The following is a 54,732-nucleotide window of genomic DNA, read 5'->3' as shown; positions in this document are numbered from 1 at the left end:
GATGATCTCGCCGAGATCGACAAGATTACGCACGACTGACACTTGAAGCGCGGCGTGCTACTTCGCGCCGCGTCCGACCGTCTGCATCACCTCAAATCCTTCGAACTGTGGATGGCCGAGATAAAGCGGCTTGTTGTCGCCAGCACGCTGATGCGCGGCACGAAAAGCCTCCGACTTGGTCCAGGCCTCGAACGCGGCGTAATTGGCCCACACCGTGTGCGAAGCGTACAGCGTGTGGTCCTCGAGCTCGGGGCCGCGCAGCAGATGAAATTCGACGAAGCCCGGCACCTTGTCGAGATGGGTATCGCGCGAAAGCCAGACCTGCTCGAAGGCGGATTCAGAGCCTTTGGTGACGCGGAAGCGGTTCATGGCAATGTACATGGGGTGTCTCCTATCAGGCGATCGTAAGGGAGGCACCGCCCTCTCACTCCCTCGCCCCGTTCTTACGGGGAGAGGGTGGGGTGAGGGGCTGCCTCCGCGAGTTCGGTCTGAATTGTAATTGAAGTCCATAATCCGCGCACCGTCATTGTGCGAGTCGGATGGACTGTCGTCTTGGAAAGCGATGTGCCTGGCCCCTCACCCGGATCGCTGCGCGATCCGACCTCTCCCCGCAGAAGGGCGGGGAGAGGTTGAGACCCGCGGCAAGCGCCGGAGCTTCGATCGCCTTTAGAGTCGGGAACGCACCGCCCTCTCACTCCCTCGCCCCGTTCTTACGGGGAGAGGGTGGGGTGAGGGGCTGCCTCCGCGAGTTCGGTCTGAATAATGGACAAAACGCCGTCGATATTTCCGAGTACGTCGTTGTTCCAGAAGCGAAGGATCTTATAGCCTCTTTCGCGCAGGCGTTCATCTCGGATCGCGTCGGCTGTCGACTCGTTGTGCTGGCCACCATCGACTTCAATGATAAACCGCTTCTCACGGCAGACGAAGTCGCAGATATAGCCGATGATCGGCTCCTGCCTGACGAACTTGTTACCGTCGACGCGACGGTTGCGGATTCGATTCCAGAGAACTGTCTTTGCATCTGTTTGATCGACGCGCAGTCGCCGTGCGCGTCGGATGGATTTCTGATCGTGGCCGCGCATTGCTTTGCCCCTCACCCGGATTGCTACGCAATCCGACCTCTCCCCACTCAAGGGCGGGGAGAGGTTAAGCAACCAGCCCCTTCATCGGCCTTGCGCTTGCGCTGTCCGGGAACACCGTCTCCGCCAGCGCGCGATCCGACAGGCCGAACTGTCCCTGCAGCACGCCCTTGATCACGGAGCGCAGATCGGTGGTCGGCTTGAGGTCACGGCCTTCGTAGAGGTTGGCGGGCTTGAGGCCGGGCCAGTCGGAGATGACGCGGCCGCCCTTCACCGCGCCGCCGGCGAGCAGCGCGATCGTTCCCGTGCCGTGGTCGGTGCCGTCGGTGCCGTTGATGCGCGCGGTGCGGCCGAACTCGGTCGCGACCACGACGACGGTGTCGCGCCAGTGATCGCCGAGGCCGCTTTCGAATTCGGCGAGCGCACCGTCCAGACCGCCGAGCAGGAACGCGAGGCGACCGACCGGCCCGCCTTCGTTGGCGTGCGTGTCCCAGCCGTCGAAGGCGAGCGCGGCGATGCGCGGGCCGTCGTCGGCCGCCATCAGTTTTGCGGCGCCGCGCGCGACCTGCCGCATCTGCGCGACCGCGTTGCCCGGCTTCGGCTTCATGTCGTCGCCGCTCGCTGCCTTCTCGAGCTGAAGGGCCTGCGACAAGGCCGACGCCAGCGCGGGATCGCGATGACGGTAGAGATCGACCAGCCGCCTCGCGGTGTCGTCGTCCGCTTGCGCCAGCGCCACCGGCGCCCAGCCGACGGTCGGCGCATTGCCGCGCAGCACCAGCGGCGTGGTGGGCCCGACCGCAAGCCCGCTCGACACGCGCTCGCCGCGCGGCAGCGCTTCCAGCGCACGGTTGAGCCAGCCGGATTGCACGCGCCCCGGGCCGGCGTAGCCGCTTTCGAGCACGTCCTGGCCGTCGAAATGCGAACGGTCGCGATAGGGCGTCGCGACCGCATGGATCACGGCGCCATGCATGTCGCGATACATCCGCGCAAATTCCGGCATCGCCGGATGCAGCGCGAAAAAAGTATCGAGCATGATCGCGGGATGCGCGCCGTCCGCCGCAAGCGCGATCGATCCATGCAGGCCGGCATAATCGGGGTCGCCAACCGGCGCGACGGTCGAGAGCCCATCGAGCGCGCCGCGCAGGATCACGACCATCAGTCGCGGATCGCGGCCATCCGCCGCGCGCGCGAATTTCGGCAAATAGGCCCACGCCGCGAAGGACGCGCCGCCGAGCAGGAGGCCGCGGCGCGAGGTGATGAGGCGGTTCTCGACGCAGTCGATCATCATCATCTCCTTTGCATTTCCGGCGACATCAACAGCAGCGCCAGCGCCTGCTGCCGCGACTCCGCGCGCTCGATGGTCCGCCGCGTTTCGATGGAGGCCGCATCTGCGGCGGCAAATTCCAAGAGGTCGAGCGGGTCGATGTTGTTGCCCAGCCGCGCGCCCATCTGCGCGGCGATGTCAAGCCGAAGCTTGATGCCTTCGGGCGCAGCCCAGGCGGCGCTGGTGTCGGCGAAACCATTAGGGCCGGCCGGCGACCACAGCGGCTGTCCCAGCAGATTGAGATTGTTGAGGTAGCCGCCGGGATCTTCCGGCACGCGCGCCAGCAGCCGGCCACTCGCGACCACGAAATCGTAAGGCGAACGCATCTTGGTCAGCGGCGCCTTCCACGCCTCGTCGGAATCGACCAGTGCCGTTGCAAGCGCCTTGAGATCGCCGTCGGTCTTGATGAAGACATCGCGCAATCGTGCCACCAACGCCGGCGGCGGATCGTCGGCGACGAAATGGCGGACGAATTTGGTGGCGATGAAGTTCGCAGTCGAGGGATGACGGGCAATGTCGGCGAGCGCGGCCTCGCCCTGCGCGAGCCCGGTCGGCTCGTAGGTCTTGCCAAGCAGCATTTGCGGCCCGGGCTGATGCGCATTGGTATTGAACACGAAGGAGCCGGGTGAGCCGAGCTGTCCCTGCCGGCCGGCAAAGGTCCAGCCGGTGATGATGCGCGCGAGCGAGGTGACGTCGTCCTGCGTGTAGCCGCCGCCAACGCCGAGCGTATGCAGCTCCATGATTTCGCGGGCGAGATTTTCGTTCAGCCCGCGCTTGCGGTTCTGGCCCGCGCGCGAGTCCGGCCCGAGCGATTGCTGGTTGTCGAGGAAGAACAGCATCGCCGGGTGCTGCTCGACGGCCCGGAGCATGTCGGCGAAACGCCCGAGCACATGCGGCCTGATCGCCTCGCGCTCGAACGCGCCGGCCCATATCCGCGCCAGCTCGCCTTTGCTGGCGGAGATGCAAAAATGGTTGGACCAGAATACGACCAGACGTTCGGTGAAGCCGCACTCGACCAGCGTCGCGCGCTGCAACCGCGCCAGCGCCTCGGCGCGAAAGGTTTTCTGGATGACGTTGAGCGGCTGCGGCGCGGGTTTTGCGGCGGGGGGCGCAGCGGCGTTGGGCTGCATCGTGTCGGGCTTCGCCATATTGTCGGCCGGCTTGTTGTCAGTCGGCTTGCTGTCAGTCGGCCTGGCCTCGGCCATCCGGCCGGCGATCTCGGTCGCCGCGGTGTTCAGCGAGAGATTGCGGCGCAATCCGGGCTTTTGATCGGACGGCGCCTGCGGCGGCGTCGCCTCAGTCGGCGCGCCGGCTTTGGCGGCGGCCTCGCGCGCCTGCTTGACCTGGTCCTGATAGGCGAACACGGCCTGCCCGAGCTGCGGCGTGGATTGCAGCCCTGGCGCCTCCAGCAGCACGCCGTTGGGGCGGCTCAGCTCCGCCTTGACGAATCCGCGCGGATCCGAGGCCGCGTTGATGAGATCTCCGGACGCCCCGCCGCGGGCACCGAAGCCGAACCGGTTGAGCGCGACGAGGGCGGCTTGCGAATCGCGGGCCATCGATATGTCCTTCGCGCGTTGCCAACCGCTTTCCGAGTCCGTGCGCGAGGCGTAATATACCGCAGCGGGGGATGAACCCGACATGAAAATGACGGCGAAGCTTTTGCGCAAATCATGACAAATCCGCAAGAATTTCCATTGCAGGAACCGCGCCGCCTCGCCTGTTCCCGCTGCGGCGCCGAATTCGGCTGCGATCTCTCAGGCACCTGCTGGTGCGCGGAGGAAACGGCGCGGCTGCCGATGCCGGTCAAGGGCGAGGATTGTTTGTGCCGGGCCTGTTTGCGCGAGGCGGCGGCGAGCGCGGGCAAATAAGTGGCATGACTGCGCATAAGACGCGAGGTCGCGCCACATCGAAGAGAGAGCCTGCCCTATACCGCATGTCCCGGCGATTTTCGCGCCATGCCGTCGAACGCATCGAGCAGCTTTTCCCGCCAGGCATAGACCGGATCATCCGCCTCGAGCAGCTTGAACGGGCTCGTCACGCGCGCCCACTGAAAACCGCCGAACACGATGTAATCGGCATAGTTCGGCGCAGCGCCGCCGATGAAGGGTTGCTTCTTCAGGGTCTGCCGCATCACCTCGAGCGATTTGCGGAACGCGACCACACCGGCATCGCGGCCCGCCATCACCTCTTCCAGACTCTTGCCGCCGAAACGCGCCTCGCGCGACTGGCGGAAATAGGCGGCGTCGACCTCAGCAAGGTTTTTCGGGATGTCGGCGACGATCAGCGGAAAGATGCCGCCGACGATGGCGATGTCGCCCCAGGCATTCAGCATGCGCGCCATGGCGCGGCCGCCCTCGCCGCCGAACAGCGACGGACGGTCCGGAAAATTGTCTTCGAGATAGGTCGCGATCGCCCAGGAATCGACCACCGGCTCGTCGTGATGCAGCAGCACCGGGACCTTCTCCGAGCCGTGCGGCGCAATCGCGCTCTTCTCGGTGAAGCGCCAGGGCAGCGATTGCGCCGCCAGTCCCTTGTGCGCCAGCGCCATCCGAATGCGCCAGCAATACGGGCTGAAGGGGCGTGACGCATCGGTGCCGACGAGTTCGAACAGTTTGAGCGACATGAAAAGGGCCTCCTCATGCTCCGTCATTGCGAGGAGCTCTTGCGACGAAGCAATCCAGACTGCCGCCGCGGAGACATTCTGGATTGCTTCGCTTGCGCTCGCAATGATGTTGTGGAGAGAGGTGTCCGCATCAAACTCCGTTGTCATGCCCCGCGACCCGGCTACGCCAAGGCTTCGCCGGGGTTGAGGTCTAAAGCGTGATGGCATTAGGTTCGATAGCCTGAATTTTTGAGGTAGTTGGCGCATTCCTCGGATGTGAAGGCATCGAGTGCGCGGCCGATTGCGGCGCAGACCGCGTCGACGGTTCGCGCGGCAGCTTTGCGGAGCAGGTGCTTGAGCTTGGCAAAAACCTGTTCGATCGGGTTCAGATCGGGCGAGTATTTTGGCAGGAAGAACAGTTTGGCGCCGACCGAACGGATGAGCTGGCGAACTGCTTTGCTCCTGTGGCTGCCGAGGTTATCCAAGACGACGATATCGCCGGGTCGAAGGACGGGCAGAAGGACCTTCTCGACATAGGTACGGAAGCTCACGCCATCGATCGGTCCCTCGATGAACCATGGCGCATCGATCCGATCATGGCGCAGGGCCGCCAGGAAGGTCATGGTCGTCCAGCGGCCGTGAGGAACCTTGGTGTGAAGCCTGCGCCCGCGCGGCGCCCATCCCCGCAAGGGTGCCATATCGGTCCTGGTCCAGGTCTCGTCGATGAAGACCAGCCGCTCAGCTTCGACGCGACCTTGATACTTTGTCCACTGGGCTCGCCGCCGCGCGACCTCGGGTCGATCGCGTTCGCCAGCCGCCACGCTTTTTTTTGAAGCTGAGCTTCTCGGCATGCACGAAGTCCCACACCGAGTGGTAGTCGACCTTCAGCCCCCGACCGGCAAGCTCGGAAACGAGACCGCGTATGGTGAAATCGCCGTCCTTGATCCGTTGCGACAGCCAGACTGCGTGGTCTCCCGAAACCGCCTTCGGCTTGTGACCACCCATCTGGCCGGGCGCAACGCTGCCGGTCTCATCGACCCGCTTCATCCAGCCGATCGCCGTGCTGATCGCCACCCCAAACTGCTTGGCGGCTCGATTGCGGGACATTCCGCCCTCGATCGCGGCCACAACGCGCTTGCGAAGATCCAGAGAATAAGGCTTGCCCATCCATGCTGGCCTCCGCCCAGCCAGCATGGTGAATCAGAAACAAGCTGATTTGGGAATCCCAAATCGATTCAACCTAACCCCATTCCGCTTTAGCGGGTCGAAGGCAAACCCGCATGCCGTCGCGTTCTTGAGCATGAGTTCCTCTCGATGTTGTCGTCCGAAGTCTGTTTCAAGCTGCCTCGGATACGTCAGGCGGGACGCGGTTCGAGGTTGCACCGGTCTCCTCGCCGTCGCGGGGCAGTCCCCAGCCCTTCACCAGGCCGAAAATCGCCGGGATCACGACGAGCGTCAGCAGCGTGGAGGAGATCATGCCGCCGATCATCGGCACCGCGATACGCTGCATGATCTCGGAGCCGGTCCCGGTGCTCCACATGATCGGCAGCAGCCCCGCCATGATGGCGACTACCGTCATCATCTTGGGCCGGACGCGCTCCACCGCGCCCTCCATGATGGCGTCGTACAGGTCACCGCGGGTCAGCGCCCGCCCCTCGGCGGCACGCCCCGCCGCGATCTCCGACAGCGCCTGGTTGAGATAGATCAGCATGACGACACCCGTCTCGGCCGCCACGCCGGCGAGCGCGATGAAGCCGACGGCGACGGCCACGGACAGGTTGAAGCCCAGCCACCACATCAGCCACAGCCCGCCGACCAGCGCGAACGGCAGCGACAGCATCACGATCATCGTCTCGGTGATGGAGCGGAAGTTCAGATAGAGCAGCAGGAAGATGATCAGCAGCGTCACGGGGACGACGATCTTGAGCCGCGCGGTGGCGCGCTCCAGGTATTCGTACTGGCCGCTCCACATCACGTAGTAGCCGGCCGGAAACTGGATGTTGGCCTGCACGGCGGCTTTCGCGTCGGCGACGTAGCCGCCGAGGTCGCGGTCGCGGATGTCGACGTAGATGTAGGTCGCCAACTGCCCGTTCTCGGTCCGGATCGACGTCGGCCCGCGCGCCAGCGCGACCTTGGCGACCTCGCCGAGCGGCACCGCGCCGCCGGCGGGCATCGGCACCAGCACGTCGTTGGCGATAGCCTGCGGGTTGTCGCGCAAATCGCGCGGGTAGCGCATGTTGACGGTGAAGCGCTGCCTGCCTTCGATCGTCGTGGTGACCGTCTGGCCGCCGAGCGCCGCCGCGATGGTGTCCTGAACGTCCTGGACCATGATCCCGTAGCGCGCCAGCGCGGTCCGGTCGGGCGTGACCTCGAGATAGTACCCGCCGATGCCGCGCTCGGCGTACGCCGAGGAGGTGCCCGGAACGGCTTTGAGGACCTGCTCGACCTGCTTTGCGAGCTTGTCGATCTCGACCAGGTCGGTGCCGATCACCTTGACGCCGATCGGCGTCCGGATCCCCGTGGACAACATGTCGATGCGGGCCTTGATCGGCATGGTCCAGGCGTTCGAGACGCCGGGAAACTGCAGCGCCTTGTCCATTTCGGCGATGAGGCCGTCGATGGTGACGCCGGGGCGCCACTCCTGCTTGGGCTTGAGGTTGACGATCGTCTCGAACATCTCGGAGGGGGCCGGGTCGGTGGCGGTCGCGGCGCGCCCCGCCTTGCCGTAGACCGAGGCGACTTCCGGAAACGAGCGGATGATCCGGTCCTGGGTCTGCATCAGTTCGCCGGCCTTCGTGACCGAGATGCCCGGCAGCGTCGTCGGCATGTAGAGCAGCGTGCCTTCGTTCAGGTTCGGCATGAACTCGGTGCCGAGCTGCCGCGCCGGCCAGATGCTCACCGCCAGCACGGCGACCGCGAGCACGATCACCAGCGTCTTGACACGCATGACACCCTTGATGACCGGTCGGTAGATCCAGATCAGAAAGCGGTTGATCGGATTCCTGTGCTCGGGAACGATCCGCCCGCGCACGAAGATCATCATCAGCGCCGGCACCAATGTCACCGACAGGAGTGCGGCCGCCGCCATTGAGAATGTCTTGGTGAACGCCAGCGGGCTGAACAGGCGCCCCTCCTGCGACTCCAGCGTGAAGATCGGCATAAACGACACGGTGATGATCAGCAGACTGAAGAACAGTGCCGGCCCGACCTCCGCAGCTGCGGCGATCAGGATGTCGATCCGGGATTTTCCGGGCCCGGCTCGTTCGAGGTGCTTATGCGCGTTCTCGATCATGACGATTGCGGCATCCACCATCGCGCCGATCGCGATGGCGATGCCTCCGAGGCTCATGATGTTGGAGCCGAGGCCCAGCAGCTTCATGGCCCCGAACGCCATCAAGACGCCGACGGGCAACATCAGGATGGCGACCAAGGCGCTGCGGACGTGGAGCAGGAAGACGATGCAGACCAGCGCGACGACGACGCTTTCCTCGAACAAAGTATGCTTGAGGGTATCGATGGCCGCGTAGATCAGGTTGGAGCGATCGTAGACCGGGACGATCTCGACCGATTTCGGCAGGCTCGAGGCGATCTCCTGGAAGCGCTTCTTGACGTTCTGGATGACCTCCAGCGCGTTGAGACCGAAGCGCTGCAGCACGATGCCGCTGGCGACCTCGCCTTCGCCGTTCAATTCCGCGATGCCGCGCCGCTCGTCGGGACCGAGTTCGACCCGCGCGACGTCGCGCAGCAGCACGGGCGTGCCGCCAGAGGTCTTCAGGACGACGTTGCCGAGATCGTTGATCGATTTGATGTAGCCTTTGCCGCGGATGACGTACTCGAACTCGGAGAGTTCGACCGTCCGCCCGCCGACGTCGGCGTTGCTGGCGCGGATCGCCTCGCGCATCTTCTGCATGCTGATGCCGAGATCGCGCATCCGCTGCGGATCGAGGATGACGTTGTACTGCTTGACGAAGCCGCCGACGCTGGCCACTTCCGCGACGCCCTCGGCCTTGGCGAGCGCGAACTTCAGATTCCAGTCCTGGATGGTGCGGGTGTCGGCGAGGTTCAGTTCCTTCGACATCACGGCGTACTGGTAGACCCAGCCGACGCCGGTCGCGTCGGGACCGATCGTGGGACTCACGCCGGCCGGCAGGCGCGCGCTGGCACCGTTGAGGAATTCCAGCACGCGCGAGCGCGCCCAGTAGATGTCGGTGCCGTCCTCGAAGATGACGTAGACGAAGGAGACGCCGAAGAACGAGAAGCCGCGGACGACCTTCGACTTCGGCACGGTCAGCATCGCTGTCGTCAGCGGATAGGTGACCTGGTCCTCGATCACCTGCGGGGCCTGGCCGGAATACTCCGTGTAGACGATGACCTGCGTGTCCGAGAGATCGGGGATGGCATCGAGCGGCAAATGCAAAAGCGCGTAAAGCCCTGCCGCGGCCGCGAAGCCGGTCCCGAACAGGACCAGCAGCAGGTTGCGCGCGGACCAGGCGATGAGGCGGGCGATCATTGCTGCGCCCCCTGCGCGAAGCCCTTCAGCGCGGCCTTCAGGTTGCTTTCGGCATCGATCAGGAAATTCGCCGAGACCACCACGGCGTCGCCCTCCGCGAGACCCTGCCGGACCTCCACGAAGCCGCCGCCCCGGTGGCCGAGCTTGACCTCGCGTGGCTCCAGCCGGCCCTCTCCCTTGTCGACGAAAACAGCTTGCCGGCTGCCGGTGTCCATCACGGCGCTCTCGGGCACCGCGAGGACTGCCTCGCCGCTGCCGGTGTCGATGTCGGCGTCGACGTACATGTCATGCAGCAGGATCAGCTCCGGATTTTGCAATTCGATGCGCACGCGCGCGGTCCGGGTCTCCTTGTTGATCTCGGGATAGATCACCTCGACCTTCCCGGTGAACTCCCGTCCGGGGAAGCTCCGCGCCTTTACCGCGACCGGTTGGCCCCTCGCGATCACGCCGAGATCGCGTTCGGCGACATCGATCAGCGCCCACATCACGGAATGATCAGCGATCCGGAACAGGACCCCGCCGGGCTGCACCCGCATGCCGTCGATGGCGTTGCGCTCCAGCACGATCCCATCGCGGGGGGAGGTCCACTCGATCGAGGTCGGGACGGTGCGGCTCTTCTCGATGGCGGCAATGACGCTCTCCGGCACGTCCAGGTTCATCAGGCGCTGCCGGGAGCCGCGCCCGAACTGAACGTCTCCCCCAATGGTCTTCGATGTGATCGTGGCAAGGTACTCGGCCGCGGCCGAGGCAACGGATGGGCTGTAGACCTCCATCAGAGGCTGGCCCTTGACCACATGTGAACCCGTGGTGACGTCGGCGACCTTCAGTATGAAGCTCTCCGACCGCATGGCGATCACGGAAATCCGCCGCTCGTCGAGGGCGATGGTGCCGGGTGCCCTGACGGTGGTCCGGATCACCCGCCTCACGGCGGGCTCCGACTTGACGCCGGTGCGCTGGATCTTGCCGGGCGAAAGCTTCACCGTCCCGTCGTCGGTGTCGTCGCCTTCGTAGACGGGAACATAGTCCATCCCCATCGCGTCCTTCTTCGGCACGGGCGAGGTGTCCGGCAGCCCCATGGGATTGCGGTAGTAGAGAATCTTTCGCGAGGAAGCCGCCTGCATCTTCGGCGTCGCCGGCCCGGCGGCCGCACCATCGTCCTCGAAGACCGGCACATAGTCCCGCCCCCGCTCGTCCTTCTTCGGAGCCGCGGACCAAAGCGGCGCGCCGCCCCGATCGCGATAGTAGAGCGGAGTTCGTTCCGCGGCTGCGGCAGCCGGGGCGAACCCGGCCAGCGCGGACCGGCGCATGCCGTTCGAATACGAGTAGGCGCCCAGGACCAGGCCGCCCCCCAGCGCAAGAGCCGTCAGAAGACGCAGCGTTTTCATGGCGTGTATCCGCGCGCCCGAAGAGCGCGTCCGTATGTATGGAAAAGGAAAATATCGGGCGCCGCCGGGCGGCGCCCGAACGCTCACTGGGTCGCCGTGACGATCACCTTGCCGGTGACCGTCTCCGGTTCGCCCTGTACCTTCGCGGACAGCGTCATCTGGTAGCGGCCGGCCATCGGCAGGTCCGTCTTGAAAGCGTACACGCCCGGCTCCTTCGAAGGCAGCGGGGCAACCGCCGATTCCATCTCGGCCATCCCGTCCGGCGCCATGTCGACGCGGGTCTTGAAGATGACCGCGTCCGACACCGGCCTGCCGGTTTGCTTGTTCGTCAAGCGAACGGCGAGCATGACGTCGCCGCCCTTCTTCATCTGCGGATTGACGGGCTCGAAGGTGTAGTCGCCGGCGCCCGCGATGGCGGCCGACGCGGCAAGCGAAAGGGTCGCGGCAAGAGCCACGGTGCTGACTTTGGAAAGCATTGTCGTGTCCTCATGGATTGATCTCAGCCGTGGCGCCGCGGGCGCGCACGTCAGTCGTCGTCGCGAGCAGGCATGCCGCTCGCGTCTCGGGCTTTGCGAGATCAGGTTCGAGGAGGTCGGAAGGGAGGACTGCCGCCGCGGAAGGAGACGACCTGATCGGCGGGAATGGCCAGCTTGCTCGCCGCTACGGCAAAATACCCGAAAGCGACAGGCCGCACGTCACCGAGCGCGATGATCCCGCCGACGCAACAGAAACCCATCCCGCACTTGTAGGTGCCAGTGTGGGAGCTCGTTCCCTTCAGGTCCGGGCAGCAATCGTCCATCGACATATTGGCGTCGCCACCCATTTGCATGGCCGTTTGCATGTCATCCGGCGACATGGCGAGGTCGGCAGCCGACGCGGCAACCGGCAGCATCGCCAGGGATATGGCGATGGCGAATGCCAGGATGGTACGGACGAACTGCATCGATATTAATCTAGCTCTCGGGCCGGAACACGCCCTCAGTACCATATTCGGGCGCCAAAAACAGTCATTGATCGTGGTCAAGCGTTCGTGACCGAGGCTGCCCGCTAGCTATCCTCTTACCATTCCGCGGGACCCAGACCCGCGTGCCCAGAGCAAGCGGCCTCATAGGTCTCGGTGGCGCCGAATTTCGTCTGCGGTCGTGAAGCTGTGGTCCTCAACAAGGCGACGAGCCTGATCGTGGTGGCGAGCGCACTGCCATTTCGTGCCCGCGCCGTTCCCTTCGTCGAAATATATGTGCATTGGCCGGTCATCCTGAACCTGCTGGCCGGCAGCCTTGTCGGCGCCTACGCAGGGGCATCCTGGGCAACGCGCCTCAAGTCCGAAACGCTGTACAAGGTCATCGCCGCCTTGTTGCTCGTGATCGCTGGCGTACTCCTGTTCGCACACAATACCGCTGGAGCGACCACACCGCCGCTAACGGGCGCGAGCCTGATTGTCGCAGGCATCGCGGCAGGCTTTGCTATCGGCATCGTGGCGTCGCTGCTCGGCGTTGCCGGGGGAGAATTCCTGATTCCTACCCTGATCTTGATGTTCGGCGCGGACGTAAAGCTGGCAGGCAGTCTCTCGCTCGCGGTGAGCCTTCCGACGATGCTCGTGGGATTCGCGCGCTATAGTCGGGATCAGAGTTTTTCAGTACTCCGCGCCAACTGGAAATTCTTGCTGGCAATGGCAATCGGATCCATACTCGGCACATTCATCGGCGGCCTGTTTCTCGGCATCGTCCCGAGTTCGATTCTCCTGCCAGGATTGGCTGCGATCTTGATCATTTCGGCAGTGAAGGTTTGGCAGCACGAGTAGAGCTGCCTCAAGTGTAAAGCTTTCCGGGAAGGAAGCTCTTCGCGCTCACGACAGTTGTTTGTCCGAATGGCCCATCTGCGCCCACAGCAACGCGAGCGGCCCCACCGCGATTCCCGCAGCCAGGACGATGAACGCCAGCAGCCAGCCACTTGCGCTCTGCGGCCCTCCGGCCGCGTCGAGCGCGGCGCCGGTCCCCCAGGCACCCACGGCTGAGAGGCCGAAGCCGACGGTGGAGTGCAAGGCCAGAGTTGCACCACGATGTTCGGACACAGCCGCGGCCGACATGCCGGCGGTCAACGCGCCGGAATCGGCCGGCACGGTCAGGCCGTAGATCATCAGCAACAGCGCGAGCACCCATGCCGGGGCGGTCGCGTTGAGTCCGATGATCAGCGCAACGCAGGCCGATGCGATCATCACGATCGTGATTGCCCGATGGCGCCCGAACTTCAGCGCGGCCTCGTTGCCGAGGATGCTCGCGGGCATCGAGATCACCGCAAAGCAGAAGCTCAACACGATGGGGCTCAACCAGGAGGGCGCGCCCTGATGAGCGACGACGAAGGTCCAGAACCCCACCAGCCAAGTGCGGATGCCGTAGAGCTCGAAGCAATGGGCGCCGTAGCCGAAGATGTATCCGAGCACCTCGCGGTTGGCGAAGACGGGCGTGAAGTTCAAAAGACGTCCCGCCTTCGGCGCTGGCCGCTGCACCTGCACCAGAAGGCACGCGACGACCATTGCGACGGGACCGAAGCCGGTGACAAGGAAGGCGGTCCGCCATCCCCAACGGTCGGCGATCAATTGCGCGACCAGGAACGAGAGGCCGACGCCGAGCGAGAAGCTCGACGTGTACAGCGTGACGGCGCGCGAGGTGTCGCCGGCGGGAAGCCGGTCCGTCAGCGCCTTCAATCCCGGCATGTATGCGCCGGCAAATCCAAGCCCTGCAAGGGACCAGATCGCGGTCGCGGACCAAAACCCTTGCGCGAAGATTCCGAATGCCGCGGTTGCCAGCCCGCTGACGATCGAGCCCCAGAGCAGGACCAGCCGCGCATCGATCCGGTCGGTCAACGCCGTCAGTACGGGCACTGCGAGCATGTAGCCGAAGGCGTAACCGCTCGCCATCAAGCCGCCTTCGGCCGCCGACAGTCCCCACGCCGGCATCAGGTGCTGCGCCAGATTCGCGGACAACGTCACATGCGGCAGCAGGTTGCCGATCTGGCCGATGCACATGACCGCAATCAGAGACCGACCGCTCAAGTTACGAATGCTGTCCTCCCGCCTGAATCGGCTTTGATGTTGCCTGCTCTGTACGAAGCAGCAGGAGCGCGAAGAACGCGGAGATCGAGGCCAGTGCGCTGATCCATAGCGCGCTGCTGCCGATATGTTCCACCATCAATCCGAGTGCGAGCGGCGCGAGAGCGCCTGTCGCCCGGGACGGAAGCGAGATCATCCCGACACGCCTGCCGAATCCCACCGGCCCAAACAGCGCCAGTGGGAGCGTCCCTCGGGCGATGGTGATGATGCCGTTGCCGGCTCCATACAGCACCGCGAACACCGGCGCGAGGAAGGGACCTCCTGCGACCAACGCGACGATGCCGAGCGGATTCATGAGGATGGCCAGCCTGGTCGAAAGCAGCGGATGAAACCGGCCGAGCCATCCAGCCTCCAGGAGGCGGGCGCCAACTTGCGCAGGCCCGATCAGCGCTCCTGCGACCAAGGCTTCGGCCGGCGTCGCCCCGAATGCGACCAGCATCGTCGGCAGGATGGCCGACACGCCGGAACTGACAAAACTTGTCGCAGCCAACATGTAGGCAAGCACCACCATTGCGAAGGTCTCGCTCTGGCGGCCTGATTGTCGGCTCGCGCCCGTCCTCGGACGAGACTCCTGGTCCAATGGAGCGGCGCGCGGCAGCGAGAGATTGAGCGGCAAGGCAAGGCCGATATGGATCGCCGCCCACATTTGGCAGGCGACGCGCCAGCCGTACTCCGAAGCGAGCCACGTCGTGAGCGGCCAGCCGAGCGTGCTGGCGAATCCGGCGATCAGGGTGATGCCGGTAATGGTTCGTCGTGCATTGGCGCCATAGATGCGAGCCAACGTCGCGAAGGCCGCCTCGTAGAGGCCCATGCCCATGCCGATCCCGAGCAGTATCCAGGCTGCGATCAGCACCGCCACGCCATGGGCCACGGACAGCAGGAGCAAACCCGCGACAAAGACGAGGTTCGAGATGGCCAGCAGGCTGCGCCCTCCGAACGTGTCGATGGCGTGCCCCACGCGTGGGCCAAGCAGACCGGAGATGACGAGCGCGCCCGACAGCGCGCCGAACACGTAAGTCGGCGCAAGACCGAGATCGCGCGCGATCGGCGCAGCCAGGATGGCCGGAAGATAGTAGCTCGACGCCCACGCAACGGTCTGCGCGGTCCCGAGCGCGAGGACAACAGGAAGGGGACTCGCAGCCTGGTCCGCAGCGGCCTGCTTCATGAACAACCGCACCCCGCAGCACCTGCCCTCCTGGCCGATTCATCGGCGGCACAGCAGGCTGACGGTTCGTTCTTCGCCGGACCGCCGCAGCATCCCGCTGCAACGGCGGACTCGACGCCACCGCGCGTGCAGACGCCGGTTTCCGGCAGCACGAGCTCGACCCTTGCCGCGGCTTCCTTGTCGCCGGCGAGATCGGCCGCAATCGAGCGGACCTGCTCATACCCTGTCATCATGAGAAAGGTCGGCGCGCGGCCATACGACTTCATGCCCGCCATGTAGAAGCCCGGCTCATCGTGCGAAAGCTCGCGCGCGCCGTGGGGGCGGACCGTGCCGCAGCTGTGCTCGTTGGGATCGATGAGCGGCGCCAGCGCGACGGGCGCCTCGATGGCGGGATCGAGCCGCAGGCGCAGCTCGGACAGGAACGAAAACTCGGGACGAAAGCCGGTCGAGACGATCAGCTCGTCCACGATCACGCTCCGCCCACCGCAACCAGAGCCGGCCGCGATCTTGAGGCGGCCTTCGGATTCCGAGAGGTGCGTGACGCCGAACTCGGTTACGACCTTGATCTTCCCGGAGGCGACAAGCGCAGCGAAGGCGCTGCCGAGTTCTCCGCGTGCAGCAAGCTTGTCATTCCGGCCGCCGCCAAAAGCCTTCGCGGGATCGGCGCCGCGCAACAGCCAGACGGGCTGTGTGCCCGGCACTTCGCCCGCGAGATGCACGAGATCGATGAGCGTACCCACCGCGGAGTGACCCGCACCCAGGACAGCAACGGTCTTGCCTGCATATCTGGAACGGACGGCCCCCCGGACATCCGGCATGCCGTAGGCGACACGCTCGACACAATCAGGCTCGCCGATCGCCGGCAAGCCGTTGCGGCCGGCCGGGTTAGGCGAGAACCATGTGCCGGACGTATCAATGATGGCGTCCGCACGCAGAATTTCAGGGCCTTTACCGTTCTGATAGCGGATTTCGAAAGGCGCCTGCTCTCTTCCCTTGGTCTTCGCCTTGTCGAAACCGACGCGGCTGATGGCCGAGACGCGACTGGATGTCCGGATCACCTCGCGCAGCGGCGTTCGCGTCGCGAGCGGCGTCAAGTAACGATCGAGCAGCTCGCCACCGGTCGGATAGGATTGAGGGTCCGGGGAATTCCATCCCGTCGGCGCAAGCAGGCGCGCGGCAGCCTTGTCGAGGTTATATTCCCACGGCGAGAAGAGCTGAACCTGCTGCCACTGGCGGACAGCGTGCCCAGCCTCTGGCCCAGCCTCGAGCACGACGGGCGACATGCCGCGTTCGAGCATGTGCGCGGCCGCGGCGAGGCCGACCGGCCCTGCCCCGATGATGGCTACCGTCTTTCCGTCGCTCATCCGTTCCTCCTATGATTCTAGAATCATCGAATAATTCGGCCAAAAAAAATCAGGCCGCTGTTTTGGCATCCTTGCATTCGGCTTCATCCGCACAGCACTCCGACACCAGGAAATCCACCAAGCCGCGCATCGAATCGTAGTTCGCATGGCAGACGAGCGTCGTGGATTCGCGGACCTGACTGATGAGCCCGACCGCGACCAGAGACTTGATATGATGGGATAGCGTCGATGCAGGGATTTTCAGCTTGTCCTGCAAGCGGCCGACGGACATGCCCGGCTGCCCAGCCCGGACCAAGGCCCGATAAATCTGAAGCCTCGTGCGGTTACCCAAGGCCTCCAGGCGTCCTGCTGCGTCGTCTATCTTCATAACCCGCACGATGCCCTGATTGGATATCCCCGTCAACTGTATTTCTAGAATGTTCGAAATAACGTCCTTCGGGCCGCAACGACACTGGCGGATTCCATATTGACGTCTTCTCGACAATTCCATAAGTCTGGATATATGGAAACCGAAGAAGCCGTTCTGGCGCTGGCCGCCCTGTCCCAATCAACCCGCCTGGAGGCCTTCCGGGCGCTCGTCAGGCACGAGCCTGATGGCCTGGCGGCCGGCGATCTCGCCCGCCTGCTGGAAGTGCCCCAGAACACGCTCTCTGCGCATCTGTCGATCCTGACGCGCGCGCGGCTCGTGACCTCCGAGCGGCGCAGCCGTTCGATCATCTATCGCGCCAACCTCGGCGAATTTCGCGACGTCGCCGTTTTCCTGCTGCGCGATTGCTGCGGCGGTCGGCCGGAAGTTTGCGAGCCTGTCGTCGAAAGCCTGCAAGCCTGCTGCAAGCCAAGACGAAAGGAGCGAAGCTGTGCCTGATCAGTTCGACCTTCCGCGCCGCCTCGCGGCCGAAGCGCTTGGCACAGGCATTCTCGTCGCCACCGTGGTCGGCTCCGGCATCATGGCGGAAACGCTGACCAAGGATGTCGCCCTTGCGCTTCTCTGCAACACGTTGCCGACCGGCGCGATCCTGGTTGTCCTGATCACGGTGCTCGGTCCGATCTCCGGCGCACACTTCAATCCGGCTGTCACCCTCGTCTTCACCGGCAAGCGCGAGCTGCCGGTGAACGAAGCCGCCCTCTATGTGATTGCGCAGGTCGCCGGCGGCATCGCGGGAACGATGGCGGCGCATCTGATGTTCGGACTGCCCCTGCTCGATTTCTCGACGAAGGTGCGAACCGGAGGACCGCAATGGTTCGCCGAAGCCGTCGCCGCTTTCGGTCTCGTCGCGACGATCCTGGCCGGCATCCGGTTTCAGCGGACGTCGGTCCCCTGGCTGGTGGGCCTTTACATCACGGCGGCCTATTGGTTCACGGCCTCGACCTCGTTCGCCAATCCGGCAGTGGCCATTGCGAGGTCGCTGACCAACACGTTCGCGGGCATTCGTCCCATTGACCTGCCCGGGTTCATCCTTGCTGAGCTCTGCGGAGCGTTCGTCGGCATGCTGCTGATGAATTGGCTGCTCGGACACTCCCGCGCGGCCGGCCCTGTTCCAATCGCGGAGACCACCCGATGAGCGTCACGATCTATCACAACCCCGCCTGCGGCACCTCGCGCAACACGCTGGCGATGATCCGGCAGAGCGGCGTCGAGCCCGTCGTGATCGAATATCTGAAGACGCCGCCATCCCGCGAAAAGCTCGTCGAACTGGTCAAGGCCATGGGCATCTCCGCCCGCGCGCTGCTGCGGGAGAAAGGCACGCCCTATCGCGATCTCGGCCTCGACGACCCGAAATGGTCCGATGACGAGCTGATCGACCAGATGCTCGCGCACCCCATCCTGATCAACCGTCCGATCGTGGTGACGCCCAAGGGCACACGCTTGTGCCGGCCCTCGGAAGCCGTCATCGATCTCCTGGACCATCCCGTCGGCCGGTTCGTAAAAGAGGATGGCGAGGTGGTCGAAGCGCGATAGGCTGACATGACCTGTCTCACCTGCGATCAGATCTTCGGGATCTTCGCCCGTTCCACCACGCTGGTCCATTTGCTGATCTCGGTCTCGATCAGCTTCTTCATCTCCTCCGGCGAGCTGCCGCGGACCTCGCCGCCGACGGCGGTCTCCAGACGCTGCTTGAGGTCGGGGTCCCCCAGTGCGTCGAGCGTCGCCGCATTGAGTGCGGCCGTGATGGCGGGTGGCGTTCCCTTCGGGGCCAAGAGGCCGGCCCAGGTACGCACGCCATATCCCTTGATACCGGCTTCCTGAACCGTCGGCACGTCGGGCAACAATGCGGTGCGCGTCGGCGAGGTCACTGCCAGGCCGCGGATCGCACCGCCCTGGATCTGCGGGGCGAGCAGGACGGGCGTGCCGACGATCACCGGAACCTCTCCGCCGAGCAGCGCGGTGACGGATTGAGAATCGCCGCGATAAGGCACGTGCACGATCTCGACGCCGGCGGCTGCGTTCAGCAGCTCTCCTGCAAGATGATGCGTGCTGCCGAAACCGACCGATCCGAAGCTGAGCGAACCGGGCTTCTGCTTTGCCATGGCAATAAGCTCCCCCAGCGATTTTGCCGGATAATCGCTGCGCACGGCGATGACGAGCGCGTAATAGACCAGCGTCGAGATCATCTCGAAACTCTCGGCCGGCTGATAGGCGAGGCTCTTGTAGGTCGCCGCGGAAATCGCGTGAGCGCCGGTGACGAGCCCGATCGTGTAGCCGTCGGGCGCCGCTTTCGCGACGGCATCCGCGGCGATGTTACCGCCGGCGCCAGGCTTGGCCTCGACGATGATCGGCTGCCCGAGCTTTTTCGAGAGCCCGTCGGCGATGATGCGCGACAGCGTGTCGGCCGCGCCGCCGGCGGCAAATCCATGCAGCAGCCGGATCGGGCGCGACGGATAATTGTCCGCCGACGCCGGGGTCGTTGCGAGACAACCGCCAAGAAAAACGCCAAGAAAACTGCCAAGCAGAAAAATCGCCGCAGCAAGCCGCTTCATCCGTCGCATGGATGCGTCCTCCCTTTTGATTGTTATGTCGTTGGCCGCAGCGAGGCGGCGTTCTTCAAGTCGAGTTTGAATCCGCTAGCGGGCGAACTCCGTGCATTCAGGCGATGGCGGCATGCCCCAGACGTCGCGCGGCAGGCCGACCCAGACTTTTGGTCGCTGCGGTCGATCGCGATGCCAGGGACGCGGCTCGAAATAGCCGAGCTCTTCGTCGGTCATGCGGTCGAGGTCGTGGAACAGCTCGACCAGATGCCCGTCGGGATTGCGATGATAGATCGCTGTGTTGTGGCCGGGGCCGTGGCGTACCGGTCCCCAGAGAACGGGGAGCTTGTGCCGGGCGAGATGGTCGCAAGCCTGCTGCATGTGGGTCGGCCCCCGCAGCTCGAACGCGACATGATGCAGGCCATGGCCGGGCGCGCGGGCAAAATTCAGCGTGTGATGTTCATGGCCGCTGCGCATGAAGACGAAGCGGTCCTCGATCCAGTCGGAGACCCGCAGGCCCATGACGTTGGCGTAGAACTCCGAGGCCGCGCGCGGATCGGGCGTGCGAAGGGCGACATGGCCGAGCTTGGTGACGGCAAGTGCACCGATCCGCTCCTGCGCGGGCGTCGGCGTCCAGCCCTGGATCAGCTCGAAGCGCGTGCCTTCGGGATCGCTGAACGACAGCAATTTGGAAACGCCAGGGAGGGGATCGCTTCGCAGCTCGGGCCGCAGGTCGGCCTGCTTCAGCGCGGCGCCCAGCGCCTCGATCTCGACCTCAGGAGATATCTCGAAGCCGATGCTCGTCAGCGCCGCGTCGCCGGGCCCGATCACCAGCGAAAGCTGCTCGGAATCGTTGGCGAGGAAGATGCGGTTTTCGTCGCGGCCGACAAGGCCGAGACCGATCACGGCGCGGTAATAGTCGAGCAAGCGCTCTGAATCGGGCGAGGCAAAGCTCGCGTGCCGGAGCCGGGTGAAGCGTGCGATGGGTGCTTGTATCGTCATCGTGCGATCCATCCCGTCATGGCGTCATGATGATCTTGCCGAGCGCGGAGCCCTGCTCGAGCAGCGTGTGGCCCTGCCTGACCTCGTCGAGCTTCAGAACCGCCGAGATCGCCGGCTTGATCGCATTGCGGCTCAGCGCGTCGATCACGTTGCGCATGAGCGCGCGACGCCCGTCGCGATCGTGGTCGTAGATGTGGAAGGAGAAGCAGCGTATCGCCGGGCAGATGTCGAGATGGTCGCGCATCGCCGCCATCAGGTTTTCTTCCGGCAATCCGGCGAAGGCGTTGTACGACAGCAGCGTCCCCCATTTGCCGAGCGCGCCGAGATAGCCCGTGAACTCCGGCCCGCAGACGTGATCGAGCACGAGGCCGACGCCCTCGCCGTTGGTCAGCTCGCGGGTCCGCGCCACCACATCCTCGCGGCGGTAGTAGATGACATGATCGGCGCCGTTGCCCCGTGCGAACGCGGCCTTCTCTTCGGTGGAGACCGTGCCGATGACATTGATCTGCGCGAGCTTGGCGAGTTGCACCAGCGCGGTGCCGACGCCGCCCGCCGCGCCGATCACCAGCACGCTCGCCGGTGCGCGCGGATGGCGGCACTCGTGCAGCAGCGCGTAGGCCACCTGGTAGTTCGACAGGCACACGGCCGCTTGCAGATCGACATTGTCGGGCAGCGCATGAATGGCGTCCACGGGCGCGACCACATAGTCGGCGTAGCAGCCGCCGCGCTGCGACAGATCGCGCGCGCTCAGCAGCACCTTCTGGCCGATCGCAAAATCCTCGACGCCTGCCCCGAGCGCGGCAATGCGGCCCGCGACATCATTGCCGGGATTGGCCGGCAGCGGCGGCATCCATTTGTAGACGCCGCGCCGGATCAGCACATCGGGCTGCCCCACGCCGAATGCCTCGGCCCGGATTTGCACTTGGCCAGGCCCGGGCACAGGCACCGGAAGCTCGACCAATTCGAGTGCGTCCGGCCCACCCGGTTGACGCACCAGCACCGCTCTCATGATGTCACACGCCTCCCGAACCATATTTTCGAAAATAATATCCTTTACGAAAATTATTGCAAGATGCTCGTTGGCGCGGCATCTTGAGCCATCGATTCAACGGCAGAAACCATGCCCGACAGCGCCACTCGCCCTCGCAAGGAATTCGGCAAGACCATCGCCGCCGACATCACCCATCGGCTGCGCGAGGAGATCATTGCCTGCGGCCTGGCACCAGGCGAGCCGCTGCGGTTCGACGTGCTGCGCGAACGATTCGGCGTCAGCTTCACGACGCTGCGCGAGGCGCTGACGGCGCTCGCCGCCGAAGGCCTGGTCGACGCGCAGGAGCAGCGTGGATTTCGCGTGGCGCCGGTCAGCCGCCAGGATCTGGTGGAGGTCACCGATGCGCGGGTGCTGATCGAGGTGGAATTGATCCGCCGCGCGATCGAGCGGGGCGACGACGATTGGGAAATCGCCGTTATCTCGACGCTGCACAGATTGAAGCGAATCGAGCAGCGCGATCCCGAACATCCGCTGCGCGATCCCGAATGGAAGATCGCCCACCGCCAATTCCACCAGGCGCTGGTGTCCGCCTGCGGCTCCGCGACCCTTCTCGCCATTCGCGCCGAGCTGTTCGATCGCGCCGAGCGCTATCGGCATCTGTCGGCCAATTTCCGGCCGCGCCCGCGCGACAAGGCCGGCGAGCACCAGGCGATCATGCAGGCCGCCATCTCGCGCAATCCGGATCTCGCGGTGCAACTGATCGAGACGCATATCCGCTCGACCGCCCACAACGTCGCGACCTACGCCGGGCACCTGCTCGATCCCGAATAGGCGGCACCGGCTTTTTCGCGCCGTGGGCTTGCGCCCCGCCGTATTTTCGAAAATAATAGATAAGATCGAAAATACCAACCTTTGGGGCGAAACCATGAAGCTGCTGTCGTTCTTGGACGGAAATCGGGAAAGCTGGGGCGCCGTTGTCGAAAATGGTGTCGTGGATCTCGGCCGCGCCCTGCCCCAGTACCCGACCCTCGCGGACTTCCTCGGCAGCGATGACTATTCGCGGCGCGAGGCCGTTGTCGCCGGGCACAAGCCCACGATGGCGCTCAGCGACGTCAAATATCTTCCGGTGATCCCGCGCCCCGAGAAGATCGTCTGCGCCGTGCGCAATTATCTCGACCACCACAATGAAGCCGTGGCGTTCGGCATGAAGCGCGAGATCACGGAATTTCCGCCGATCTTCCTCCGGGTCTGGCGCTCCCAGGTCGCGCACAACGCGCCGGTGATCCGGCCGAAGGTCTCGGACAATTTCGACTGGGAGGGCGAGCTTGCCGTCGTCATCGGCAAGGGCGGCCGTCACATCAGCCAGGCCGACGCCTGGGATCACGTAGCGGGCTACTCGATCTACAACGACGTCAGCGTGCGCGACTGGCAGCGTCACGCCCAGCAGATCGCCTCCGGCAAGAACTTCGTCGGCACCGGTCCGTTCGGACCGTGGCTGGTCACGCCGGACGAGATCGGCGATCCCACCAAATTGAAGCTCGAGACGCGCGTCAACGGCGCGGTGGTGCAGTCCTCCGACACCTCGATGCTGATCTTCTCGATCCCGCGGCTGATCGAGTACAGCTCGACCATTTTCGACCTCGTTCCCGGCGACGTCATCGCCACTGGCACGCCAGCGGGCGTCGGCTTCACTCGCAAGCCGCCGGTCTTCCTCAAGCCCGGCGACGTGGTCGAGGTCGAGATCGAGAAGATCGGCGTGCTGCGCAATCCCGTCGTCGACGAAGCCTAGAGCCACGCATGTCGTCCGAAGACATCTCCTATGACATCCGCAAGACCGCGCTCAGCGTCGAGACGGTCTGGCACGAGCGCGGTCCCCGGCTGGAAAAGCCGCTGCTGGTCGGGACGGCCGTTGCGGTGATCCGCAATCCCTTCGCGGGCCGCTTCGAACCTGATCTGATGCCGTTTCAGGCATCCTTGCGCGAGCTCGGGCGCGAGCTCGCAACGCGGCTGATCGCGCAGCTCGGCGGCGCCTCGCACGTCGAAGCCTATGGCAAGGGCATCATCGTCGGCGAGGACGGCGAGCTCGAGCACGGCGCGGTCTGGCACGAGGCCGGCGGCCACGGCATGCGCGAGGTGCTGGGGCAGCCCAAAGCGATCGTCCCGGCGGCAAAGACCATCGGAGGCCCGGGCACGCGCCTGATGGTCCCGCTCGGCCATATCCACGCCGCCTATGTCCGCAGCCATTTCGGCACGGCGGAGATGACGCTGTGGGACGCGCCACGGCGTGACGAGATCGCCTTCGGGCTTGCGATGGCGACCGGCGGCCGCCCTCACGCGCGCATCGGGGGCCTCGCGGCGTCCGCGATCTCCGTGCACGATGGGCAGCGCTGACGGGCGCACGATCAATGCGCGCCGCACCGGCAACGCTCGTAATCGACGGGATCGTGGCTGTTGACGATCGTGACGCGGTCGCCGTTGTTCAGCTTCAGCGCGCGCAGTCGCGCCTGGTTGGCGATCCGCAGGCTGCGGTCGATGTCGGCGCGACGCTGGAAATAGCCCAGCATCAGCGGCATGCGCGGCGATGCATCGAGCTGGCCGTGATGGAAATAGCTGTCGCCGGCGTGCAGCAGCCATGTGTCACCTGACCGCACCGCGACACCGCAATGGCCGAGGGTATGGCCGGCGAGCGGGATCATCAGGATGTCGCCTTCCGTGTCGCCGAGGGCGCGCACGCCCTTGAAGCCGAACCAGTCTTCGCCAGGCTCCTCGTAGAATGTCCAGCGCGGTCCGTGGCTCCACTGTCCGGTGACATAGCGCCCCTCGGGCGGCGCCGGCTTGCGCAGCACCGCCATGTCGTATTCGGCGCGATGGACGTGAATCGCGGCATGCGGGAAATCGGGCACACCGCCGATCTCGCTGACGCTGCGCTGATCGACCGCTGCCATTGCGAGCAAAGCGAATTCTTCGGCCGCACCGCGCAGCGGCGCCAGACCGCGGCGATTGCGCAATCGGAAGACTGGGCCATGGCGCTGGTCGCCGCCGGCGTCGGCATCGCCATCGTCCCCGAGGGCGTGGCGCGCGGCCATCCCGACGTCGCCGTGCGCGAGATCGAGGTCAAGGTCAAGCGCGAGGTCGGGCTCGCCTACCGTGCCTCGGTGCCGCTGACGGACGCGCTGAAGGATTTTGTCGGGAAGCTTCAGAAGCAGCGCGCCAAGCCCGATGGAATCAAGCGCCGGCGCGCAGCGGTAAAATGATCAGCCCTTGGAGACGACCGCGCGGCCGTAGGGCGGCTGTGCCGCAACCGGCGGGTTGGCGGTCTGGGCGGCGAGTTCGCCGATCAGGCGATCGGCATCGGCGGCCATGCCGTCGGGCGCCTGGATCACCAGCCGCTCCAGACCCCACCGATAGGACGAGACGCGCTGCTCGAGGCACTGCTGCACCCACTGGATGATCAGCGAATTCTCCTGCATGCGCTCGATCGCGTCCTCCTTCTCCTTCGGCGAGAGGGCGGAGACGCGCGTCATGCTGGCGTTGCGCTTCTTGTCGAGGTCGATGACGCGGATCGCGGAGCCGAAGAACGGCTCGAAGCGGGTGATGTCGTTGCGCACGTCCTCGATCAGCTGCGCATAGCGCGAGGAATGCGAACGGTGCGGCTCGTCGATCAGCGTGCGTCCGTACATGGTACGGTCGAACACGATCTTTTGCCGCCAGGGCGAGGGCAGCGCCTTGTAGTCGCCGAACACGCTCTTCCAGGCGGGCCGCGACAGCGGCGGCTCGATCAGGGGATAGGCGAGGTCGCGAAGCTGGCGCTCTTCGTCGGTGAGCTGGAATTGCGACGGCTTCAGGCCGACGCTGGAGGTGACTTCGGCGCCAAGCCAGCGATGCATGTCGTCGCTGCGCATGTCGGCGCGGGTCCGGCCGAAATCGCCGCCGCTACAGCCGGCGAGCGTCGCGCCCAGCAGCGCGAGCACGATCGCCGATACGACGGTGCGGATCTGGCGGAGATTTTCCGGCATTGCAAAGGCCGAAAGTCAGCGGCGACGACGACGGCGCCCCGGCGCTGTGCCCTGCTCCGGCCCGTGATCGCCGCTGGTTTCGTCGCTCTCGCGCTCGATGCGGATCACGGGGAGGATCAGAATCGTTCCCATGCCCGCGCGCGGAGCCACGTCTCCCGACGCGCCCACCCGGCGACCGGCCGGAAATTCGATGATGGTCCCCATATCAGCTCTCTTCAATTGCCGCGCGACCCGGCGCGCCTCTGCAACATGGGATCATTAAGATCAGTTCATGGTTAACGGGGTGTAAACGTCCCGGCCGGACCGTAACCGCACGGGCCGGACCCGCCGTCCCGTTGCGGCACGAGAATGCTTCAAAACCCACGTTCGGCTTCACGCCTCGTTTTCCTTAACGAGCCTTTAAAGGAGCCCGCGATAGGCTGACGGCGAGTATCTTTTCCAGGTCGCGTATCTCTCCATGACCAAGTCGCTGTTTCCAGGATTCGACGGGCTGATGACCCTCTCCCGTCGCGAAGGCGTCGATGTTCGTCCGACGCTGCTGCGCGTGCTGACCGATCTCTATGTTCAGTCGAGCACCCACAGCGACGACGAGCAGCGCCAGTTCATCGAGCTCGCCACACGGCTGATCGACCAGGTCGACGACGCGACGCGCGCGGCCGTCAAGGCGCGGCTGGCGATCTATCCGTCGACGCCCACCCCGATCATGCAGAAGCTCGGACTGTCGGCCGCGCAGGAGGGCCGCAGGGTTCCGCTCGCGCGTGAAATCCCGGCATCCCCGCCTGCCCCCTCGCCGGTTCGTACGCCAACCGACGCCGAGCAGCGCATGGCCTCGAACATGGCGATGCAGCCAAAGGACGCGGCCGATATCCACGACATGTTCTTCCGCGCCGGCGCCTCGGAGCGCGCGCTGATCCTGCACAATCTGGCACAGACCCCCATGAAGGCCGCGCCGCGGATTCCGACCGTGCGCGCCAAGCGCGCGATCCAGATCCTGGAGATGGCGGCGATCGCGGGCGATGTCGAGAATTTCACCTTCGAGCTCGGCGACAGCCTGATCCTGCCCTCGCGCGTTGCGGCCCAGATCGTCGACGATGCAAGCGGCGAAGCGCTTGCGGTCGCTGCGCGCGCGCTCGACATGCCGAGCCCGGTGTTCCAGCGCATCTTGCTGTTCTTCAAGCCGGAGATCGGCAACTCCGTGACCGACGTGTACCGGCTGTCGCGGCTCTACGATCGCCTCGGCGATCGCTCGGCGCTGGTGATGCTGGCCGCCTGGCGCGGCTCGACGCTCGCCGTCACCCGCGCAAAGTACCAGCCGTCGCTGCACGACAGCGAGCGTCAGCGCGCGCGTGCCGGCGCAAGCCAGACGCGGCCGGGCGTGCAGCCCGGCTCCGCGCCTGCGGTGCGGACGGGTAGCGGCGGATCATCGGATCGCTAGAAGACGATAGGACTCGGTTCATGGCCAAGGAGGCGGTGCTGCCTCTCCCGCCTGCGGGAGAGGTTGAGGGAGCCCGCGGCCACATCGAAGCAAGCAACAATTATCGCGCCCGCATCAGGTCTTCGCCAGCTCGAGAAAGTGTCGCCCGGCGCGGTCTTCGGTCTCGACGATCCAGACGTCCGAGTCGAAGCGGATTTCCTTGGTCAGCCGTTCCTCGACGGTGTGCTCCGGCAAGGGCTGCGGAGCAAGCGGCACGAAGAAGCGATCGACGGGTCGGCCGTCGTCATAGACGGTCTGCGGCGCGGGCACGTAGAGCATCGCATTGCCATCGAGCAGCGATACCTTCACGAACACCGCGCCCGCCTCCTCCGCGCCGCGGCGGCGCACCGCGCCGAACACGCCCTCGGTCTGGCACCGGCGCAGATAAGCTGAGACCCAGATGTTTGATTTCAAACGCATGGAGCGCACGATAGGCCAGCGCTGCAATCAGCACCAGCCTTCAGGCTTCGGTCTCGGCGAAGCGTAACGACTATTCGACGGGATGGCCGATCGCGGCGCCGAGCTCGCGGAGCAGGCGGTCGGAGACCTGACCGGTGACCTGCATCTTGTGCTCGCGCTCGAATTTCTGGATCGCGGACTGGGTCTCGCCGCCCATGGCGCCCGTGATCTTCAAATTGCCGTAGCCGTATTCGGACAGCGCGCGCTGCACGCCGGCGATACGCCGCGCGGCCGGGCTCTGCTGCACGGGAATCGGCGCCGGCGGACGCGCGATGGCGGCGGACGGCGGCGCCGAAATCGTTTGCTTGACCAGATTGGTCATGGGATCGCCCGAGCGCGGAGTCGATGCGGTCGCTTCGACGGGCTTCTCCGGCGCCTTCTCGGCGACGCGCTCCGCAGGTTTGGGCTCGGCACGAAACTCCGTCGCTCTCGGCTCGAGCGGCGAGGTATCGGCGCCGACGGGACGCGGACGGGGCAAGGGGTTCGACAGCGGCAGCGACGACGGCGCGGGAAGATTGATCACGGTGCCGAACATCGGCGCCGGATGCCGGCCGGTCTGGAGGAACAGCGCATTGGCAACGATCGCGCCGACGGCAGCAACGGCGACGAGACCGGCCAGCGTATCCTTGGGGCTATGCAGCAGCACGCGCAGCACGAGGTTGCGCTCGGTCTCGACGTCGATGACCGCGGCCTTGGCGCCACGGCGGCGCGGAGCGGCTTCGTCCTTGGCAGACTTCTTAGGCACTTTTCTTCACCAGAGCGGGTTGGTCCTGAACTTGGTCGTGAGGATGTTCCTGAAGTTCCTGGCGCAGCACCGGCGTCAAGGTCGCGATGTTGCTCTCGCTCGCCTTGCTATCGGACATCTTGCCATCAGACATCTTGCCATCAGTAGTCTTGCCATCAGTAGTCTTGGCTTGCGGCGGCATGTAGACGAGCGGCAGCTTGACGGTGACGGCGGTGCCCTCGCCGAGCCTGCTTTGTACCGTCAATTCGCCGAGATGCAACGCCACGAGGCTCTTCACGATCGAAAGTCCGAGGCCGGTGCCTTCGTGACGGCGCTGATAGGTCTTGCCGGCCTGGAAGAACGGCGCACCGATGCGCTTGAGATCGTGGGGCGCAATGCCGATTCCGGTGTCGCTGATGCGCAGCGCAAGCTGCGAGCCCGACACCGTGGCTGTTACGGTGACCTGACCGCCGCGCTCGGTGAACTTGACGGCGTTGGCGACGAGGTTGAGCACGATCTGCTTGAAGGCGCGCGGATCGCCGGTCATCACGGGCAGGTCCTGCGGCGCATCGGTGACGAGGTCGACGCCGTTTTCCCGCGCCTTCAGCGCCAGCAGATTGCAGCAATGCATCAGTGATGCACGCGGCGCGAACGGTTCGGACGCAATCTCGAAATTGCCCGCTTCCATCTTGGACATGTCCAGGATGCCGTTGACGACCGAGAGCAGATGCTGGCCGGAATCGTTGATGAGCTGGGCGTATTCCCTCCGCTGGGCCGCGCTCAGCATCAAGGTCTGCTCCTGCGCGATCATCTCGGAAAAGCCGATGATGGCGTTGAGTGGCGTGCGCAGCTCATGGCTCATGGTGGCGAGGAAGCGCGTCTTGGCGGCATCGGCCGCCTCTGTAGCGCTGCGCGCCTGATCGAGCGCCTGTTCCCCGATCTTGCGGTCGGTGACGTCGCGCATCACGGCGACGACATCGGCCTCACGCGTGGCATCACGTCCCATATCCTGATCCAGCGGGCGGCAGCGCATCTCGACCCAGATGAAATCAACCTGGCCACGCTCCGAGCCGACAGGCTCCCTGCGCAACCGGAACTCGACGCTGCGCACGTCGCCGCGCGCGGCATCGGACAGCGCCGTCAGATACGCCGGGCGATCGGCGACATGGACGCGATCGAACAGGCCGTGGCCGAGCAGTTGCGCGACGGGCATGCCGAGCATGGTTTCCGCCGCCGGTGAGATGAACTGCACCGCGCCGTTGCGCTGATGCCGCGAGATGACGTCGCTCATGTTGCGCGCCAGGAGGCGGTAACGCTCTTCTTCACGCGACAGCAGCGCAACGCTGGTGCGCGCGAGCGATTCCGCGCCGAAGGCGAGGCCTGCGGCATAGAGCGTCGCCGATGCGACGCCGAACGCCATCAGCACGCCGCGTTCCGCGGCGCTGGTGTCGCCAATTGGCAGCCAGCCGAGCTGGCTCGCGAGGATCAGGATGCCGGCGCAGGACAGCGCGAGCAGCGAGGCAAAGGCCGCGACGCGGCGCGAGGCCGACAGCGCGGCTTCGAGGGGAACCACGACCAGCCAGATCGCGGCGAATGATTCGATGCCGCCGGTCGTAACCGCAACCGCCATGATCAGGCCCGCGAGCGCCAGCGACGACAGCACATGCGCACCTTCGTAACGGCCGGTGCGCGACAGGAACCAGGACAACAGGATCGGCGCAATCAGCCAGGCGAAGGCGGCAACCTCGATCGCGCTCGGCGCGCCGCGCATGGCGAGATAGACCGGGAATGCGGCAAAGGTGGCCAGGCTGCCGAGCAGCCGCGGGGCCATGAAGGCACGATGGCGCGCTCGCGTCAGCGCGTCGTAACGCGCGGAAGGATGCAGCAGCGCATCGAGACAATCGCGGATGATACTCAAAACTGTCACGGGTCTCGCGCTTCGGCTCACTCGTCGAGAAGACGCGCCGGAACGCCTCCTTATCGTTGAGCCACCGTGTCAGAGCGACCTTAAACGAGTGCTAAGGCGATGCAGCCCGCCGCCGGACACCGTGTCATCGCGGAGACTTTTAAGCGATTTGACGACGTCATCGGCGAGGATGGTGAACACAGGGTTTCACCGTAATCCGCATGGTTTCGAAATGGTGGACGCGCGTGCCGGCAGAATCACGGGCACGGGCGTCAATCGAAAATTTACGAGACCGTCGTTTCGCGCAGATTTTTGCGTAAATTTTCCGCGAATTAAGCTCAAGGCAATCACTTGCGATTTATCGAGAGTTGCTAGGTCCGACATCCGCGGAGATCGCCGCGGCGGGATCTAACATACAGGTCGCAAGATGCGCTTTCTGCTTCGCATCATATTCTGGCTCGGGCTGGTGCTGGTGCTCCTGCCGCGGGACAAGACGCCCGAATCGGACAAGCTGCCGCAGATCGGCGCCGCCGACGCGGTGCAGGCTGCGACCGCGGCCGTCTCCGACGTGACCCAGTTCTGCAAGCGCCAGCCCGCGGCCTGCGAGGTCGGCGGACAGGCCGCGACCATCATCGGCCAGCGCGCGCAAGACGGCGCGCGCAAGATCTACCAGATCATCAACGACAAGAAAGAGCAGCTCGAGAAGACCGACAAGAAGGCGCCCGACCACACCGGCTCGATCGCGCTGGCCGGCGAAGGCGATACCGCTTCGAGCGAGGCACCGCGCGACACCCTGTCCCAGGGCGACCTCGCACTGGAATGGCGCGGCCCGGCGCCTGCGCCAGCGAATTAGCCCCCAAACCCTATCGATTTCACGCGCTTGCGTACCTATATTGGCCTGAACGGGAACACGGGCCAGCATGACGACGATCGACGAAATCAGGGACAATTTCGAGATTCTGGACGAGTGGGACGACCGCTACCGGTACGTCATCGAACTCGGCCGCACCCTGGAACCGATGTCCGAGGCCGAGCACTCCGTCGCCAACAAGGTGAATGGCTGCGTCAGCCAGGTCTGGCTCGCCAAGCATGTCGACCGCGATAACGGCGTACCGATCCTGAAATATCTCGGCGACAGCGACGCGCATATCGTGCGCGGCCTGGTCGCGATCGTGCTGTCGCTTTACTCGGGCCGCACGCCGCAGGAGATTCTTGCGACCGACGCCATTGCCGTATTCGACGAGTTCGGCTTTCGCGATCATCTGACGCCGCAGCGTTCCAACGGCCTGCGCTCGATGGTCGAGCGTATCAAGACCGACGCGAAAGAGGCGCTCGCGGAAGCGTCCTGAGGACCCTCATGGTGAGGAGCGCGGAACGCGCGTCTCGAACCATGAAAGCCCCGCTCTCGCCCGCGACCATCCTTCGAGACGCCCGCTTTGCGGGCTCCTCAGGATGAGGGCCGAGTGCACTGATGTAGCAGCGGCTCTACTTCCGCTTCCGCTGCTGCTGCCCCAGTCCCATCTGCTTCGCCAGCTGCGAGCGCGCCACCGCATAGTTCGGCGCGACCATGGGATAGTCGGCCGGCAGGCCCCATTTCTCGCGATATTGCTCCGGCGTCATGTTGTACTGGGTGCGCAGATGGCGCTTCAGCGACTTGAAGCGCTTGCCGTCTTCCAGACAGACCAGATAATCCGGCGCGATCGACTTCTTCAGCGAGACCGCCGGCTTCGCCGGCTCGAGCGGCGCCGTCTCGGTGCGACCTGACGAAACGCGCACCAGGGCGCCATGCACCTGGCTGATCAGGTTCGGAATCTCAGCCGCGGGCGTCGGATTGTTGCTGAGATAGGCCGACACGATGCTCGCCGTCAGCTCAATGAAATTCTTAGCCCCGGCATCCGACATCGGCCCGACCTTTCTCTATCTTGCGTCTCACGGGATTGACGACGACGAAGTATTCCGTGTCAACAATACGTTCGACTGAAATGGGACGACTGACGAGTTTGGGTTGATTTACTGACCAAGCGACAAGAACGGCTGCGCTATACTTGCCTGCGCCGGGACTTGAACGCGGCGGTCTCAGGACCGCTGGTCGAGATGGGCGCGGAGCTCGTCGATCGAGGCAAAGCGCATCATGCCCTCCGGCATCTGCGCTTCGATCGAGCCGTCGGAATAGAGCGAATAGGCCATGCCGTCGACGATGCCGGATTTGAGCACGGTCACGGGCGCCTGCTCGGCCGCTGGCGCCGGCTCGGGTGCAGGCGGCGGAGCAGCCTCCGAGAAGGTCGACGGCGAGCGCGGCGGCGGGCGCCGCGAGGCGGCCGGCGGCTCCGGAGGCCTCATACGGTCCGGCTTCGGCCAGGCGTCATCAAAGCTCGCAGGCGGAATGTCCGGTACGTCAGGCGCCGCCGACGGCTCCGCATGCGGCGGCGGCAAGCCCTCCCCGGTCTTCGCCTCCGCGCGCTCGCGCTCCTTGCGGGAGGTCGAGGCGAACATCAGGTTGCGCCGGCGCGGCGGTTCCGCAGCCTCAGGCGGGGTCGGAACTTCCGGCTCCGGCTCGAGGCGCGGACGCTCGCGCGCGGCCGCTTCGTTCTGCCACGGCGGCGGGCCCGCGGCCGGCGGTGGCGACGTCGGCTCGATCCTCGCTGCGCCCGCCGGCTCGGGCGTTCCCGGCATCCCGAGGCCCGGCAGCACGGGCCTGACCCGAACCTCGGACGGCGCGGCCGAACCAGCCAGCCGGCGCGCGATGCCCTTGAGTTCCCCGACCACGACGTAGAGGCCGGCCAGTAACATTCCGGAGCAGACGCCGATCGTGCCGGAGATTATGAGGGTGCTGCCGAGACTGAACTCCCTGACGGTGAAGCCAAACAGGATCGCAAGGAGGCCCGCCAGAACGGCGAAAATCCCAGCGATCAACAATGCCAACGTCATCGAACTCACCCCCGGCCGCGCAGCCATACGCGACACCCGTCACGCCACGATACCGTCATACCGTGTTACACGCCAACGTCGAATTGCAGCCTGCGTTCCTAAAGGGAAGGAAATCAGGGACTTATTCACATTCCCTTCAGCTACGGCTCGTTACTTCTAGGCTACTCCCAAGCTGGCAGGATTTGCTGCGTCGCATCAGGAATTTAGCCATAATGCCCAATTACTTGGTAATGGAACTGCGCTATAGGGATTCCGGGGAACAGGCCCGCGCGCGCCGGCAGGGCCAAGAGGGGATTCCGGGTCACCAATAGCCATGACATCCATCACGACTTCGGCGATCGACACGCCTCTGCGGCGCTCGGTTGAACGGACTTGCGACGATCTCGCCATGCTGGTGCTGGCTGCGGTCGCGGTCATTGCAGGCTTGACCTTCCGCGACTACGGGCTCGGCTGGGACGACTACACCCACGCTGAATATGCCGACCTGTTGCTGCGCATGTTCGATTCCGGTTTCAAGGACACCGCGGCACTCTCCTTCGCCAACCTCTATATGTATGGCGGCGGCTTCGACATGGTCGCGGCCCTCCTGCACAAGGTGATTCCGCTCGAGCTGTTCGAGACGCGCCGTCTGGTCGGCGCCGTCGTCGGCGTGATCGGACTTGCGGTGACGTGGCGGCTCGGTCGCCGTATCGGTGGACCCCTTGCGGGACTTGCCTCGCTGCTGCTGCTCGCGCTCTGCCCGATCTTCTACGGCCACATGTTCATGAACCCGAAGGATGCGCCCTTCGCGGTGGCCATGATCATCCTGATGCTGGGCCTCGTCCGCCTCGCCGAGGAATATCCGCAGCCTTCGCCGCGCACGATCCTCATCGTCGGCCTTGGCGCCGGCTTCTCGCTCGGCACCCGCATCCTCGGCGGCCTTGCGCTGGTCTACGCCGTGATCGGCTTCATGCCGCTGTTCCTGGAGGAGCTGCGCAGCGAGGGCCTGCGCGAATCGATCCGCCGCTTCGCTCATGTCGTCTATCTGCTGCTGCCCGGTCTCGTGCTCGGCTACCTCGTGATGGGGCTGATCTGGCCGTGGTCGATCATGGAACCCGGCAATCCCTTCGAGGCGCTGACCTACTTCTCGCACTTCTTCGAGAAGCCCTGGAAGGAGATGTTCGACGGCGCGATCGTGTCCGTGCCCGACATGCCCTGGTCCTATCTGCCGACGCTGTTCGCGCTTCAATTGTCCGAGGTGATGCTGGTGCTGACGTTCGGCGCCGTGATTGGCACCTTCGCCATGCTGCCGCGCCGCGAGGTTCCGGCCCGGCGCAAGACCATCTTGCTGATGCTCACGCTCGCCGCGACGCTGCCGCTCGCGATCGCGATGGTGAAGCGGCCGGCACTCTACAACGGCATCCGCCACTTCGTCTTCGTGATCCCGCCGATGGCGGTGCTCGGCGGCGTTGCCTTTGCCCGGGCGATGGAGCGCCTGCGCGCCAATCACCGCACCTGGCAGCCGGTCGTGCTCGCCACCTTCTGTTTTGGCCTGGCGCTCTCGCTCGCCGAGATGATCCGGCTGCATCCCTATCAATACACCCACTTCAACCACATCGCCGGCACCGTGCGCGGCGCCGACGACCGCTTCATGCTGGATTATTGGGGCCTGGCGCTGAAGCAGGCCTCGGACGAATTGCGCGAGCAGCTCGTCGAACGCCAGGAAGTGCCGCCGCGCAACCGCAAATGGAAGGTCGCCGTGTGCGGTCCGCAGCGCCCCGCCCAGGTCGCGCTCGGTCCCGACTTCACCATCGGCTGGGATTCCAATGCCGCCGATTTCGCCATGACGCTCGGTGAATTCTACTGCAAGGGCCTCACCGCGCCCGTGCTGGTCGAGATCAAGCGCGACGACGTGGTGTTCGCCCGCGTCTACGACATCCGCGGCAGCAGCATTTCCAGCCTGCTCTCGATCCCGGCGCCGTAATAATTTTCTCCATGCGGACAACGCTTGACTGCCGCGCTTTCAGCGCCTTGCCGCCGGCCATCACCGAGACTACGCTCCCTCCCCGCAACAACGATGTTCGGAGAGATCAACCATGTCGCCAGCGGAAGCGCGCCTGAAGGAAGTGCCGTCGAACATGACGGAGGCTGAGTGGCAGCAGCGGGTCAATCTCGCCGCCTGCTATCGGCTCGTCTCGCTCTACGGCTGGGACGACCTGGTCGACACCCACATCTCCGCGCGCGTGCCCGGCCCCGACCATCATTTCCTCATCAACCCCTACGGGCTGATGTTCGACGAGATTACGGCGTCGAGCCTCGTCAAGGTCGATCTGCACGGCAACCAGCTCTCCGAGAGCGAGTACAGCATCAACCCGGCCGGCTTCACCATCCATTCGGCGATCCACGAGGTGCGCGAGGACGCGATCTGCGTGCTGCACCTCCACACCCTCGACGGCACCGCGGTGTCGAGCAGCGCCGAAGGCCTGCTGCCGCTGAACCAGACCGCGCAACTCGTCACCCACGACCTCGCCTATCACGACTATGAAGGCATCGCGCTCGACCACGACGAGCGGCCGCGCCTTCAGAAGGACCTCGGCGACCATAACCACATGTTGCTGCGCAACCACGGCACGATGACGGTCGGCCGCTCGGTCGCCTCGGCCTTCGAGCGCATGTATCACCTCGAGCGGGCCTGCTCGATGCAGGTGCGCACGCGCGCGCTGGGCACGCCGGTCTATCCGGTCGACGACGTCGCGATCGACAAGAACACCGAGCTGCTCGCCAACCGCGACCGTGCCGAGCTGCGCGCCACCAACCTGGTGTGGCCGCCGCTGCTGCGCAAGCTCGACCGCGAGCTGCCGGGCTACCGGTCTTGAGATTTTCCGGATTTGGTGTAGGGTAGCGGTCAACTAACCTCTACGCCTTTTGGAATGAAACGCCGCCCAATTCCGGGCGGCGTTTTTATTTGGGGCGCTTCGTGGGGTGGGTTAGGGCGTGGACTCGTTAGCACGCAACCAAATTCGGATTGATGCGAGTTTGATAAACGCCAGATAGTTGGCCGCGAGTTTGTCGTACCGGGTTGCGACACGACGACATTGCTTGATCTTGTTGAAGAACCGTTCGATCAGGTTGCGCGCGCGATACAGATAGGGACTAAAGCAGATTGGGTCTTTCCGATTTCGTTTCGGCGGAATGTTAGCCCAAGCTCCTTGCTGTCGGGCAAGCTCCCTGATCCAGTTTGCGTCGTATCCACGATCCGCGAGCAACATTGTTTGTGGGAGCAACGCGCTAAGCAGAACCGAACACAGCCGATTGTCATGCGCTTCACCGGGCGTGAGCGCGAGATGGACCGGCAGGCCGTTGGTGTCCACTACCGCGTGAATCTTGCTGGTCAGGCCACCACGCGAGCGACCCATATCTTGCTGATTGTTGTCCGCGATGCAGGCTCCGTGCTGGTGCACGCGCACGACGGAGGTATCGATCATCTGCACGGCCGCGTCGTGACCGGTGGCCATTGCATCCATGATCCGGGTCCCAGACGCCAGCTCGCCGCCAACGAACGAAGCAATTATAGCAAGTGGTACGAGGACCGTAGGTTTCCGGCAGATCGCGCCACGGAGCGCCTGAGCGTAAGACCCAAAAGATACCGTTGAGCACGCGCCGGTCGTTTACGCGCGGAACGCCGCGAGATTTGTTCGGCAGCATCGGTTTGATGGCGGTCCATTCATAGTCACTGAGTTCGTAGCGCATGATTCGAGGCTCCGGTTTCGGAGCTTGAATCACGTCCTGACCGACGCTTTCAACCGGCAATGGCCCGCCGCTATTTCGCTAACGCACTGAACTTACTTCCGCTTTCGGCGCAACAACACATAGTCGGACTTACTGCCAGGCTCGAACCTGTCGCGAATGACCCTAAGCAGGCTTCGGCGGGCTTAATTAGTCTTCATCAGCCGAAAGGCCAGCCGATGCGGACGAGCATTCCGTCAGGCCCTAATATGCCAACCTCATAGAGGCCCCACTCTCGATGATGCAGCACTCCACCGGGACGAATAATCAAGTCGTCCACCCTTGCCGCAATGACTTCAACGTTGGGCGTACGAATGAAAACGCCAAACGGATTGTTGGCTTCCGGCACCCGCCATGGGCCATCTCCCGCTTGCGTTAGATGCACCTCGTAATCCCAACCAGTCATAATGCGGTAGTTGGCATCGCCGCCCGTGTATCTTGACAAGCGACGTTGGCCATCAACCATTCTTGGAACGCAAGCATTGCCGACGTTGGACGTCTCGACTTCAACCTCGTGAGCCAATAGCTGCCCAGCACGATTTCGTATTCGAAAGGTCGAACGAGGGTACCCTTGTCGAGTTCGCGCGTGAACATCGGAAGCGGCAGCAGCGCGACTCCAGCGCCGTACGCGGCCGCTTCAGCAATGCTGACGGAGGAATCGAAGACGATGCCTCGCGCTCGCGGACAGTCCCTTCCGATGGCCGCGAACCAGCGTTCCCATTCGTCGATTCGATACGATCGCAGGAGCACCTCCCGGTAAAGATCTTCGGGCTGCAGCAACCGCGTTGCAATCTCGGGCGCGCAGAGCGGAGATTGAGGCGCGGACATCAGTTCGATCGCGAAGGTAGCCTGCCATGTGCCGTCGCCAAAGCGAACGGCGAAATCGAGGCCTTCTCCCGCTATGTCGACGCGGTTGTTGTTCGTAAGGACGCGCAAGTCGACCTTCGGATGCGCGTTGTAGAACGAGGGCAGTCTTGGCAGCAGCCACCTGGTGGCGAACGTCCCTACGACCCCCACGGTCACGACTTCGCGGAACTGGCCATTCGCGAATTGGTCGAGCGTGGCGCGAATTCGGCCGAAGGTTTCGGTCAGAACTGGTACCAATGCGAGGCCTTCGTCGGTGAGCGCCAGTCCGCGCGGCAAACGCCGAAATAATTTAACCCCCAGGATTTCTTCCAGGGATTTCACCTGATGGCTGACGGCCGCCTGCGTGACGCGAAGCTCCAGGCCGGCGCGCGTAAAGCTCAGATGGCGCGCAGAAGCTTCAAAAGCGTGCAAGGCGCCAAACGGGAGATGTGAACCGAACATATCGTCAAGACCCAAATATAACTAATGGCTCACCTGACTTTTGATCGCTTGTCAATACTGAGGGTTATGGACAGAGAAAGTCTCCCAAATTGAAGGAGAATAAGATGCTCAACCGCCGGCTATTTACCAATGCTGCCTTGGCGACTGCTGGCGGATGGCTCTTGGACGGGACAAAGGTCTTCGCGCAACGAAGTGGGGCATGGTCGGACGAACTGGCTGGCAATCTGGAGAAGCTCGAGAAGGAGCGCGGTGGCAGGCTTGGCGTCGCCATCGTTGACACACAGAACACCAGGCAGGGGGGATACCGCTCTGAAGAGCGGTTCCCGATGTGCAGTACGTTCAAGCTTTTGGCAGTCGCTGCGGTCTTGACCCGCGTTGACAAGGGCAATGATCAACTGGACCGCCGCATAAAGTTCGAATCGACCGAGGTCGTGGTGGACTCTCCCGTGACCAAGAACCGCGCCGGCGGAGATGGCATGACCCTCGCGGAGATATGCCAGGCGGCCATGACCTTCAGCGACGATACCGCCGGAAATTTGTTGCTGTCGACCCTTGATGGACCGGATGGCTTGACGGCTTATGCCCGGTCTCTGGGCGACACCGTTACCCGCTTGGATCGCATTGAGCCCGATCTGAACGAATCCATACCGGGAGATCTGCGCGATACGACCTCGCCTGCCGCTATGTTGTCCAATATTCGTACGCTCGTTGCGGGGAGTGCATTGACCCCGGTTTCGAAGGACCGCCTGACTGGGTGGCTCGTCGGCAATAAAACGGGCGATAAGAGGCTTCGAGCCGGGTTGCCGCGAAATTGGCGGATCGGCGATAAGACTGGCGCCGGAGAAAGGGGCACAACAAATGATGTCGCTGTCCTGTGGCCTTCTCCCGACCAGCCGCCGGTGTTTGTCTCGGTCTATCTGACCGGCAGTTCAGTCGATGGCGAACACCGCAATGCGACTCTGGCCATGGTAGGGGCGGCCATCATGCGATCTCTTGCGTGATTTTGCGTGGGATAGCTTGGGGTCGGTCGATAGATGAGCCTATAGAAGAGCTACAGATCCCGCACAGCGCGGCTGTGCCGCTAATGTTGTGAGGACTGGGCAACATACCGCGAATGGACAAGGCTTGCCATCCTCGCGCCGCCTTGCGTCCTCTACCTACCCCTCGGCGCTACTGAGACAAAGGGCAGCTTTCATGGAAGGGTTTGTCGAAACGGGAGCACGCTTGAAATTGCGTTGTGCCGGAGAGAGAGCAGTCGCCGCTACGCGCGCGATTTGGATAGTGGGCCAATTGTCCTTCCTTGTTCTGGCGAGCACAGCGAACGCGGCTTGCGTGAAGGGACGCTTCAAAGTTGAAAGCGCCTATGCGGTGGACCGGCAGACTGGATTGACTTGGCAGCGCTGCACCGTCGGTGCTCAGTGGAGCCATGGAGGTTGTCAGGGGCAACCGCAAGCGATGAGTATATCCGAAGCAAAGGTCAGCGCGGCAGCGCTCGGCGACGGCTGGCGGCTCCCGAACGCTCGAGAACTTGCCACTCTTATCGACACCAGTTGCGGAAATCCCGCTATCGATCGTCGCGTGTTCCCCGACTTAACTGACGATGGAGAAGGAGCAATTCCCTATTGGAGCGCCAGTCCAGTCGGAGTCGCGAGGTTGATAGCGTTTGTCGATTTCGCAAATGCCCGGATTGATGGGCACAGTTCAGGGTTCGCGCTCTTTGTCCGCTTTGTGAAAGACAGCAGGAAATGATCGTGAATGCGACCAAAGCCTACCTCTAGCGGCGAGCCTGGATGTCGCTATTGAACAGCCGGGCAAGCAGCATTAGCGATTCTTTCCGTCTGGGTGGTGTCTATACGGGTCGGATTCTCAAGGGCGATCAGCCGGCTGACCTGCCGGTGCAGCAAACCACGAAAAATCGAGCTATTCATCAAGACGGCCAAGGCGCTCGGCGTCGACATGCCACCGACGCAGCTCGCCCGCGCCGACGAGGTGATCATCGAATAGGCTTCCCTTTGCTACGGTGCATGAGTCCGGTTGGCCCATCGCGTCGTTTCGCTGCTATGCAACAATACGTCGGCTATCGGGGCACAGCGGACTCTGGCATGCCGTCCGCCTGGCGAGTTTATAGGTTCACGGCCTAGCGAAGCGTAACCCACCATGCGTGCTCGATCGCAGGGCGAAGTTGGTGGGTTACGCCCAGCGACTGCGCTTCGCACAGCCGCAGGGCTAACCCACCCTACTCAATCACTTCACCTCCGCCAGCGCGGCGAGGATGCGGGCCCAGGAGCGGATGCCTTTCTGGAAGCTGCGGAGATCGTACTTCTCGTTCGGCGAGTGGATGTTGTCGTCGTCGAGGCCGAAGCCGACGAGCAGCGAGTCGAGCCCGAGCGCGCGCTTGAAGTCGGCGACGATCGGGATTGACGCACCCGAGCCCATCAGCACGGTCTCCTTGCCCCATTCCTCCGTCAGCGCAGTCTTGGCGGCGGCGAGCGGCTTCATGTTCCAGTCGAGCGCGATGGCGGGCCCGGCGGAATGATCGCCGAATTCGACTTTGCAGTCTCCCGGAATCCGCGCCGACACATACTCGCGGAAAGCCTTGCGTATCTTTTGGGGGTCCTGCCCTTCGACCAAGCGGAAGGAGACCTTTGCCGAGGCGTGCGACGGGATCACCGTCTTGGAGCCCTCGCCGATATAGCCGCCCCAGATGCCGTTGACGTCGCAGGTCGGACGCGTGGAAGCCTGCTCGACCAGGAGCCGGCCCTTCTCGCCGGCCGGGAGTGAGAGCCCGATGGGCTTGAGGAACGTGTCCGGCGTGAAGTCGAGCTTCTTCCACTGCGCGAGAATGTCCGGCGGCGTATCCTTCACGCCGTCATAGAAGCCGGGAATGGTGATGCGGTTGTCATCGTCGAACAGCCCGCCCAGAATCTTCGTCAGCACCCGGATCGGGTTCATCGCGCTGCCGCCGAACACGCCGGAATGCAGGTCGCGATTAGCGGCGGTGATCTTCAGTTCTTCGTAGAGCAGGCCCCGCAGCGAGGTCGTGATGGCCGGCGTGTCGCGGTCCCACATGCCGGTGTCGCAGACCAGCACGTAGTCCGCTTTGAACTCCTGCTTGTTGGCCTCGATGAACGGCACGAAGTTCTTCGAGCCGACCTCCTCCTCGCCTTCGATCAGGAAAGTGACGTCGACCGGCAGCGAGCCCGTCACCTTCTTCCAGGCGCGGCAGGCCTCGACGAAGGTCATGACCTGGCCCTTATCGTCTTCGGCGCCGCGCGCGACGATGATCTTGCGGCCGTCGGCATGGTCGGTGACAACAGGCTCGAACGGCGGACGGTGCCAGAGATCGAGCGGATCGACCGGCTGCACGTCGTAGTGACCGTAGAACAGCACATGCGGCCGTCCGCCCGCGACACTCTTGCCGACGACGGCGGGATGGCCGGCGGTCGGCCTCACTTCCGTCGCAACGCCGAGGCTCGCGATGTCCTTGGCAAGATGCTCGGCCGCCGCCTTGCAATCGGCCGCGAAGGCCGGATCGGCGGAGATCGACTTGATCCGCAACAGCGAGAACAGACGCTCCAGGCTGTTGTCAAAATCCTTGTCGATGTGGTCGAGCACGGATTGAAGCTGCGCATTGGCCATGGTCGTATTTCCTGCGTTCGAGTCCCAAGACGTCGGGGCTCAAGATGTCTTTTCAAGAAGTCTTCTCAAGAGGTTTTGGCTTTTAGCGCTGCCGCGGCCTTGGGACCAGCCGCTACCGGCGGATGCCGGATGTGCCATGCGAGACTAGCTGCGAGGATCGCCGTGGCGACGAGGTTATTGCCCCAGGCCTGGAAGATATTGGGAAACCACGGCAGCGCCAGCAGCATGAGGACGCCGGCGGCGCCAAGGGCGAGCCAGGTTCCCAGTCGTACGTTCGCTCGCTCGTCGAAGGCGGCGCGATGCATCAGCACCGTCATCGGGAAAAACAGCCACATGAAATAGTATTGCCGCGCCAGGGGCGATGCCACCGTCATCAGGCAAAACAGGATGCCGAGCTCCTCCGCATCCGAGCGCGCCGTTCGCCGCGCTTGCCGTGGCATGACCGCGACGAAGCCGAGTCCCAGCAACGCCGACAGCGCCAGCACGATCCAGTTCGCCGTCCTGTAGTCGACGTCGATGACATTCATCCTGCGCGGCGGCTTGTTGGGATCCTCCTGATTGTAGTTGATCGGGCGGACGAGCCGATGGGTGACGGCGATGAGGGACTGGTTGACCCACGACCAGTTCTGCTCGTCGCGCTGGCCAAAGCCCTTTTCCGAGCTCGACCCGACCATGCCCTGATACCAGGTCTTCAGCTCGGCGGCGTTGCGCTCGAAGCCGCGGATCGGCGCCGGCACGACATAGAGAAGCATGCCGGTGAAAACGACCGTAGCGACGACGGCCCCCCATTTCCGCCGCCAGACCAGATAGGGCAGCACCGCGATCGGAAACACCTTGATGGCAGTCGCGAGTCCGAACATGAAGCCCGCGAGCCAGGAGCGTTGATGCTGCAAGCTCCAGAAGCCGTAGAGCATCATCGCCAGCAGGACGAGGTTCGGCTGACCGAGGTCGAACATGTCGAACACGAAGGTCACGGTGACGAGAGCGGGCAGTGCCTCCAGCCAGGGGCCGGGCCAGCGGCCCGAACCGGTCATGGCATTGGACAACATCCCCGTGTACCACCACGCCAAAACATTCAGGATCGACAGCACGGTGTAGAGCGCGATCTTGCCGAACCAGCTCGGAATCGCCAGCAGGATCGCCGGCAGCGGTGGGTAGATGAACTCGAAGTACTCACGGATGTCGCCGGGATACAGCGGCCCACCCTGCAAGACCTGCTGCCCGGCCCAGTACCACAGCCCGTAATCCTTGGTCTTGCCGTGCCCGAAGATCTCGGGACCGATGACGTCGGCGGTTAGAATGAAGCAGCAGAGCAGGAAGAGCAGGTCGAGCGGCGCACGCAGCGACAGGGTTCGGAATGCGCTGGATTTGGCGATAGATTCAGATGAGGTCACGGTTTGGTCCAGTCAGGGGCCATAGCACCTAGCAGACCGACGGGCGCTTGGAGAGTCCTGTTCACCCGAATTTGTACCCGTCGCGCACAAGCGGCGGGTTTGCGGACCAATTGCCTCAAACAGGGCTTTCTGCCTACCGCCGCAGCAAGCCGCCGAGCGCGCCGCGGACCAACGTGCGGCCGATCGAGCCACCGAGCTGGCCGGCGACCGACTTGCCGATATTGGCCGCCATCCCCCCGATCACCTGGTTGGTCATCGATCGGGTCACGTCGCGCGCGATGACCTGGCCCGTCGACAGGCGGCCGCGCTTGACATTGGTGCCGAAGATGGTGCCGACGATCGAGCCGATCTGGCCGAGGATTCCACCGCCTCCAATTCCGCCAGCCGCGCCGGGATCGACAGTCGCAGCCGTGCCGGCAATGCGCTTCTGGATCATCTCGTAGGCGGACTCTGCATCAACGGCGGTGTCATATTTGCCCTTCACCGGGCTTGCATCCATGATCGCCTTGCGTTCTTCCGGCGTGATCGGTCCGATCCGGGCCGATGGCGGCCGGATCATCACCCGCTCGACCATTGCCGGCGTGCCGTTGCCTTCGAGAAAGGACACCAGCGCCTCGCCCTTGCCGAGCTCCATGATCACCTTGGCGGTGTCGAGCTTCGGGTTGGGCCTGAAGGTCTGGGCTGCGGCGGCGACCGCCTTCTGGTCACGCGGAGTGAAGGCGCGCAGCGCGTGCTGCACCCGGTTGCCCAATTGCCCGAGCACGCGGTCGGGCACGTCGACGGGGTTTTGCGTCACGAAATAGACTCCGACGCCCTTCGAGCGGATCAGGCGCACCACCTGCTCGATCTTGTCCATCAGTGCCTTGGGCGCGTCGTTGAACAGCAGATGCGCCTCGTCGAAGAAGAACACCAGCTTCGGCTTGGGCAGGTCGCCGGCCTCGGGCAGCTCCTCGAACAGTTCTGACAGCATCCACAGCAGGAATGTCGCGTAAAGCCGTGGGCTCTGAAGCAGCTTGTCGGCGACGAGGATGTTGACCATGCCGCGGCCGTCGCGGTCGGTCTTCATGAAGTCCTTCAGCGTCAGCGCCGGCTCGCCGAAGAATTTGGTGCCGCCCTGGTTCTCCAGCACCAGGAGCTGGCGCTGGATGGTGCCGACGGTCGCCTTGGTGACATTGCCGAAGCCTTGCGCCTCCTTCTTGATGTCGGCAAGCGGGCTTTCCTCGGCATCCGCCCCCTTCTTGCCGGCATCCGGCACGATGGCATCGAGCAGCGCGCGCAGATCCTTCATGTCGATCAGCGTCAGCCCGTTGTCGTCGGCGACGCGGAAGGCGACGTTGAGCACGCCTTCCTGCACGTCGTTCAGGTCGAGCATGCGTGCGAGCAGCAGCGGCCCCATTTCCGTGACGGTCGCCCGTACCGGGTGGCCCTGCTCGCCGAACACGTCCCAGAACACCGTCGAGAACTGGTCGGGCTGGAACGTCAGGCCCATCTCGGTGGCGCGCTTGACGATGAAGTCCTTGGCCTCGCCAACCTCGGAGATGCCGGAGAGGTCGCCCTTGATATCGGCCGCGAAGACCGGAACACCGGCGCGCGCAAATCCTTCCGCCATGACTTGCAGCGACACCGTCTTACCGGTTCCGGTTGCACCCGTGACGAGGCCGTGGCGATTGGCGAGCGCCAGCGTCAGCCATGCCTGCTCGTCTCCCTTGCCGACGAAGATCTTATCGTCGGTGTCGCCGAGCTTGCTGTCCTGTGCGGTCATTATTCTCTCTGATCTCTCTGCCGTGTTTCGCGTATCGAAACTCAAATGCGCCAGTTCCTTAGTTTAACGCATGTCGCGCGCCGATTAAAACCATTCAACGCGCTCCAAGCATGCGACATTGTCGGAAACATGCGGGCGGCATCCGCCGAAAGTAGGAAATACGCATTCGCACCGCGGCATTTTTTCGCCGATTCCATCTCCGCTCTTGCATCGCTGCAACACTTGTCGCGCGTTCGAGAGTGAATCGGAACTTGGTCGCGTTCATCGCTTGTATTTCACATCACACCGGCTCAAGATCATTTTCGAAAGCAATACTCCGGCATGTGAACCGGCTGAGGGGCAGGCCATATGGACGAGCTGATCGGACGGCTGGCGACAAACGCCAGCATAGATAGTGCTGTCGCTGAAAAGACCGTCGGCATTATCCTGGGCTTCCTCCGTAACGAGGGTCCTTCCGACAGTGTCCAAACCCTGATCGATCATATCCCCGGTGCGGAGGCCGCTATCGAGGCGTCCAGCAGCGGCGGCGGACTGTCGCGGCTGATGGGCGGCGGCCTGATGGCGCTCGGCACGCGCCTGATGGGCCTGGGACTTGGCATGTCCGAGATTCAGAACGTCGCCCGTGAACTTTTTCGCTTCGGCCGAGACAAAATCGGAGCGGATCAGATGGGCAAGATCATCGCGGGGACCCCGGGCCTCAGCCAGTTCGCCTGAAGCCTGCGCATTTCATATCGAGCATCATGACATATCCGATCTCCGAGATTGAGGGCCTGTCGACCTTTGCCGCCAACAAGTTGAAGGCGCAAGGTATCCGCACCACCGATGCGCTGCTCGAGGCGGCCTCGACCGTGAAGGGCCGCAAGGCGCTCTCCGCCAAGACCGGCATCAGCGAGCAGTCGCTGCTGGAATGGGCAAACGTCTCCGACTACATGCGCATCCCCGGCATGGGCCGGGCCAAGGTCGGCCTGGTCCGCGCCGCCGGCGTCACCACCGTGCGCGAGCTCTCCTATCGGAATCCGGCAAGGCTCGCCCAGAGCATGCGGGATGCCAACGAGAAGAAAAAGCTCCTCCGCATCCTGCCCTCGGAGAAGTCGGTCGGCGACATCATCGCCAAGGCGAAGAAGCTGCCGCCGAAGATTTCGTATTAGGTCGTCCTCTCTCGGCATACGACCCGCGGCGTTAGCTCTCGGTGTCATACCCCGCGAAGGCGGGGTATCCAGTACGCCGCGGCTCCTCCGTATCATCGCAATGCCTCGGAATACTGGATTGCCCGCCTTCGCGGGCAATGACAGCGAGGGTGTTGGTCTTGACTCCCCCTCCCTGACCGCGCAAAGCCACGCGCATGAATGCCTCGCCCTCCCCATCCGTCCCGGCGGCCGGTTCAGTCGGGCCTGACGTGCTGCGGACGCTGCTGCAGCGGCCGATCCCGGCGGTGATGGGCGTGCTCAACGTAACCCCGGATTCCTTCTCCGACGGCGGCGAATTCATCGCGCCCGAGCAGGCAATCGCGCGGGCGCGGGCGATGATCGAGGCCGGGGTCGACATCATCGATATCGGTGCCGAGTCCACCCGGCCTTACAAGGGCGCCCGGCCGGTCACGGCGGAAGACGAGCTGGTACGGCTCGAGCCGGTGCTATCAGGCGTCGTGTCGCTCGGCGTGCCCGTCTCGATCGACAGCATGAAAGCGGAAGTGGTGGCCTTCGCGCTCGCCCAGGGCGCGGCGATCGCCAACGACGTCTGGGGCCTGCAACGCGACGCCGGCATGGCGTCGCTGGTGGCCGCTAAGGGCGTCCCCGTCATCGTCATGCACAACCGCGACAGCGTCGATCCCGCCATCGACATCATCGCGGACATGAAGGCGTTCTTTCAGCGCTCGCTGGAGATCGCGGCACAAGCCGGCATCGCCCGCGACAAGATCGTGCTCGATCCCGGCATCGGCTTCGGCAAGACCGCCGAGCAGAGCATGATTGCGCTGGCGCGGCTGCGTGAATTCGACATGTTCGGCCTGCCGGTCCTGGTCGGCGCCTCGCGCAAGCGCTTCATCGCTTCGGTGTCGCCGTCGGAGCCGAAAGAGCGGCTCGCCGGCTCGATCGCCGCGCATCTGATCGCCGCACAGCGCGGCGCGAAAATCATCCGGACCCATGACGTCGCCGAGACCTTGCAGGCCCTGCGAGTGGCGCACGCAATCGAGAGCAAGCAATGACCGATACGATCTTCGTGACCGGCCTGTCGATCCATGCCCGCCACGGCGTGATGGATCACGAAACAGAAGTCGGCCAGCGCTTCGTCATCGACCTCGAGCTCTACACCGACCTGTCGGAGCCTTCGCGCAGCGATCGGCTCGCCGACACCGTGTCCTACGCCGAGGTCGTGGCGACCACGACCGCGGCGTTCAAGAACACCAATTACAAGCTGCTGGAGCGAGCGGCCGGCGCGGTGGCCGACGCCATCCTGTCGCACTTTCCGCGCATCCGCGCCGTCAAGATCACCGTGCACAAGCCGCATGCGCCGATTGCCGCGATCTTCGACGACGTCGGCATCATGCTGACGCGCGCGCGGCACCCCTGACATGGCGAGCGTCCTCATTGCATTCGGCGGCAATGTCGGCGATGTCCGCGCGACGTTCCAAAAGGCGATCGCCCATATCTGCGGCATGGCGCAGGCCGCGTTGATCGCGCGCTCCGCCGACTATACGACGCCGCCCTGGGGCGACGAGGACCAGGCGCCCTTCATCAACGCCTGCATCGAGATCGAGACCAGCCTCGATCCGCATGCGCTGCTGTTCGTGATGCAGAAGATCGAGCAGAAATTCGGCCGCACGCGCGACAAGGAGCGGCGCTGGGGGCCACGCACGCTCGATCTCGACATGATCGCCTATGACGATGTGTCGATGCACAAGCCCGACCTGACCCTGCCGCATCCGCGCCTGTTCGAGCGTGCCTTCGTGCTGGTGCCGCTGGCCGAGATCGCGCCTGACCGCGTGATCGCAGGCATTCGTGTCCGTGACGGGCTGGCCAGCGTCTCGACGCAAGGCATTGAGCGGCTTCCGGATACCGGTTAACCAAAAACAACCGTTTGCAGGGACGGCCCGCCGTGGCAATTTCGCCTGCGAACAACAAGATTTCGGGAGCCCCTCGCCGCATGACCTCCGCGACTGACGACCTGCCGCTGGCGGCGGATTTTCCCAAGGCGACCGTCGAAGACTGGCGCAAGCTGGTCGATGGCGTGCTGAAGGGCGCGCCGTTCGAGAAGCTGGTCGGCAAAACCTATGACGGAATCAAGATCGATCCGCTCTATCCGCGCGCTAAGGGCATTGCGCCCGTGGTGGGGCGGCCGGCGGCGGCGCCCTGGCAGATCATGCAGCGGATCGACCACCCCGATGCGGCGGCCGCGAACGCGCAGGCGCTGACCGATCTCGAAAATGGCGCGACGGGGCTTGCGCTGGTGTTCGCCGGCGGCAATGGCAGCCACGGTTTTGGTCTGGAACCAACGGCCGATGCGGTCGCACGAGTCTTGAAGGACATCCACCTCGACGCCGGCATCGGCCTCGAGCTTCAGATCGGTCCGCAATCACGGATGGCGGCGATCCATGTCGCGGAATATGTGAAGAGCGGGGGTCTCGATCCCGCCGCCTGCGACATCCGCTTCGGGCTCGATCCGCTCGCGGCCGGCGCGGTGTGGGGCCACAGCCCCTATACCTGGGACGAGATCGTTCCGGCCGTCACCGGCGGCATCAAGGGCCTCGCCGCGCTCGGCTTCAAGGGGCCGTTTACGTCCGCCGACGGGCGCGTGATCCACGATGCCGGTGGCTCCGAGGTGCAGGAGCTCGCCTTCGTGCTCGCCTGCGGCGTCGCCTATTTGCGCGCGATCGAAAGCGCCGGCGTTCCGCTGGAGCAGGCGCAGGGCATGGTCTATGCACGGCTTGCCGCAGATGCAGACCAGTTTTTGACCATGGCAAAATTCCGCGCGCTCCGGCTGCTGTGGGCACGGATCGAGACGGCATGCGGGCTCACGCCAAAACCGCTGTTCATCGCCGCCGATACCGCCTGGCGCATGCTGACGCAGCGCGATCCCTATGTGAACATGCTGCGCGCGACCATGGCGACGTTTGCGGCCGGACTTGCCGGCGCCAACGCGATCACCGTGCTCCCGCACACTCTGGCGCTGGGTCTGCCCGATCCGTTCGCGCGGCGCGTTGCGCGCAACACGCAAGCCGTGCTGCTGGAAGAAAGCAACCTCGCCAAGGTCAGCGATCCCGCGGCCGGCGCAGGCGGCATCGAGACGCTGACGGCGCAGCTCTGCGACGCCGCCTGGGCGCTGTTCCAGGAGAGCGAGAAAGCCGGTGGCGCCTTCGCCGCGCTTCAGCAGGGCCTGTTCCAGAGCAAGGTCGCGGCCGCGCGAAAGGCGCGCGACGCCAATATCGCAAAGCGCCGCGACGTGCTGACGGGCGCCAGCGAATTTCCGAACCTGCACGAGAGCGACGTGGCCGTGCTGCCGGCGACGCCGGTCGCACTGGCGCCTTACGGCGAACAAAAATACGAATTCGACGCGCTGCCGCCGATCCGGTTGGCGCAGCCATTCGAGATGCTGCGCGACAAATCCGATGCGGCGCTGAAGGCGCGCGGCGCACGGCCCAAAGTGTTTCTGGCCAATCTCGGCACGCCCGCCGATTTCACCGCGCGCGCGACCTTTGCCAAGGGCTTCTTCGAGGCCGGCGGCATCGAGGCCATCGACAGCGAGGGCTTTGCCGATCCAGCCAAGCTGGCCGCCGCGTTCAAGGCTTCCGGCGCAGAGCTTGCCTGCCTTTGTTCCGGCGACAAGGTCTATGCGGAACACGGCGAAGCCGCGGCGAAGGCCCTGCAAACCGCAGGCAGCAGACATATCTATCTGGCAGGCCGCCCCGCTGAAGCCGAGGCGGCATTGCGGGCTGCCGGCGTCACGGGCTTCGTCTTCGCCGGCGGCGATGCGCTTGCCACGCTGCAAGACGCCTATCGACGGATGGAGCAGGCATGACGGAAACAGTCAAACCAGTGCTCACCGGCGGGTGCCAATGCGGCGCCGTGCGATTTGCGGTCTCGGCGGCACCCGCCAAGATCAGCATTTGTCATTGCCGGATGTGCCAGAAGGCGACGGGCGCGCCGTTCGCCTCCTATGCCGACATCGAGAAAACCGACTTTGCCTGGACCAAGGGCACGCCGTCGGCGTTCCAGTCCTCGTCGATCGCAATGCGCGATTTCTGCGCTGCCTGCGGCACGCCGCTCAGCTTCCACCGCATCGACGGCCCGCGCATCGAGATCATGACCGGCACCTTCGACCGCCCGGATCACGTGGTACCGACACGGCAATATGGAACCGAATCCCGGCTCGGCTGGGTCGTCGGTATCGCCAATCTGCCGAGCCAGACCACGCAACAGAATTATGGGCCGGAGAAGATGGCGACCATCGTCAGCCATCAGCATCCGGACCATGATTGAGCGCCCATGATATGGTTGAAGCCATGAGCCGCATTCCCAATTTTGCAGACATCGCCTTCGAGCGCATCGCCACCGCCGCACCCGCCGGCAGCGCCGAGCCGTGGCTGACGCCCGAGGGCATCCTGGTGAAGCCCACCTATGGCGAGGCGGATCTGGCCGGCCTCGATTTCCTCCAGACCTATCCGGGCATCGCCCCGTACCTGCGCGGCCCCTACCCGACCATGTATGTCAACCAGCCCTGGACCGTCAGGCAATATGCTGGCTTCTCCACGGCGGAGGATTCCAACGCGTTCTACCGCCGCAACCTCGCGGCGGGCCAGAAGGGTCTTTCGGTCGCCTTCGATCTCGCCACCCATCGCGGCTATGACAGCGATCATCCGCGCGTCGGCGGCGACGTCGGCATGGCCGGCGTTGCCATCGATTCCATCTACGACATGCGCACGCTGTTTGCGGGGATTCCGCTCGACCAGATGAGCGTGTCCATGACCATGAACGGCGCGGTGCTGCCGATCCTCGCGCTCTACGTTGCCGCCGCGGGCGAACAGGGCGTAGCGCCGGAAAAGCTCTCAGGGACTATTCAGAACGACATTCTGAAAGAGTTCATGGTGCGCAACACCTATATCTATCCGCCTGCACCCTCGATGCGGATCATCTCGGACATTTTTGCGTACACCTCGCAAAAAATGCCGAAATACAATTCGATCTCGATCTCCGGCTATCACATGCAGGAGGCCGGCGCGACGCAGGACCTCGAGCTCGCCTATACGCTGGCCGACGGCGTCGAATATCTTCGCGCCGGCCTTGCCGCAGGTCTCGACGTCGACCGCTTCGCGCCGCGCCTGTCGTTCTTCTGGGCGACCGGAATGAACTTCTTCATGGAAGTGGCCAAGATGCGCGCCGCGCGGCTGCTCTGGGCGAAGCTGCTGAAGCCGTTCAATCCCAGGGATCCGCGCTCGCTGTCGCTTCGCACGCATTGCCAGACATCCGGCTGGTCGCTGACCGCGCAGGACGTCTTCAACAACGTGATGCGCACCACCGTGGAGGCGATGGCGGCGACGCAGGGCCACACCCAATCTCTGCACACCAACGCGCTCGACGAGGCGCTCGCACTTCCGACCGATTTCTCGGCCCGCATCGCCCGCAACACCCAGCTCTTCCTGCAACAGGAGAGCGGCACCACCCGCATCATCGACCCCTGGGGCGGCTCGTATTATGTCGAGCGTCTCACGCGCGACCTCGCTGCGAAGGCCTGGGGCCACATCCAGGAGGTCGAGGAGCTCGGCGGCATGGCGAAAGCGATCGAGGCCGGCGTGCCGAAACTGCGCATCGAGGAAGCTTCGGCCAAGACCCAGGCCCGGATCGATGCCGGCAAGCAGGCGGTGATCGGCGTCAACAAGTACAAGCCGACGGATGAGGCACCGATCGACATCCTCAAGGTCGACAACACCAATGTCCGCCGGCTCCAGATCGACAAGCTGACGCGGCTGAAATCCGAGCGCAACCAGACCGATGTCGACGCCGCGCTCGCCGCGCTGACGCGCTCGGCCGGCGAAGGCAACGGCAATCTCTTGGCGCTCGCCATCGACGCTGCGCGGGCGAAGGCGACTGTCGGCGAAATCTCGGACGCAATGGAAAAGGTGTTCGGCCGGCACCGTGCCGAGATCAAGTCCATCACCGGCGTCTACAAGCGGGAGGCGTCCAGCATGGGTAACCGGGTCGAGAAGGTTCAGGCGCTGATCGACGCCTTCGAGGAGGCGGAAGGCCGCCGCCCGCGCATCCTGGTCGCAAAAATCGGCCAGGACGGTCACGACCGCGGCCAGAAGGTGATTGCGTCCGCTTTCGCCGATATCGGCTTCGACGTTGACATCGGACCGCTGTTTGCGACCGCCGACGAAGCCGCGCGACAGGCGGTCGAGAACGACGTCCACATCCTCGGCGTCTCCTCGCTCGCTGCCGCCCACCTCACCGCCGTGCCGGAACTGAAGGCCGCGCTGAAGAAGCAGGGCCGCGACGACATCATGATCATCATCGGCGGCGTGGTGCCGCCGCAGGACTACGACGCGCTCTATGCGGCCGGCGCCGAAGCGATCTTCCCGCCGGGCACGGTGATCGCGGATGCGGCGGAAGAGCTGATCCGCAAGCTGAATGCGCGGCTCGGACATAGCGAGGCGGCGGAGTAGTTCGGCCGCCGCTCGGCGCTTTTATGGATACTCAAGTGACATATCGAGCAAATGCGTACGCAGGCTTGCTCTTGCGCACCATCGCCACGCTATCGGCCGTTGCAGCGATCGCCCTGGTCTCGCCGTCTCTCGCCGCCGACCCCAAACCCGACACGGTCGTGAAGAACAAGAGCATCGAGGCCCGCGTATTCCTCGACGACAAGATCAAGGTCGACACGGCGCTGGCGGCCGACTGCCTGGCTGAAGGCAAGAAATGGCTCGACAAGAACGCGTCCGAGGCCGCCGCCTCGCGCAAAGAGGACCCGCAATTCTTCAAGGATGGCGGCTGGGACTTTGTGCGCAAATACGACATCCGCTCCGTCGTCGCCGAGCGCTATGTCAGCATTCTCCGCAACGACTACATGGACACCCATGGTGCCCATCCCAACTCGGACGTGAACACGATCCTGTGGGACAAGGCCGAGAACAAGCGCATCTCGATCCGCCCGTTCTTCGCTGAGACCGCCGACAACGGGGCGACCATGAAGGCGATGGTGAAGGCGGTGATCGCATCGCTCAAGGTCGAGAAGAAGAAGCGCGACGCCAGCGCGACCGCGACCGACGAATGGTTCAAGAGCGTGGAGCCGAGCCTGCTCAAGATCGGCGCGGTGACGCTCGCGCCTTCAACCGACGCGGGCAAGAGTTCCGGCCTCACTTTCCACTACCCGCCCTATGCAGTCGGGCCCTACGCCGAGGGCGAATATGTCGCATTCGTGCCGTGGGAAACGCTGAAGCCTTATCTCACCGCGGAAGGCACCCGCATCTTCGGCGGCGCGCGGCCGAAGGGCGACGCGGAGGAGCCGCAGTGATCATGGTTTGAGTGGCGCCGCGTTGCTCACAGCGCGCTGGTAGCGCTACCTTGCAGCGGCGCTGCAAAGCCGACTAGAATGTCGCCATTGACAAGAGCGCCCGGTGTCACGGGCGCCGCTGGGAGGCATTGATGTCCAAGATTTCGCGCCGCACTTTTGCGGTTTCTTCTGCTGCGGTTGCGGCATCCGCCGCATTCGGTCTCACACCCGCACTTGCGCAAGCCTATCCGGCGCGGCCGGTCACCGTGATCGTGCCGTGGGGCGCGGGCGGCGGCACCGACGCGACTGCGCGCATTGTCGCAGCGCTCCTGGAGAAGGATCTCGGCCAGCCCTTCAACGTGGTCAATCGCACCGGCGGCTCCGGCGTCGTCGGCCATACCGCGATCGCGACCGCGCAACCCGACGGCTACACCATCGGCATGCTCACCGTCGAAATCTCGATGATGCACTGGCAGGGCCTGACCGAGCTGGCGCCGAAGAGCTACACCCCGCTCGCGCTGATGAACGAGGACCCGCCGGGCATCCAGGTTTCCTCTTCCTCGCCTTACAAGACGGTGAAGGACCTCGCCGACGCCATCAAGGCCGCGCCTCCGGGCAAGTTCAAGGCCTCCGGCACCGGCCAAGGCGGCATCTGGCATCTCGCGCTGGTCGGCTGGATGCAGGCGATGGGCCTGCCCGCCAACCAGGTCGCCTGGGTGCCGTCGAACGGCGCCGCGCCCGCGATGCAGGACCTCGCCGCCGGCGGCCTCGACCTCACCACCTGCTCGGTACCGGAAGCCCGCGCCATCATCGAGGCCGGCAAGGCCAGGAGCCTTGCCATCATGGCGCCGGCGCGCAATCCGATCTTCAAGGACGTGCCGACGCTGAAGGAGGCGATGGGCATCGCCTACGCGACCGGCGCCTGGCGCGGCATCGGCGCGCCGAAGAACCTGCCGCCGGAGCTCGCAACGAAGCTCACCGCGGCGCTGAAGAAGGTCTATGACTCCGCCGAGTTCAAGGACTTCATGAGCAACCGCGGCTTCGGCACCGTGTGGGGCGATGCCGGCCAGTTCGGCAGCTTCATGGACAAGGGCGACGCCCAGATGGGCGAAGCGATGAAGGCGGCGGGTTTGAGCAAGGCGTGATTCTTCACCTCTTCCCCGCGCGCGGGGAGAGGTCGAATTCGAGCTCTGCTCGAATTCGGGTGAGGGAGCTTCCACGAGTCCAACTCTCACCGTCCTTGCGGAGACTCCCCTCACCCCAACCCTCATCTGCGCTAGGTTAGTCGTGCGCGGAGATTGTCGTGTTGTTTTTGGCGCCGTCGCGGTGGTTCGCAGAGGTGGCGGCGGGTTCGGCTGAAGAGATTACGGACAGCCTG

The 54,732-nt window shown here is 64.4% G+C and carries 57 protein-coding genes and 1 pseudogene (1 of these 58 only partly in view); 27 read left to right on the top strand and 31 right to left on the bottom strand.

The window, feature by feature from the left end; all coding sequences use genetic code 11:
* Positions 1-39, top strand: partial view of an aldo/keto reductase gene (locus tag QCM77_RS30345; RefSeq protein WP_279686053.1) — the 3' end only. 903 nt of this gene lie to the left of the window's left edge; 39 of the gene's 942 nt are visible here — the last part of the coding sequence; its start codon lies off the left edge, out of view; it ends in the stop codon at positions 37-39.
* 18 nt (positions 40-57) lie between these two features.
* Here QCM77_RS30345 and hmuQ read toward each other — a convergent pair whose 3' ends face one another.
* The 4 genes from hmuQ to QCM77_RS30325 form a co-directional block, all read right to left on the bottom strand.
* Entirely contained in the window at positions 58-381 is a 324-nt protein-coding gene (hmuQ, locus tag QCM77_RS30340) for a heme-degrading protein HmuQ (RefSeq protein ID WP_279661412.1), read from the bottom strand.
* A gap of 329 nt (positions 382-710) precedes the next feature.
* On the bottom strand, positions 711-1,082 hold the full coding sequence (locus QCM77_RS30335) for an endonuclease domain-containing protein (RefSeq protein ID WP_279686052.1): 372 nt from the start codon (positions 1,080-1,082) through the stop codon (positions 711-713).
* 64 nt (positions 1,083-1,146) lie between these two features.
* Entirely contained in the window at positions 1,147-2,364 is a 1,218-nt protein-coding gene (locus QCM77_RS30330; protein WP_279686051.1) for a DUF1501 domain-containing protein, read from the bottom strand.
* Positions 2,365-2,366: 2 nt separating this feature from the next.
* Positions 2,367-3,959, bottom strand: a complete 1,593-nt coding sequence (locus tag QCM77_RS30325) for a DUF1800 domain-containing protein (protein ID WP_279686050.1) — start codon at positions 3,957-3,959, stop codon at positions 2,367-2,369.
* A gap of 114 nt (positions 3,960-4,073) precedes the next feature.
* On the opposite strand from QCM77_RS30325, the gene QCM77_RS30320 reads away from it, so the two are divergent.
* Positions 4,074-4,271, top strand: a complete 198-nt coding sequence (locus tag QCM77_RS30320) for a cysteine-rich CWC family protein (protein ID WP_279661415.1) — start codon at positions 4,074-4,076, stop codon at positions 4,269-4,271.
* A gap of 56 nt (positions 4,272-4,327) precedes the next feature.
* Here QCM77_RS30320 and QCM77_RS30315 read toward each other — a convergent pair whose 3' ends face one another.
* From QCM77_RS30315 to QCM77_RS30290, 6 genes are all read right to left on the bottom strand, one after another.
* A complete protein-coding gene (locus tag QCM77_RS30315; protein WP_279661416.1) occupies positions 4,328-5,026 on the bottom strand; it encodes a glutathione S-transferase family protein in 699 nt (232 codons plus the stop codon).
* A gap of 206 nt (positions 5,027-5,232) precedes the next feature.
* A protein-coding gene (locus QCM77_RS30310) for an IS630 family transposase (RefSeq protein WP_462676133.1) occupies positions 5,233-6,172 on the bottom strand; the annotation gives its coding sequence in 2 pieces (ribosomal slippage) (positions 5,233-5,835 and positions 5,837-6,172; 939 coding nt in all).
* Positions 6,173-6,341: 169 nt separating this feature from the next.
* Positions 6,342-9,515 (bottom strand): efflux RND transporter permease subunit, encoded by a 3,174-nt coding sequence (locus QCM77_RS30305; RefSeq protein ID WP_279686049.1) that lies wholly within the window; start codon positions 9,513-9,515, stop codon positions 6,342-6,344.
* Entirely contained in the window at positions 9,512-10,900 is a 1,389-nt protein-coding gene (locus QCM77_RS30300; protein ID WP_279686048.1) for an efflux RND transporter periplasmic adaptor subunit, read from the bottom strand. Before QCM77_RS30300 ends, QCM77_RS30305 begins: the two co-directional genes overlap by 4 nt.
* Positions 10,901-10,983: 83 nt before the next feature.
* On the bottom strand, positions 10,984-11,376 hold the full coding sequence (locus tag QCM77_RS30295) for a FixH family protein (RefSeq protein ID WP_279665098.1): 393 nt from the start codon (positions 11,374-11,376) through the stop codon (positions 10,984-10,986).
* A 101-nt stretch (positions 11,377-11,477) separates the two neighbouring features.
* Positions 11,478-11,843: a hypothetical protein gene (locus QCM77_RS30290; protein ID WP_279665097.1), complete on the bottom strand. Its 366-nt coding sequence runs from the start codon at positions 11,841-11,843 to the stop codon at positions 11,478-11,480.
* Between the two features lie 143 nt (positions 11,844-11,986).
* On the opposite strand from QCM77_RS30290, the pseudogene QCM77_RS30285 reads away from it, so the two are divergent.
* Positions 11,987-12,701, top strand: a pseudogene (locus QCM77_RS30285) (sulfite exporter TauE/SafE family protein).
* 45 nt (positions 12,702-12,746) lie between these two features.
* Here the strand turns inward: QCM77_RS30285 and QCM77_RS30280 are convergent.
* Genes QCM77_RS30280 through QCM77_RS30265 form a run of 4 tightly spaced genes read right to left on the bottom strand, consistent with a single transcriptional unit; the run spans position 12,747 to position 16,905 of the window.
* Positions 12,747-13,925, bottom strand: coding sequence for an MFS transporter (locus QCM77_RS30280; RefSeq protein WP_279686062.1), 1,179 nt, complete (start codon positions 13,923-13,925; stop codon positions 12,747-12,749).
* Positions 13,926-13,953: 28 nt separating this feature from the next.
* Entirely contained in the window at positions 13,954-15,174 is a 1,221-nt protein-coding gene (locus QCM77_RS30275) for an MFS transporter (RefSeq protein ID WP_279686047.1), read from the bottom strand.
* Positions 15,171-16,538 (bottom strand): NAD(P)-binding domain-containing protein, encoded by a 1,368-nt coding sequence (locus tag QCM77_RS30270; protein ID WP_279686046.1) that lies wholly within the window; start codon positions 16,536-16,538, stop codon positions 15,171-15,173. The genes QCM77_RS30275 and QCM77_RS30270 overlap by 4 nt, the downstream gene beginning before the upstream one ends.
* 49 nt (positions 16,539-16,587) lie before the next feature.
* Complete coding sequence (locus tag QCM77_RS30265) at positions 16,588-16,905, bottom strand: ArsR/SmtB family transcription factor (protein WP_279665090.1); 318 nt, start codon at positions 16,903-16,905, stop codon at positions 16,588-16,590.
* Positions 16,906-17,040: 135 nt separating this feature from the next.
* Between QCM77_RS30265 and QCM77_RS30260 the strand changes: the two genes are divergently transcribed.
* The 3 genes from QCM77_RS30260 to arsC are packed head-to-tail and all read left to right on the top strand — an operon-like array spanning position 17,041 to position 18,498.
* On the top strand, positions 17,041-17,403 hold the full coding sequence (locus QCM77_RS30260) for an ArsR/SmtB family transcription factor (RefSeq protein WP_279686045.1): 363 nt from the start codon (positions 17,041-17,043) through the stop codon (positions 17,401-17,403).
* Entirely contained in the window at positions 17,396-18,100 is a 705-nt protein-coding gene (locus QCM77_RS30255) for an aquaporin (RefSeq protein ID WP_279686044.1), read from the top strand. The genes QCM77_RS30260 and QCM77_RS30255 overlap by 8 nt, the downstream gene beginning before the upstream one ends.
* A complete protein-coding gene (gene arsC, locus QCM77_RS30250; protein WP_279665086.1) occupies positions 18,097-18,498 on the top strand; it encodes an arsenate reductase (glutaredoxin) in 402 nt (133 codons plus the stop codon). The genes QCM77_RS30255 and arsC overlap by 4 nt, the downstream gene beginning before the upstream one ends.
* Positions 18,499-18,524: 26 nt before the next feature.
* Here arsC and QCM77_RS30245 read toward each other — a convergent pair whose 3' ends face one another.
* From QCM77_RS30245 to QCM77_RS30235, 3 genes are all read right to left on the bottom strand, one after another.
* Positions 18,525-19,526: a tripartite tricarboxylate transporter substrate binding protein gene (locus QCM77_RS30245; RefSeq protein WP_279686043.1), complete on the bottom strand. Its 1,002-nt coding sequence runs from the start codon at positions 19,524-19,526 to the stop codon at positions 18,525-18,527.
* A gap of 75 nt (positions 19,527-19,601) precedes the next feature.
* Complete coding sequence (locus QCM77_RS30240) at positions 19,602-20,507, bottom strand: VOC family protein (RefSeq protein ID WP_279686042.1); 906 nt, start codon at positions 20,505-20,507, stop codon at positions 19,602-19,604.
* Between the two features lie 16 nt (positions 20,508-20,523).
* Positions 20,524-21,516, bottom strand: a complete 993-nt coding sequence (locus QCM77_RS30235; protein ID WP_279686041.1) for a zinc-dependent alcohol dehydrogenase family protein — start codon at positions 21,514-21,516, stop codon at positions 20,524-20,526.
* A 111-nt stretch (positions 21,517-21,627) separates the two neighbouring features.
* On the opposite strand from QCM77_RS30235, the gene QCM77_RS30230 reads away from it, so the two are divergent.
* The 3 genes from QCM77_RS30230 to QCM77_RS30220 all read left to right on the top strand — a co-directional run bounded on the left by QCM77_RS30230 (position 21,628) and on the right by QCM77_RS30220 (position 23,889).
* A complete protein-coding gene (locus tag QCM77_RS30230; RefSeq protein WP_279686040.1) occupies positions 21,628-22,329 on the top strand; it encodes a GntR family transcriptional regulator in 702 nt (233 codons plus the stop codon).
* A gap of 94 nt (positions 22,330-22,423) precedes the next feature.
* A complete protein-coding gene (locus QCM77_RS30225) occupies positions 22,424-23,287 on the top strand; it encodes a fumarylacetoacetate hydrolase family protein (protein ID WP_279686039.1) in 864 nt (287 codons plus the stop codon).
* A gap of 8 nt (positions 23,288-23,295) precedes the next feature.
* Positions 23,296-23,889 (top strand): amino acid synthesis family protein, encoded by a 594-nt coding sequence (locus QCM77_RS30220; protein ID WP_279686038.1) that lies wholly within the window; start codon positions 23,296-23,298, stop codon positions 23,887-23,889.
* Positions 23,890-23,900: 11 nt separating this feature from the next.
* On the opposite strand, the gene QCM77_RS30215 is transcribed toward QCM77_RS30220, so the two are convergent.
* Positions 23,901-24,401 (bottom strand): MBL fold metallo-hydrolase, encoded by a 501-nt coding sequence (locus tag QCM77_RS30215; protein WP_279686037.1) that lies wholly within the window; start codon positions 24,399-24,401, stop codon positions 23,901-23,903.
* Here QCM77_RS30215 and QCM77_RS30210 point away from each other — a divergent pair.
* Complete coding sequence (locus QCM77_RS30210; RefSeq protein ID WP_279686036.1) at positions 24,366-24,752, top strand: LysR substrate-binding domain-containing protein; 387 nt, start codon at positions 24,366-24,368, stop codon at positions 24,750-24,752. The two genes, QCM77_RS30215 and QCM77_RS30210, sit on opposite strands and share 36 nt — an antisense overlap.
* Here the strand turns inward: QCM77_RS30210 and QCM77_RS30205 are convergent, their stop codons facing one another.
* Complete coding sequence (locus QCM77_RS30205; protein WP_279665076.1) at positions 24,753-25,514, bottom strand: hypothetical protein; 762 nt, start codon at positions 25,512-25,514, stop codon at positions 24,753-24,755.
* 15 nt (positions 25,515-25,529) lie between these two features.
* Positions 25,530-25,718 (bottom strand): hypothetical protein, encoded by a 189-nt coding sequence (locus QCM77_RS30200; RefSeq protein WP_279665074.1) that lies wholly within the window; start codon positions 25,716-25,718, stop codon positions 25,530-25,532.
* Positions 25,719-25,971: 253 nt separating this feature from the next.
* Here QCM77_RS30200 and QCM77_RS30195 point away from each other — a divergent pair, with 253 nt between their 5' ends.
* Positions 25,972-26,949 (top strand): DUF2336 domain-containing protein, encoded by a 978-nt coding sequence (locus tag QCM77_RS30195; protein WP_279686035.1) that lies wholly within the window; start codon positions 25,972-25,974, stop codon positions 26,947-26,949.
* Between the two features lie 114 nt (positions 26,950-27,063).
* Here the strand turns inward: QCM77_RS30195 and QCM77_RS30190 are convergent, their stop codons facing one another.
* The 3 genes from QCM77_RS30190 to QCM77_RS30180 form a co-directional block, all read right to left on the bottom strand.
* Positions 27,064-27,408, bottom strand: a complete 345-nt coding sequence (locus tag QCM77_RS30190) for a DUF1491 family protein (RefSeq protein WP_279665071.1) — start codon at positions 27,406-27,408, stop codon at positions 27,064-27,066.
* Between the two features lie 70 nt (positions 27,409-27,478).
* Positions 27,479-28,192 (bottom strand): peptidoglycan-binding domain-containing protein, encoded by a 714-nt coding sequence (locus tag QCM77_RS30185; protein WP_279686033.1) that lies wholly within the window; start codon positions 28,190-28,192, stop codon positions 27,479-27,481.
* Positions 28,185-30,098 carry a PAS domain-containing sensor histidine kinase gene (locus QCM77_RS30180; protein WP_279686031.1) on the bottom strand — a complete coding sequence of 638 codons (1,914 nt, stop codon included), beginning with the start codon at positions 30,096-30,098 and terminating at the stop codon, positions 28,185-28,187. Before QCM77_RS30180 ends, QCM77_RS30185 begins: the two co-directional genes overlap by 8 nt.
* A 406-nt stretch (positions 30,099-30,504) precedes the next feature.
* Here QCM77_RS30180 and QCM77_RS30175 point away from each other — a divergent pair, with 406 nt between their 5' ends.
* A complete protein-coding gene (locus QCM77_RS30175) occupies positions 30,505-30,930 on the top strand; it encodes a DUF5330 domain-containing protein (protein ID WP_279686030.1) in 426 nt (141 codons plus the stop codon).
* A gap of 67 nt (positions 30,931-30,997) precedes the next feature.
* Positions 30,998-31,426 carry a SufE family protein gene (locus tag QCM77_RS30170; protein WP_279665064.1) on the top strand — a complete coding sequence of 143 codons (429 nt, stop codon included), beginning with the start codon at positions 30,998-31,000 and terminating at the stop codon, positions 31,424-31,426.
* A 136-nt stretch (positions 31,427-31,562) separates the two neighbouring features.
* Here QCM77_RS30170 and QCM77_RS30165 read toward each other — a convergent pair whose 3' ends face one another.
* Together QCM77_RS30165 and QCM77_RS30160 are read right to left on the bottom strand one after the other, a co-directional pair.
* Positions 31,563-31,979, bottom strand: coding sequence for a Ros/MucR family transcriptional regulator (locus QCM77_RS30165; protein WP_036005917.1), 417 nt, complete (start codon positions 31,977-31,979; stop codon positions 31,563-31,565).
* 174 nt (positions 31,980-32,153) lie between these two features.
* Positions 32,154-33,005, bottom strand: a complete 852-nt coding sequence (locus tag QCM77_RS30160) for a DUF308 domain-containing protein (protein WP_279686029.1) — start codon at positions 33,003-33,005, stop codon at positions 32,154-32,156.
* A gap of 313 nt (positions 33,006-33,318) precedes the next feature.
* Here QCM77_RS30160 and QCM77_RS30155 point away from each other — a divergent pair, with 313 nt between their 5' ends.
* Both QCM77_RS30155 and QCM77_RS30150 read left to right on the top strand, forming a co-directional pair.
* Positions 33,319-34,968 (top strand): ArnT family glycosyltransferase, encoded by a 1,650-nt coding sequence (locus tag QCM77_RS30155; protein ID WP_279686028.1) that lies wholly within the window; start codon positions 33,319-33,321, stop codon positions 34,966-34,968.
* A 112-nt stretch (positions 34,969-35,080) separates the two neighbouring features.
* The gene (locus QCM77_RS30150) at positions 35,081-35,860 is read left to right on the top strand and encodes a class II aldolase/adducin family protein (RefSeq protein ID WP_007593534.1); all 780 of its coding nucleotides are present in this window, start codon (positions 35,081-35,083) and stop codon (positions 35,858-35,860) included.
* A gap of 111 nt (positions 35,861-35,971) precedes the next feature.
* On the opposite strand, the gene QCM77_RS30145 is transcribed toward QCM77_RS30150, so the two are convergent.
* Together QCM77_RS30145 and QCM77_RS30140 are read right to left on the bottom strand one after the other, a co-directional pair.
* A protein-coding gene (locus QCM77_RS30145; RefSeq protein ID WP_279668774.1) for an IS5 family transposase occupies positions 35,972-36,734 on the bottom strand; the annotation gives its coding sequence in 2 pieces (ribosomal slippage) (positions 35,972-36,517 and positions 36,519-36,734; 762 coding nt in all).
* A 438-nt stretch (positions 36,735-37,172) separates the two neighbouring features.
* Complete coding sequence (locus QCM77_RS30140; protein ID WP_279686025.1) at positions 37,173-38,078, bottom strand: LysR family transcriptional regulator; 906 nt, start codon at positions 38,076-38,078, stop codon at positions 37,173-37,175.
* Between the two features lie 104 nt (positions 38,079-38,182).
* On the opposite strand from QCM77_RS30140, the gene bla reads away from it, so the two are divergent.
* Together bla and QCM77_RS30130 are read left to right on the top strand one after the other, a co-directional pair.
* Complete coding sequence (gene bla / locus QCM77_RS30135; RefSeq protein WP_279686024.1) at positions 38,183-39,079, top strand: class A beta-lactamase; 897 nt, start codon at positions 38,183-38,185, stop codon at positions 39,077-39,079.
* Between the two features lie 193 nt (positions 39,080-39,272).
* Positions 39,273-39,827, top strand: a complete 555-nt coding sequence (locus QCM77_RS30130) for an Lcl C-terminal domain-containing protein (protein ID WP_279686023.1) — start codon at positions 39,273-39,275, stop codon at positions 39,825-39,827.
* Between the two features lie 47 nt (positions 39,828-39,874).
* Here the strand turns inward: QCM77_RS30130 and QCM77_RS30125 are convergent, their stop codons facing one another.
* The 4 genes from QCM77_RS30125 to QCM77_RS30110 form a co-directional block, all read right to left on the bottom strand.
* A complete protein-coding gene (locus QCM77_RS30125) occupies positions 39,875-40,075 on the bottom strand; it encodes a hypothetical protein (protein WP_279686022.1) in 201 nt (66 codons plus the stop codon).
* Positions 40,076-40,322: 247 nt separating this feature from the next.
* Positions 40,323-41,717, bottom strand: coding sequence for a M20/M25/M40 family metallo-hydrolase (locus tag QCM77_RS30120; RefSeq protein WP_279686021.1), 1,395 nt, complete (start codon positions 41,715-41,717; stop codon positions 40,323-40,325).
* Positions 41,718-41,782: 65 nt separating this feature from the next.
* Complete coding sequence (locus tag QCM77_RS30115; RefSeq protein ID WP_279686020.1) at positions 41,783-43,111, bottom strand: glycosyltransferase family 87 protein; 1,329 nt, start codon at positions 43,109-43,111, stop codon at positions 41,783-41,785.
* Between the two features lie 133 nt (positions 43,112-43,244).
* Complete coding sequence (locus QCM77_RS30110; RefSeq protein WP_279686019.1) at positions 43,245-44,873, bottom strand: helicase HerA-like domain-containing protein; 1,629 nt, start codon at positions 44,871-44,873, stop codon at positions 43,245-43,247.
* Between the two features lie 348 nt (positions 44,874-45,221).
* Between QCM77_RS30110 and QCM77_RS30105 the strand changes: the two genes are divergently transcribed.
* The 10 genes from QCM77_RS30105 (at position 45,222) to QCM77_RS30060 (ending at position 54,499) form a co-directional block, all read left to right on the top strand.
* On the top strand, positions 45,222-45,587 hold the full coding sequence (locus QCM77_RS30105) for a DUF2267 domain-containing protein (protein WP_279686018.1): 366 nt from the start codon (positions 45,222-45,224) through the stop codon (positions 45,585-45,587).
* Between the two features lie 26 nt (positions 45,588-45,613).
* The gene (locus tag QCM77_RS30100; RefSeq protein WP_279665051.1) at positions 45,614-46,021 is read left to right on the top strand and encodes a DUF4332 domain-containing protein; all 408 of its coding nucleotides are present in this window, start codon (positions 45,614-45,616) and stop codon (positions 46,019-46,021) included.
* A gap of 194 nt (positions 46,022-46,215) precedes the next feature.
* Complete coding sequence (gene folP, locus QCM77_RS30095; protein ID WP_279665050.1) at positions 46,216-47,076, top strand: dihydropteroate synthase; 861 nt, start codon at positions 46,216-46,218, stop codon at positions 47,074-47,076.
* Complete coding sequence (gene folB / locus QCM77_RS30090) at positions 47,073-47,441, top strand: dihydroneopterin aldolase (protein ID WP_279665049.1); 369 nt, start codon at positions 47,073-47,075, stop codon at positions 47,439-47,441. The genes folP and folB overlap by 4 nt, the downstream gene beginning before the upstream one ends.
* 1 nt (position 47,442) lies before the next feature.
* Complete coding sequence (gene folK, locus QCM77_RS30085; protein ID WP_279665048.1) at positions 47,443-47,934, top strand: 2-amino-4-hydroxy-6-hydroxymethyldihydropteridine diphosphokinase; 492 nt, start codon at positions 47,443-47,445, stop codon at positions 47,932-47,934.
* An 80-nt stretch (positions 47,935-48,014) separates the two neighbouring features.
* Entirely contained in the window at positions 48,015-49,886 is a 1,872-nt protein-coding gene (locus tag QCM77_RS30080) for a methylmalonyl-CoA mutase family protein (protein WP_279686017.1), read from the top strand.
* Positions 49,883-50,347, top strand: coding sequence for a GFA family protein (locus QCM77_RS30075; RefSeq protein WP_279665045.1), 465 nt, complete (start codon positions 49,883-49,885; stop codon positions 50,345-50,347). The genes QCM77_RS30080 and QCM77_RS30075 overlap by 4 nt, the downstream gene beginning before the upstream one ends.
* 23 nt (positions 50,348-50,370) lie before the next feature.
* On the top strand, positions 50,371-52,527 hold the full coding sequence (gene scpA, locus QCM77_RS30070) for a methylmalonyl-CoA mutase (protein WP_279686016.1): 2,157 nt from the start codon (positions 50,371-50,373) through the stop codon (positions 52,525-52,527).
* Between the two features lie 71 nt (positions 52,528-52,598).
* A complete protein-coding gene (locus tag QCM77_RS30065) occupies positions 52,599-53,375 on the top strand; it encodes an RsiV family protein (RefSeq protein WP_462804357.1) in 777 nt (258 codons plus the stop codon).
* Between the two features lie 131 nt (positions 53,376-53,506).
* Complete coding sequence (locus tag QCM77_RS30060) at positions 53,507-54,499, top strand: tripartite tricarboxylate transporter substrate binding protein (protein WP_279686015.1); 993 nt, start codon at positions 53,507-53,509, stop codon at positions 54,497-54,499.
* Positions 54,500-54,732 lie beyond the last annotated feature (233 nt).

Source organism: Bradyrhizobium nivariense (assembly GCF_029846695.2).
GTDB lineage: Bacteria > Pseudomonadota > Alphaproteobacteria > Rhizobiales > Xanthobacteraceae > Bradyrhizobium.
The sequence above is the reverse complement of the archived record's forward strand: the minus strand, read 5'-3'. Positions and strand labels throughout refer to the sequence as shown.

Bases quoted from the DNA above. Each gene is read 5' to 3' on its own strand.
- hmuQ (WP_279661412.1), bottom strand. From the start codon at position 381: ATGTACATTGCCATGAACCGCTTCCGCGTCACCAAAGGCTCTGAATCC.
- QCM77_RS30335 (WP_279686052.1), bottom strand. From the start codon at position 1,082: ATGCGCGGCCACGATCAGAAATCCATCCGACGCGCACGGCGACTGCGC.
- QCM77_RS30330 (WP_279686051.1), bottom strand. From the start codon at position 2,364: ATGATCGACTGCGTCGAGAACCGCCTCATCACCTCGCGCCGCGGCCTC.
- QCM77_RS30325 (WP_279686050.1), bottom strand. From the start codon at position 3,959: ATGGCCCGCGATTCGCAAGCCGCCCTCGTCGCGCTCAACCGGTTCGGC.
- QCM77_RS30320 (WP_279661415.1), top strand. From the start codon at position 4,074: ATGACAAATCCGCAAGAATTTCCATTGCAGGAACCGCGCCGCCTCGCC.
- QCM77_RS30315 (WP_279661416.1), bottom strand. From the start codon at position 5,026: ATGTCGCTCAAACTGTTCGAACTCGTCGGCACCGATGCGTCACGCCCC.
- QCM77_RS30305 (WP_279686049.1), bottom strand. From the start codon at position 9,515: ATGATCGCCCGCCTCATCGCCTGGTCCGCGCGCAACCTGCTGCTGGTC.
- QCM77_RS30300 (WP_279686048.1), bottom strand. From the start codon at position 10,900: ATGAAAACGCTGCGTCTTCTGACGGCTCTTGCGCTGGGGGGCGGCCTG.
- QCM77_RS30295 (WP_279665098.1), bottom strand. From the start codon at position 11,376: ATGCTTTCCAAAGTCAGCACCGTGGCTCTTGCCGCGACCCTTTCGCTT.
- QCM77_RS30290 (WP_279665097.1), bottom strand. From the start codon at position 11,843: ATGCAGTTCGTCCGTACCATCCTGGCATTCGCCATCGCCATATCCCTG.
- QCM77_RS30280 (WP_279686062.1), bottom strand. From the start codon at position 13,925: ATGTGCATCGGCCAGATCGGCAACCTGCTGCCGCATGTGACGTTGTCC.
- QCM77_RS30275 (WP_279686047.1), bottom strand. From the start codon at position 15,174: ATGAAGCAGGCCGCTGCGGACCAGGCTGCGAGTCCCCTTCCTGTTGTC.
- QCM77_RS30270 (WP_279686046.1), bottom strand. From the start codon at position 16,538: ATGAGCGACGGAAAGACGGTAGCCATCATCGGGGCAGGGCCGGTCGGC.
- QCM77_RS30265 (WP_279665090.1), bottom strand. From the start codon at position 16,905: ATGAAGATAGACGACGCAGCAGGACGCCTGGAGGCCTTGGGTAACCGC.
- QCM77_RS30260 (WP_279686045.1), top strand. From the start codon at position 17,041: ATGGAAACCGAAGAAGCCGTTCTGGCGCTGGCCGCCCTGTCCCAATCA.
- arsC (WP_279665086.1), top strand. From the start codon at position 18,097: ATGAGCGTCACGATCTATCACAACCCCGCCTGCGGCACCTCGCGCAAC.
- QCM77_RS30245 (WP_279686043.1), bottom strand. From the start codon at position 19,526: ATGCGACGGATGAAGCGGCTTGCTGCGGCGATTTTTCTGCTTGGCAGT.
- QCM77_RS30240 (WP_279686042.1), bottom strand. From the start codon at position 20,507: ATGACGATACAAGCACCCATCGCACGCTTCACCCGGCTCCGGCACGCG.
- QCM77_RS30235 (WP_279686041.1), bottom strand. From the start codon at position 21,516: ATGAGAGCGGTGCTGGTGCGTCAACCGGGTGGGCCGGACGCACTCGAA.
- QCM77_RS30230 (WP_279686040.1), top strand. From the start codon at position 21,628: ATGCCCGACAGCGCCACTCGCCCTCGCAAGGAATTCGGCAAGACCATC.
- QCM77_RS30225 (WP_279686039.1), top strand. From the start codon at position 22,424: ATGAAGCTGCTGTCGTTCTTGGACGGAAATCGGGAAAGCTGGGGCGCC.
- QCM77_RS30220 (WP_279686038.1), top strand. From the start codon at position 23,296: ATGTCGTCCGAAGACATCTCCTATGACATCCGCAAGACCGCGCTCAGC.
- QCM77_RS30210 (WP_279686036.1), top strand. From the start codon at position 24,366: ATGGACGTGAATCGCGGCATGCGGGAAATCGGGCACACCGCCGATCTC.
- QCM77_RS30205 (WP_279665076.1), bottom strand. From the start codon at position 25,514: ATGCCGGAAAATCTCCGCCAGATCCGCACCGTCGTATCGGCGATCGTG.
- QCM77_RS30200 (WP_279665074.1), bottom strand. From the start codon at position 25,718: ATGGGGACCATCATCGAATTTCCGGCCGGTCGCCGGGTGGGCGCGTCG.
- QCM77_RS30195 (WP_279686035.1), top strand. From the start codon at position 25,972: ATGACCAAGTCGCTGTTTCCAGGATTCGACGGGCTGATGACCCTCTCC.
- QCM77_RS30190 (WP_279665071.1), bottom strand. From the start codon at position 27,408: ATGCGTTTGAAATCAAACATCTGGGTCTCAGCTTATCTGCGCCGGTGC.
- QCM77_RS30175 (WP_279686030.1), top strand. From the start codon at position 30,505: ATGCGCTTTCTGCTTCGCATCATATTCTGGCTCGGGCTGGTGCTGGTG.
- QCM77_RS30170 (WP_279665064.1), top strand. From the start codon at position 30,998: ATGACGACGATCGACGAAATCAGGGACAATTTCGAGATTCTGGACGAG.
- QCM77_RS30165 (WP_036005917.1), bottom strand. From the start codon at position 31,979: ATGTCGGATGCCGGGGCTAAGAATTTCATTGAGCTGACGGCGAGCATC.
- QCM77_RS30160 (WP_279686029.1), bottom strand. From the start codon at position 33,005: ATGACGTTGGCATTGTTGATCGCTGGGATTTTCGCCGTTCTGGCGGGC.
- QCM77_RS30155 (WP_279686028.1), top strand. From the start codon at position 33,319: ATGACATCCATCACGACTTCGGCGATCGACACGCCTCTGCGGCGCTCG.
- QCM77_RS30150 (WP_007593534.1), top strand. From the start codon at position 35,081: ATGTCGCCAGCGGAAGCGCGCCTGAAGGAAGTGCCGTCGAACATGACG.
- QCM77_RS30140 (WP_279686025.1), bottom strand. From the start codon at position 38,078: ATGTTCGGTTCACATCTCCCGTTTGGCGCCTTGCACGCTTTTGAAGCT.
- bla (WP_279686024.1), top strand. From the start codon at position 38,183: ATGCTCAACCGCCGGCTATTTACCAATGCTGCCTTGGCGACTGCTGGC.
- QCM77_RS30130 (WP_279686023.1), top strand. From the start codon at position 39,273: ATGGAAGGGTTTGTCGAAACGGGAGCACGCTTGAAATTGCGTTGTGCC.
- QCM77_RS30125 (WP_279686022.1), bottom strand. From the start codon at position 40,075: ATGATCACCTCGTCGGCGCGGGCGAGCTGCGTCGGTGGCATGTCGACG.
- QCM77_RS30120 (WP_279686021.1), bottom strand. From the start codon at position 41,717: ATGGCCAATGCGCAGCTTCAATCCGTGCTCGACCACATCGACAAGGAT.
- QCM77_RS30110 (WP_279686019.1), bottom strand. From the start codon at position 44,873: ATGACCGCACAGGACAGCAAGCTCGGCGACACCGACGATAAGATCTTC.
- QCM77_RS30105 (WP_279686018.1), top strand. From the start codon at position 45,222: ATGGACGAGCTGATCGGACGGCTGGCGACAAACGCCAGCATAGATAGT.
- QCM77_RS30100 (WP_279665051.1), top strand. From the start codon at position 45,614: ATGACATATCCGATCTCCGAGATTGAGGGCCTGTCGACCTTTGCCGCC.
- folP (WP_279665050.1), top strand. From the start codon at position 46,216: ATGAATGCCTCGCCCTCCCCATCCGTCCCGGCGGCCGGTTCAGTCGGG.
- folB (WP_279665049.1), top strand. From the start codon at position 47,073: ATGACCGATACGATCTTCGTGACCGGCCTGTCGATCCATGCCCGCCAC.
- folK (WP_279665048.1), top strand. From the start codon at position 47,443: ATGGCGAGCGTCCTCATTGCATTCGGCGGCAATGTCGGCGATGTCCGC.
- QCM77_RS30080 (WP_279686017.1), top strand. From the start codon at position 48,015: ATGACCTCCGCGACTGACGACCTGCCGCTGGCGGCGGATTTTCCCAAG.
- QCM77_RS30075 (WP_279665045.1), top strand. From the start codon at position 49,883: ATGACGGAAACAGTCAAACCAGTGCTCACCGGCGGGTGCCAATGCGGC.
- scpA (WP_279686016.1), top strand. From the start codon at position 50,371: ATGAGCCGCATTCCCAATTTTGCAGACATCGCCTTCGAGCGCATCGCC.
- QCM77_RS30060 (WP_279686015.1), top strand. From the start codon at position 53,507: ATGTCCAAGATTTCGCGCCGCACTTTTGCGGTTTCTTCTGCTGCGGTT.